This is a genomic window from Pseudomonas sp. GW460-12-10-14-TSB1 (genome assembly GCF_017349775.1).
Classification (GTDB): domain Bacteria; phylum Pseudomonadota; class Gammaproteobacteria; order Pseudomonadales; family Pseudomonadaceae; genus Aquipseudomonas; species Aquipseudomonas piscium.
Genome location: NZ_JACNAC010000057.1, coordinates 1 through 42,241 on the forward strand (window position 1 = coordinate 1; position 42,241 = coordinate 42,241).

At 66.5% G+C, this 42,241-nt stretch carries 35 protein-coding genes; 28 read left to right on the top strand and 7 right to left on the bottom strand.

The genetic code is table 11. From position 1 onward, the window contains the following. Nucleotides 1-39: 39 nt before the first annotated feature. From J4D52_RS25150 to J4D52_RS25185, 8 genes are all read left to right on the top strand, one after another. Nucleotides 40-2,574 carry a TonB-dependent receptor gene (locus tag J4D52_RS25150; RefSeq protein WP_102677851.1) on the top strand — a complete coding sequence of 845 codons (2,535 nt, stop codon included), beginning with the start codon at nucleotides 40-42 and terminating at the stop codon, nucleotides 2,572-2,574. Nucleotides 2,575-2,639: 65 nt separating this feature from the next. Further along, nucleotides 2,640-4,589, top strand: a complete 1,950-nt coding sequence (locus tag J4D52_RS25155) for a phytase (protein WP_102677852.1) — start codon at nucleotides 2,640-2,642, stop codon at nucleotides 4,587-4,589. A gap of 91 nt (nucleotides 4,590-4,680) precedes the next feature. After that, complete coding sequence (tolQ, locus tag J4D52_RS25160) at nucleotides 4,681-5,391, top strand: protein TolQ (protein ID WP_102677853.1); 711 nt, start codon at nucleotides 4,681-4,683, stop codon at nucleotides 5,389-5,391. A gap of 13 nt (nucleotides 5,392-5,404) precedes the next feature. Beyond that, nucleotides 5,405-5,851 carry a protein TolR gene (gene tolR, locus J4D52_RS25165; RefSeq protein ID WP_102677854.1) on the top strand — a complete coding sequence of 149 codons (447 nt, stop codon included), beginning with the start codon at nucleotides 5,405-5,407 and terminating at the stop codon, nucleotides 5,849-5,851. Then, nucleotides 5,848-6,708: an energy transducer TonB gene (locus tag J4D52_RS25170; protein WP_102677855.1), complete on the top strand. Its 861-nt coding sequence runs from the start codon at nucleotides 5,848-5,850 to the stop codon at nucleotides 6,706-6,708. The genes tolR and J4D52_RS25170 overlap by 4 nt, the downstream gene beginning before the upstream one ends. Before the next feature lie 331 nt (nucleotides 6,709-7,039). Further along, entirely contained in the window at nucleotides 7,040-7,441 is a 402-nt protein-coding gene (locus tag J4D52_RS25175; protein WP_102677856.1) for a cytochrome c5 family protein, read from the top strand. 86 nt (nucleotides 7,442-7,527) lie between these two features. Then, entirely contained in the window at nucleotides 7,528-8,856 is a 1,329-nt protein-coding gene (locus J4D52_RS25180; RefSeq protein WP_173678571.1) for a D-arabinono-1,4-lactone oxidase, read from the top strand. 84 nt (nucleotides 8,857-8,940) lie between these two features. Next, nucleotides 8,941-10,149 carry a DSD1 family PLP-dependent enzyme gene (locus J4D52_RS25185; RefSeq protein WP_173678572.1) on the top strand — a complete coding sequence of 403 codons (1,209 nt, stop codon included), beginning with the start codon at nucleotides 8,941-8,943 and terminating at the stop codon, nucleotides 10,147-10,149. A 190-nt stretch (nucleotides 10,150-10,339) separates the two neighbouring features. On the opposite strand, the gene J4D52_RS25190 is transcribed toward J4D52_RS25185, so the two are convergent. After that, nucleotides 10,340-11,290, bottom strand: a complete 951-nt coding sequence (locus J4D52_RS25190) for a transporter (protein ID WP_102677859.1) — start codon at nucleotides 11,288-11,290, stop codon at nucleotides 10,340-10,342. A 272-nt stretch (nucleotides 11,291-11,562) separates the two neighbouring features. On the opposite strand from J4D52_RS25190, the gene J4D52_RS25195 reads away from it, so the two are divergent. The 11 genes from J4D52_RS25195 to J4D52_RS25245 all read left to right on the top strand — a co-directional run bounded on the left by J4D52_RS25195 (nucleotide 11,563) and on the right by J4D52_RS25245 (nucleotide 22,110). Next, complete coding sequence (locus J4D52_RS25195; protein WP_102677860.1) at nucleotides 11,563-12,600, top strand: AraC family transcriptional regulator; 1,038 nt, start codon at nucleotides 11,563-11,565, stop codon at nucleotides 12,598-12,600. A 109-nt stretch (nucleotides 12,601-12,709) separates the two neighbouring features. Continuing rightward, a complete protein-coding gene (locus tag J4D52_RS25200) occupies nucleotides 12,710-13,594 on the top strand; it encodes a Dyp-type peroxidase (protein ID WP_063431891.1) in 885 nt (294 codons plus the stop codon). Between the two features lie 28 nt (nucleotides 13,595-13,622). Beyond that, a complete protein-coding gene (locus J4D52_RS25205) occupies nucleotides 13,623-14,591 on the top strand; it encodes a Gfo/Idh/MocA family protein (protein WP_102677861.1) in 969 nt (322 codons plus the stop codon). Between the two features lie 168 nt (nucleotides 14,592-14,759). Further along, nucleotides 14,760-15,521 carry a GntR family transcriptional regulator gene (locus J4D52_RS25210; protein WP_063431887.1) on the top strand — a complete coding sequence of 254 codons (762 nt, stop codon included), beginning with the start codon at nucleotides 14,760-14,762 and terminating at the stop codon, nucleotides 15,519-15,521. Further along, complete coding sequence (locus tag J4D52_RS25215; protein ID WP_063431886.1) at nucleotides 15,518-17,251, top strand: fumarate reductase/succinate dehydrogenase flavoprotein subunit; 1,734 nt, start codon at nucleotides 15,518-15,520, stop codon at nucleotides 17,249-17,251. Before J4D52_RS25210 ends, J4D52_RS25215 begins: the two co-directional genes overlap by 4 nt. Nucleotides 17,252-17,299: 48 nt before the next feature. Continuing rightward, nucleotides 17,300-17,545, top strand: a complete 246-nt coding sequence (locus J4D52_RS25220; RefSeq protein WP_003180418.1) for a ferredoxin family protein — start codon at nucleotides 17,300-17,302, stop codon at nucleotides 17,543-17,545. Nucleotides 17,546-17,667: 122 nt separating this feature from the next. Beyond that, nucleotides 17,668-19,074, top strand: coding sequence for an ABC transporter substrate-binding protein (locus tag J4D52_RS25225; RefSeq protein ID WP_164485780.1), 1,407 nt, complete (start codon nucleotides 17,668-17,670; stop codon nucleotides 19,072-19,074). 168 nt (nucleotides 19,075-19,242) lie between these two features. Further along, nucleotides 19,243-20,025: an ABC transporter permease gene (locus J4D52_RS25230; RefSeq protein WP_063431885.1), complete on the top strand. Its 783-nt coding sequence runs from the start codon at nucleotides 19,243-19,245 to the stop codon at nucleotides 20,023-20,025. Then, on the top strand, nucleotides 20,025-20,873 hold the full coding sequence (locus J4D52_RS25235) for an ABC transporter ATP-binding protein (protein ID WP_025804529.1): 849 nt from the start codon (nucleotides 20,025-20,027) through the stop codon (nucleotides 20,871-20,873). Before J4D52_RS25230 ends, J4D52_RS25235 begins: the two co-directional genes overlap by 1 nt. Further along, complete coding sequence (locus J4D52_RS25240) at nucleotides 20,870-21,832, top strand: HEAT repeat domain-containing protein (RefSeq protein WP_063431884.1); 963 nt, start codon at nucleotides 20,870-20,872, stop codon at nucleotides 21,830-21,832. The genes J4D52_RS25235 and J4D52_RS25240 overlap by 4 nt, the downstream gene beginning before the upstream one ends. Beyond that, on the top strand, nucleotides 21,829-22,110 hold the full coding sequence (locus J4D52_RS25245; protein ID WP_025804527.1) for a gamma-butyrobetaine hydroxylase-like domain-containing protein: 282 nt from the start codon (nucleotides 21,829-21,831) through the stop codon (nucleotides 22,108-22,110). Before J4D52_RS25240 ends, J4D52_RS25245 begins: the two co-directional genes overlap by 4 nt. 53 nt (nucleotides 22,111-22,163) lie before the next feature. On the opposite strand, the gene J4D52_RS25250 is transcribed toward J4D52_RS25245, so the two are convergent. The 3 genes from J4D52_RS25250 to J4D52_RS25260 form a co-directional block, all read right to left on the bottom strand. Continuing rightward, nucleotides 22,164-23,822: a phosphoethanolamine transferase gene (locus tag J4D52_RS25250; RefSeq protein ID WP_063431883.1), complete on the bottom strand. Its 1,659-nt coding sequence runs from the start codon at nucleotides 23,820-23,822 to the stop codon at nucleotides 22,164-22,166. 132 nt (nucleotides 23,823-23,954) lie between these two features. Then, nucleotides 23,955-24,692 carry a TorF family putative porin gene (locus J4D52_RS25255; protein WP_063431882.1) on the bottom strand — a complete coding sequence of 246 codons (738 nt, stop codon included), beginning with the start codon at nucleotides 24,690-24,692 and terminating at the stop codon, nucleotides 23,955-23,957. A gap of 147 nt (nucleotides 24,693-24,839) precedes the next feature. After that, nucleotides 24,840-26,582, bottom strand: a complete 1,743-nt coding sequence (locus J4D52_RS25260; protein WP_102677862.1) for an amidohydrolase — start codon at nucleotides 26,580-26,582, stop codon at nucleotides 24,840-24,842. 103 nt (nucleotides 26,583-26,685) lie between these two features. Between J4D52_RS25260 and J4D52_RS25265 the strand changes: the two genes are divergently transcribed. The 8 genes from J4D52_RS25265 (at nucleotide 26,686) to J4D52_RS25300 (ending at nucleotide 39,024) form a co-directional block, all read left to right on the top strand. Further along, a complete protein-coding gene (locus J4D52_RS25265) occupies nucleotides 26,686-27,603 on the top strand; it encodes a LysR family transcriptional regulator (RefSeq protein WP_102677863.1) in 918 nt (305 codons plus the stop codon). Nucleotides 27,604-27,641: 38 nt separating this feature from the next. Further along, nucleotides 27,642-28,259 (top strand): transcriptional repressor LexA, encoded by a 618-nt coding sequence (gene lexA, locus J4D52_RS25270; RefSeq protein WP_102677864.1) that lies wholly within the window; start codon nucleotides 27,642-27,644, stop codon nucleotides 28,257-28,259. After that, entirely contained in the window at nucleotides 28,259-28,876 is a 618-nt protein-coding gene (imuA, locus tag J4D52_RS25275; RefSeq protein WP_102677865.1) for a translesion DNA synthesis-associated protein ImuA, read from the top strand. Before lexA ends, imuA begins: the two co-directional genes overlap by 1 nt. A 7-nt stretch (nucleotides 28,877-28,883) precedes the next feature. Further along, nucleotides 28,884-30,299, top strand: coding sequence for a DNA polymerase Y family protein (locus tag J4D52_RS25280; RefSeq protein ID WP_102677866.1), 1,416 nt, complete (start codon nucleotides 28,884-28,886; stop codon nucleotides 30,297-30,299). Then, nucleotides 30,296-33,379, top strand: a complete 3,084-nt coding sequence (locus tag J4D52_RS25285; protein WP_102677867.1) for an error-prone DNA polymerase — start codon at nucleotides 30,296-30,298, stop codon at nucleotides 33,377-33,379. The genes J4D52_RS25280 and J4D52_RS25285 overlap by 4 nt, the downstream gene beginning before the upstream one ends. A 262-nt stretch (nucleotides 33,380-33,641) precedes the next feature. Further along, nucleotides 33,642-35,753, top strand: a complete 2,112-nt coding sequence (locus J4D52_RS25290; protein WP_102677868.1) for a PAS domain-containing sensor histidine kinase — start codon at nucleotides 33,642-33,644, stop codon at nucleotides 35,751-35,753. Between the two features lie 175 nt (nucleotides 35,754-35,928). Then, complete coding sequence (locus J4D52_RS25295) at nucleotides 35,929-38,589, top strand: excinuclease ABC subunit UvrA (RefSeq protein ID WP_102677869.1); 2,661 nt, start codon at nucleotides 35,929-35,931, stop codon at nucleotides 38,587-38,589. A 201-nt stretch (nucleotides 38,590-38,790) separates the two neighbouring features. Beyond that, on the top strand, nucleotides 38,791-39,024 hold the full coding sequence (locus J4D52_RS25300; RefSeq protein ID WP_025804516.1) for a DUF465 domain-containing protein: 234 nt from the start codon (nucleotides 38,791-38,793) through the stop codon (nucleotides 39,022-39,024). Between the two features lie 176 nt (nucleotides 39,025-39,200). Here the strand turns inward: J4D52_RS25300 and J4D52_RS25305 are convergent, their stop codons facing one another. The 3 genes from J4D52_RS25305 to J4D52_RS25315 form a co-directional block, all read right to left on the bottom strand. Then, nucleotides 39,201-39,338 carry a hypothetical protein gene (locus J4D52_RS25305; RefSeq protein ID WP_007932359.1) on the bottom strand — a complete coding sequence of 46 codons (138 nt, stop codon included), beginning with the start codon at nucleotides 39,336-39,338 and terminating at the stop codon, nucleotides 39,201-39,203. Between the two features lie 189 nt (nucleotides 39,339-39,527). Further along, a complete protein-coding gene (locus tag J4D52_RS25310; protein WP_102677870.1) occupies nucleotides 39,528-40,637 on the bottom strand; it encodes an SMP-30/gluconolactonase/LRE family protein in 1,110 nt (369 codons plus the stop codon). Between the two features lie 25 nt (nucleotides 40,638-40,662). Next, a complete protein-coding gene (locus tag J4D52_RS25315; protein ID WP_102677871.1) occupies nucleotides 40,663-41,832 on the bottom strand; it encodes an SRPBCC family protein in 1,170 nt (389 codons plus the stop codon). A 94-nt stretch (nucleotides 41,833-41,926) separates the two neighbouring features. On the opposite strand from J4D52_RS25315, the gene J4D52_RS25320 reads away from it, so the two are divergent. After that, a partial coding sequence (locus tag J4D52_RS25320; protein WP_207272168.1) for a LysR family transcriptional regulator occupies nucleotides 41,927-42,241 on the top strand: 315 nt, incomplete at its 3' end.

Genomic DNA, 42,241 nt, shown 5'->3' on the forward strand with positions numbered 1-42,241 from the left:
CCTTGCCTGGCGTCACCGGACTCTTGGGGGAGGACCATCATGTACAAGCGCAGCAGCACCGCCGGCCTGCTCGGCTTCACGCTCACCGCCCTGGCCATGGCGATCGCCAGCGAACGCCTGAGCGCCGCCGAAGCCGATTCGACTAAAAACACCGAACACCTGGAAGTGGTCGGCCAGGCCGCGAGCATCGACCAGGCGCTCAAGGAGCAGCGCAGCGCCGACAGCATCAAGAGCGTGGTGCACGCCGACGGCGTGGGCCAGTTGCCGGACGAGAACGTCGCCGAAGCGGCGCAGCGCCTGCCGGGCATCAGCGTCGAGCGCGACCAGGGCGAAGGGCGTTTCGTCAGCGTGCGTGGCCTGGGCCCGGACCTCAACAGCGTGACCATCAACGGCACCCTGGTGCCGGCCCCGGAAAGCAAACGCCGCGCCGTGGCCCTGGACGTGCTGCCGTCGGAGCTGGTGCAGTCGCTGTCGGTGATCAAGACCCTGACCCCGGACATGGACGCCAACTCCCTGGGCGGCACCGTCGATGTGCAGAGCCTCTCGGCCTTCGATCACAAGGGCCTGTTCTACACCGGCAGCAGCGAAGCCAGCTACGACCAGAACACCCACCAGACCAGCCCGAAATTTTCCGGGGCGATCAGCGACCGTTTCAGCCTCGGCGACGGCATCGACAACTTCGGCGTGGCCGCGGCCCTGAGCTGGCAGAAGCGCGACTTCGGCTCGGACAACGTCGAGACCGGCGGCGCCTGGGACTTCGAGCAGGGCGCAAAACTGCAGGAACTCGAACAGCGCGACTACGACATCAGCCGCGAACGCGCCGGCGGCGGCCTGAACTTCGACTACAAGCCGGACGACCTCAGCAGCTACTACCTGCGCACCCTGTACAGCCGCTACAAGGACAGCGAGACCCGCAACGCCGCCAGCCTGGAATTCGCCGAGCCCCAGGCGGCCGGCGAGCTGGGCGACGCCGAAGGTAAACGCAAGCTCAAGCAGCGCGAGGAAACCCAGGAGATCCAGTCCTACGTATTCGGCGGCGAGCGCATGTTCGGCCTCTGGACCCTCAGCGGCCAGGCCGGCTACAGCCGCTCCAGCGAAGACAGCCCGGGGCATATCGCCAACGCGGTGTTCGAGGGCAGCGACGACTTCGCCGACAGCGGCTTCTACGACAACGACAAGCCGCGGCCGATCGTTGGCCAGGGTTTTTACAATCCGTCCAACTTCAGCCTGGACAAGGTCGAGTGGGAAAAGCAGCGCACCACCGACACCGAGAAAAACCTGCGCCTGGACCTGGCCCGCGACTACGACCTCAGCGGCTATGCGTCCCAGGTCAAGTTCGGCGGCAAGGTCAGCCGGCGCAACAAGGACAACGACCTCGACGCCTGGGTCTACAAAGACTTCGACGAACTGGGTTTCAGCGACGAACAGCTCAACCTCAGTGGCTTCCAGAAAGGCAGCGTCGACTATCGCCTCGGCCGCTTCGGCCCGGGCATCAGCGGCGGCTCGATCAAACAGTTGATCGGCGGTCTGGACCGCGATGCGTTCTTCGACGAGACCGAATCCCGGGTCAACGACTTCAAGATCCGCGAAGACATCAACGCCGGCTACCTGATGAACACCGTGGATATCGACGACTGGCGCTTTATCGCCGGCCTGCGCTACGAAGGCACCGAGTTCGAGGCCAAGGGCACTGGCGCCACCGACGGCGAGTTCCAGTCCACCGAGACCAAGCGCCGTTACCACCACTGGCTGCCGGGCTTGCACGCTCGTTACCAGCTGGACAAGAACACCCAGGTGCGCGCTGCCTGGACCAAGGCGGTGGTGCGCCCGACCTTCGGCCAGCTGGCGCCAGGCTTTGTCATCGACGATGACGAAGCCAGCTTCGGTAACCCGGATCTCAAGCCGCTGGAGTCAAGCAACCTGGACCTGGGCATCGAGCACTTCATGGGCCGCGCCGGCACCGTCTCGGCCTTTGTGTTCTACAAGGACATCAAGAACTTCGTCTACAACACCGACCTGGCTGGCACCGGCGCCTGGACCAACTTCTCCGAGGCGCACACCTTCGCCAACGGCGACAGCGCCAAGCTGTATGGCCTGGAGCTGGCCTACTCGCAGAAATTCGACTGGCTGCCGGCGCCCTGGAACGGCCTGCTGCTGGGGGCCAACGCCACCTTCAGCCGCTCCGACGCCGAGATCAAGGGCTTCGACGCCGCCAGCGGGGGCAACCGCAAGCGCAGCATCGACCTGCCGAACCAGTCGGACACCGTCGGCAACCTGATGCTCGGCTGGGAAAACGACAAGCTCAGCCTGCGCCTGTCGGCCAACTACAAGTCGGACTACCTCTATGAGCTGGCCTCGATCAACGACAAGGCCCACGACCTGCACGTCGATGCCCAGACCTTCGTCGATTTCAGTGCCCGCTACTCGCTGACCAAGAGCCTGCAGCTGAGCTTCGAGGCGCAGAACATCACCGACGAGCCGTACTTCGTCTACACCGGCCACCGCTCCTACAACGGCCAGTACGAAGAGTACGGCCCGACCTACAAGCTCGGCCTGACCTTTACCCACTTCTGATCCCGAGGCGGCGGCGCCCCAGCGCTGCCGCCGTGCCGAACGAACAATAAGGACCTGATCCATTCATGAGTATTCTGTTGACACCCGCGCGCAGCCTGCTGGCCGCGCTGATCTGCCTGGGCAGCGGCGCGGCCGTCGCCGGCTCTTTGTCGGCGTCCACCGATCCCAGCCTGACCCTGAAACCCTGGCTGCCCAAGCAGGCCCTGGCCATCGAGGCCATCGGCTTTGTGCCCGGCACCAGCGAGCGCCTGGCCGCCAGCGAACGCGACGGCCTGTTGCTGCTCGACGCCCAGGGCCAGGAACTGGCGCGCTTGAAAGGCTCCTTCAATGGCCTGGACAGCCGCGCCGCCGGCCAACAGGTGCTGGTCGCCACGCTCGACAGCCAGCGCCAGCAGGCGCTGCTGGTCAGCCTCGATCCGCGCAGCCGCCAGTGGGGCCAGCCGCTGTACCTGCCGCCGCGGGACTTCCCGGTCAACGGCCTGTGCCTGTACCGCGACGAGGCCAGCAACCTGTTCCTGTTCCTGGTGGGCGAGGAGGGCAAGGGCGAGCAATGGCTGGTGGGCGCCGGCGCCCAGCTGAACGCCACGGCGCAACGGGTGCGCGGCGTACCGCTGCCGCCGGCGGCGCAGTTCTGCCAGGTGGACGATGGCGCTAATCAATTACTGGTCAACGAAGAGAACGTCGGCTGGTGGGCCTACCCGGCGCACCCCGAGGCGGATGTCGAGCGGCGGCCGGTGGCCATGCGCGCGCCGTTCGGCGAGGTGGCCAAGGCCGCCGGCGCCATGGCTTTGGTGCCGGGCGGCGTGCTGGCGCTCGACCCCAAGGCGGCGCGCCTGCACCTTTATCAGCAACAGGGCGGGTATCAGCAACAGGGCGAAGGCTGGTCGGCCAGGGCCGCGCTGGCGTTGCCCGGCCTGAAGGAGCCGGAAAGCCTCGCGGTGCAGGCCAGCGCCAAGGGCCTGCAAGTGCTGGTGCGCGATGATGACGACGGGCAGATCTACCAGGGGCAGTTGGACTGGCAGGCCACCCCGGTGCCGCTGGCGCCGGTGCTGCCGAATGTGCCGGCCCTGAGCCAGAGCGAGCCGGTGGGGCGCCAGGGCGATGCGGCGGACGACCCGGCGATCTGGATTCATCCCCGGCAGCCGGAGCTGAGCCGGGTGCTGGGCACCAACAAGAAACAGGGACTGCTGGCCTACGACCTGCAAGGCAAGTTGCTCCAGGAGTTGCCGGTGGGGCGGCTGAACAACGTCGACCTGCGGCCGAACTTCAAGCTGGGCACCCAGGTGGTCGACCTGGCGGTGGCGAGCAACCGCGATCACAACAGCCTCAGCCTGTTCAGCATCGATCGCGCCAGCGGCGAGCTGCGCGAAGCCGGGGAGATTCCCACGCCGCTCAAGGAAATCTACGGCATCTGCCTGTTCCAGCCGGCCAGCGGCGAGCTGTATGCCTTTGCCAACGGCAAGGACGGCAGCTTCCTGCAATACCGCCTGAGCGCCCCCGATGGCCGGGTCCAGGGCGAGCTGGTGCGCCAGTTCAAGGTCGACAGCCAGCCGGAAGGCTGTGTCGCCGACGACCAGCGCCAGCGCCTGTTCCTCGGTGAAGAGGACGTCGGCGTGTGGGCGGTGGATGCCCGCGCCGACCAGCCGGCCAACCTCGCCAGCGTGATCAAGGTCGGCCCGCAGCTGCATGCCGACGTCGAGGGCCTGGCGCTGTACCAGAGCGAGGCGCATGACTACCTGGTGATTTCCAGCCAGGGCAACGACAGCTATGTGGTGCTCGATGCCGAGCCGCCGTTCGCTTCCCGCGGGGCCTTCCGGGTTGGCCTGAATGCCGCCGCGGGCATCGACGGGGCGTCGGAAACCGATGGCCTGGAAGTCACCTCGGCCAACCTCGGCGGGCCCTGGAGCCAGGGGCTGCTGGTGGTCCAGGACGGCCGCAAGCGCATGCCCGAGCAGACCCAGAACTTCAAGTTCGTACCCTGGGCCGAGGTGGCCAGGGCGCTGAAGCTGCCCTGAGCTGTCATTAACCGTTCATCAACATGTCATCGAATAGCCCCGGCGCCGTCGCGCATCGACGGTCCGGGCGCACAGGCAAAGGAGTTTCACCATGCAGGCGACACTGGAACACATGACCATCTGGGGGCTGATCAGCGATGCCAGCCTGTTGGTCAAGGCGGTCATGCTCACCCTGTTGCTGGCGTCGTTGCTCAGCTGGTACCTGATCATCCAGCGCGGCAGCGTGCTCAAGCGCACGGAGCGGCAGCTCGACGCTTTCGTCCAGCGCTTTCGCGGCAGCGCCGAACTCACCCCGCTGTACCGTGAAAGCCTCCAGCAGGCGGACGGCGAGGGCGGTGTCGAGCCGATCTTCCAGGCCGGTTTCCAGGCCTACAGCCAGCTGCGCCAACAGGGCGGCAACCCGGCCGAAGTGGTGCTCGAAGGGGTGGAGCGTTCGCTGTACGTGGCCATCAGCGAGCAGGAAATCCGCCTGGAAAAAGGCTTGCAGTTCCTTGCCACGGTCGGTTCGGTCAGCCCCTATATCGGCCTGTTCGGCACCGTGTGGGGGATCATGAATTCCTTCCTCGGCCTGTCCCAGGTGCAGCAGGCGACCCTGTCCACCGTGGCCCCGGGCATCGCCGAAGCGCTGATCGCCACCGCCATCGGCCTGTTCGCGGCGATCCCCGCGGTGATCGCCTACAACCGTTTCGCCGCCTGTGGCCAGACCCTGCTGACCCGCTACTACGCCTTCGGCAACGAACTGCAGGCGCGCCTGCATCGCCAGCTGCACGGCGTGTCGTCGAACCTGGCCGTCGCGGCCTGAGAGGAGAGTGCAGATGCTAGTCAGGCCGCAACGCAAGCACGGGCCCAAGGCCGAAATGAACGTGGTGCCCTATATCGACGTGATGCTGGTGCTGCTGGTGATCTTCATGGTCACCGCGCCGATGCTCACCCAGGGGGTGAAGATCGAACTGCCCAAGGTCGCCAGCGAGGCCCTGGCCACCGACACCCGGCAGCAGATCCTGACCCTGTCGGTGAAGGCCGAGGGCGGCTACTACTGGAATCTCGGCGGTGAGCTGGATACCCGGCAGCACACCGACAGCGCGGTGGACCTCGACGAGATGCGCGCCAAGGTCGCGCAAATAGTCGCCGCGCGAAGCGATACCCAGGTCTACATCCGGGCCGACCAGGACGCCGGCTACGGCCTGGTGGTGGCGGCCATGGCGGCGTTGCAGCAGGGCGGGGTGAGCAATCTGGGGCTGGTGACCGAGGCCCCGCAATGACGGCGATGATCATGCACAGTCCACAGCAGACCCTCGACGATTTTTCCCTGCGACCCTTGCGCAGGCACTGGCGCCCCCATGCGCTGGCCGCGACCCTGGCGGTGGCGCTGCACGCCGGGGTGCTGGCGCTGCTGGTGGCGGGTTGGTCGGTAGCGCCACCGGCCGCCGAACAGCCGGCGGTGTTGCGTACCCAGTTGGTGATGCTGCCGCCGACAGCGCCAGCGCCCGAGCCTGCGCCGGCTTTAGTCGAGGCTGAAGCCACCCCCATGCCCATGCCCGTGCCGCCGGAGCCGGTGGTCGCGGCCCCGGTCGAGCCGGCCAAGCCTGCCGTCGATCCGCGGCTCCAGGCGCAGAAACTCGAGCAGGCGGCCCTGGCGCGCAAACGGGTCGAAGACAAGAAACGCGAACAGCTGGCCGAACAGCAACGCCAACAGCACGAGCGCCAGGAAAACGAAAGGCGCAACCGCGAAGCCGAGCAACAGCGCCTGGCCCAGGAGCAGGCGCAACAGCAACAGGCGCAGCGCGCCGAACAGACCCGCCTGGCCGCCGAGCGCGCCCGGCAGCAAGCCGCCCAGGCCGCGGCCGACAGCCGCCAGTACCTGCCCCTGAGCAAGGAGGCCCCGGACTACCCGCAACGGGCCCTGGACAAGAACATCGAAGGCGACTGCACCGTGGAATACCGCGTCAACCCCCAAGGCAAGGTGGAGAATCCCAAGGTGCTCGATGGCTGCCACCCGCTGTTCATCCGCCCCTCGCTGGCGGCGGCCAACACCTTCCGCTACCAGCCGCGCATCGTCGACGGCCAGGCGGTGTCGGTGCCCGCGGTGCGCAATACCTTCCACTACCGCATCAAATAGCCGCGGCTGTTGTTCTTCAGCGGAAGCGGCCGGCTGCCGCTCGATTGCCCGCGTAGCGGCGGTCCCCAGACCCCCGCGTTATCGTTAACGGTTTTTCGCGGGCAAGCCTCGCTCCTACAGAAGCCCCGCAATCCTGTAGGAGCGCAGCTTGCGCGCGATGAACGATAACGCGGTCCACCGGTAGGCCGCGGCGTTCCCATCGCGGGCAAGCGTCTGCACCGGCCTGGCCGCAGATGCCCCCCTCGCTGGCCCGCAATGCCCTCAGGCCGTGGCGGCGCCTGCCTTAGTGTTGGCTCTGGGTCGATCCCGACCGTCACCCGAGAGGAACACCATGCCGGCGCCGACTGCCTCGCTGCTGTTTTCATCCGTCACCAGGCTGTATCGCCTGGGGCGCGTCGCGTTGTGCCTGGCACTGGGCGGGCTGCTGGTTGCCTGTGGCGACAAGCCCGCGCCGCCCTCTACGGCCGCGGTGCAACAGCTGCCCGACGATTCGGCGCTGGCGCGGATCTACGACAGCAGCTGCAAGCTCTGCCACGCCAACCCGGCGTCCGGCGCGCCGCTGACCGGCGATGTCCAGGCCTGGCGGCCACGCATCGCCCAGGGTGCCGACACCCTGCTGGACCACAGCATCAATGGCTATAACGGCATGCCGCCGATGGGCCTGTGCATGCAGTGTTCCGAGGAGCAGTTCCTCGCCCTGATCCGCTTCATGTCCGCACAAGACCTCCAATAACCCGGCACAGGGACACAGGCATGACCATGCACCTCACACGACGTCAGTTGTTGCAACGCGCAGGGGTAGCCGGAGCGTTCAGCGCCCTGGCCAGCAACCCGCTGCTGGCCGAGCTGGCGCGGGCGCCACGGCTGATTCCCTGGCGCAACTGGTCCGGCGCGCAAAGCTGCCTGCCCCTGGCGCGGCTGGCGCCCAAGGACCTCGACGAGCTGGTGCAGGTGATTCGCCAGACCCCGGGCAAGATCCGCCCGGTGGGCTCGGGGCACTCCTTCAGCGCCCTGGTGCCCACCGACGGCACGCTGCTGTCGCTGAGCTTTTTCAGCGGCCTGCTCAGCCACGATGCCGCCACCTTGCAGGCCGAGTTCGCCGCCGGCACGCCGATGTCGCGCATGGGCGCGCCGCTCAAGGCGATCGGCCAGGCCCTGCCGAACATGGCCGACATCGACTACCAGACCCTGGCCGGGGCCATCGCCACCTCGACCCACGGCACCGGCGTCGGCTTCAAGTCCTATTCGGCCCAGGTCTGCGGCCTGCAACTGGTGACCGCCAGCGGCGAGGTGCTGGACTGCGACAGCAGCCGTAACGCCGAGGTCTTCAGCGCCGCGCGGGTGTCCCTCGGTGCCCTGGGCGTCGCCACCCGGGTGCGTTTGCAGAATCGCCCGGCCTATCGCCTGCGGGAAAAACAGTGGATCGCCAAGACCGAAGAGCTGCTCGAGGACCTGGCGAAAAACACCCGCGACAACCAGCACTGGGAAATGCTGGTGGTCACCCATTCCGACTACGCGCTGTCGATTGCCCTGAATGAAACCGAAGACCCGGCGACCCCGCCGGTGGACCCGGCCGAAGAGGGCGGCAACGAATTCGTCAGCCTGATCGAGAACCTCGACAAGTACGTCAGTGATTTTCCAGAAACCCGGCGCACCCTGCTCAACAGCCTGCGGCATTTCGCCAGTTTCGACGACCGGGTTGGCGACTCCTACGAGGTCTACGCCAATGTGCGCAACGTGCGCTTCAACGAAATGGAGTACTCGGTGCCGGCCGAGCATGGCCCGGCGTGCCTGCGGGAAATCCTCAAGCTGATCCGCGACAAGGACCTGCGCACCTGGTTTCCCATCGAGTACCGCTACGTCCAGGCCGACGATATTCCCCTGAGCATGTTCGAGGGCCGCGACAGCTGTTCGATCTCGGTGCACCAGCACTACGGCATGGACCACCACAACTTCTTCGCCGCAGTCGAACCGATTTTCTGGAAGTACGCCGGCCGCCCGCACTGGGGCAAGTTGCACAACCTCAACGCCCGGCAGTTGCAGGCGCTGTATCCGCGTTGGCAAGAATTCACCCGGGTGCGCGAGGCGCTGGACCCCGGCGGCAAGTTCCTCAATGCACACCTGTCGTCCATCCTGGGCGTGGTCTGAAGGGAGATAAAAAGGATGAATCGACGCAACTTCCTGCTCGGTACCGCGGGTGTCGGCGCGTTGCTCGCGGGCGTGGGCGCCTGGCTGCGGCCCGCTGACCGGGGCGGGCCCTACAGCGACTATTTCCGCGCGCTGAACCGGGAGCTCAAGGCCCACGGCCCGATGCGCCCGGTGATGCTGATCGACCTCGACCGCCTGGACCACAACATCGATGTGGTGCTGCAGTCGGTCAAGCGCGGCGGCAAGCAGCTGCGGCTGGTGGAGAAGTCCCTGCCATCGCCGGAGCTACTGGCTTACATCGGCCAACGCGCCGGCACCCAGCGCCTGATGTCGTTCCACCAGCCGTTCCTCAACCACGATGCCCAGCGTTTTCCCAAGGCCGATATCCTGTTGGGCAAGCCGCTGCCGGTGCGTTCCGCCGAGCTGTTCTACCAGGGGCACAAAGGCCCGTTCGACCCGGCCCGGCAGTTGCAGTGGCTGATCGATACCCCGGAACACCTGCAGCAATACCTGGCCCTGGCCCGCGGCCTGGGCACCCGGCTGCGGATCAATATCGAACTGGACGTCGGCCTGCACCGCGGCGGGGTGAAGGACAGCCTCGAACTGGGGCCGCTGCTGACCCTGATCGCCGCCAACCCCCAGCACCTGGAGTTCGCCGGTTTCATGGGCTACGACCCCTTTGTCGGCATGGGCGTGCCGGGCATTCTCGGCTCGCCCGAAGCGCTGTTCGCCAAGGTCATGCAGCGCTACCAGAGCGCCGTGGATTTCACCCGGCAACGCCATCCGGCGCTCTGGCGGCCGGGGCTGACCCTCAACACTGCCGGCAGCCCCAGCTACCGCATGCATGAGCAGGAACAGTTGAGCAGCGAAGTGTCGGTGGGCACGGCGATGCTCAAGCCGACCCATTACGACCTGCCGTCCCTCAGCGAACATCGGCCGGCGGCCTACATCGCCACGCCGGTGCTGAAAAGCACCGGCCCGGTGCGCATCCCGGCGCTGGACGACAAGTCGAAGCTGTTCGCCTGGTGGGACCCGAACCAGCGCGAGACATTCTTCATCTACGGCGGCAACTGGCTGGCCGAGTTCGAGTCGCCCTCGGGGCTGCAAAGCAACGGCTTGTTCGGCCGCAGTTCCAACCAGGAGATGGTCAACGGCTCGCCCGCCGTGGGCCTGGGACCGGACGACCAGGTGTTCCTGCGGCCGATGCAGAGCGAAGCGGTGCTGCTGCAATTCGGCGACCTGCTGGCGGTGCGTGGAGGGCGGATCGTCGACAGCTGGTCGGTCTACAGCTAGGTTTTTGCGGTGGGGCCGAAGGTCTCATCGCACTTCTTCTGTAGGAGCGAGCGGGCGGCGATCCGACTTGCCCGCGATGACCGTGACGCGGAATGTCTGGGAAACCGCGTTATCGTTCATCGCACGCAAGCTGTGCTCCTACAGAAGAAGATCGCGCAATCCGTAGGAGCGAGCGGGTGGCGCTCCTACATCACAGACTGAACGGAATCGTCAGCTTGGCCCACAGCATCTCGCCCTCGGGCCGGTTCTCCACGTCGAACTCCTTGGACCAGCGGATCTCCGCGCTGGCGTACTTGAGGAAGGTCAGGTACAGCGCCGGGCCGATGGCGAACACCTGGCCGCGCACGCCGTCGTCCACGTCCTCGCCGAGAAACTGCACGGTGCGGCCGTACTGTTTGTCGTCGGTGGTCTGCTTCAGGTAGTAGCCGTTGACCCCCAGGCTCAGGTTGTCGGTCACCTTGTAGCTGGCGGAATAGTCGAAGTGGAAGATCTGCCCGGACTTGTAGTCGGTGGCATGGTTTTCCTCGTTGAAGCTGTAGGTGGTTTTCATCGACAGCTCGGTGCGCGGGGTGGGCAGCCAGGTCACCGAAACCAGTGGTTTGTAGGTGTAGAAGTTGTTGCTGGTATTGGCCAGGCGCGTTGCGTCGTACTTGCCGGTGGGAATGGTGATTTCCACGGCGGCGCCCAGGGTCAGGTTCTTGCCCATGTCCCACAGGATGATCGGCGCGATGGTGGTGTCGCCCATGCTTTCGCGCTGGTCCTTGAGGCCGAAGACCCCCACCTGCTGGCGCAGATAGGGTTGCGCCACGTAGCCGCCGAGGCGCCCGCCGAACACCCGCAGCGGGCTCAGGTAGTCGAGGCGGGGAATGATCGCATCGGAGACGATCCGCACGTCCGGTACCTTGCCGCCCAGGGAGCTGATATTCAGCTTCCGCGCTTCGTAATGGTTGTAATAGAGGTTGAAGGCGAACATGTGGTCCGGCAGGCCGTTGACGTCCAGCGGCAGGATGAAAAAACCGTCGGTGCCGGTGCCGATATTGTCGACTCCGGATTCGGTGGCCGGTGCCAGGGCGGGCAGGGCGGCGATGCAGGCCAGGCTGGCGGCGAGGCGCCGGGGGAGATGGGTGCGGGTCGAATTCATGTTCGGGCTCTTATTATTGTCAGTGGGCGCGCAGTTGGCCGGTTTCCGGCCGCCCCATAGGAATAAGCCTTCGGCGTCTGGCCAGGCAGGGTATTGGCGGCCACTGAGGGGGACTTTCGCGGCCAGCCTGCAATGACTTGTTACATCCTTCCATGAACGCGAGCGGAAAACGCTATGCTGAGCGAGCGCTCGCCTCGCCCTGGCGGTGTCCGGGAGCGGGGCGCATAACCAGAATAAGAATTGCAGCCGAACCGGCTCGGAACCCGATGCCCATGCAGATGAAAGCCGTCGATCCACAGTACCAACTGGCCCTGGTTTCACCCTTCCTGTTGCAGACCCTGGCCGAAGTCGCGGGCAGCCACGGCGTCGACCCGCACGCCCTGTGCCGCGGCCTGGGCTTTACCCTCGACGACCTGCAGGACCCTGCGCAACGCATCTCCTACCGCCAGGCCGTGGCGATGATCCAGCGCGCGCTCAAGGCCTTGCCGCAGCAGGGCCTGGGCCTGTGGGTCGGGCACCAGAACGTGCTCGGCACCCTGGGCCTGCTGGGGCATGTGCTGTCGCTGTGCAAGACCCTGCGCGATGCCTTCGACATCGGTCTGCGCCATCAGCACACCACCGGCGGCCTCGCCACCTACCACGTCCAGCAGCAGGGCGATGAGTTTTTCGTCGAGGCCGAATGCTGGCTGCCCTGTAGCGAGGTGCAGATCTTTGCCATCGAAGAGCTCTTCGCCAGCCTGCCGGTCTATGGCCGGGCCCTGGTCGGCGCCGACTTCAAGCCGCTGCGGATCGAGTTCACGCACTCCGCCCCGGTTTATCGGGACGAGTACCTGCGGCTGCTGGGGCCTGACGTGCACTTCGGCTGCCTGCACAACCGCCTGGTCATCGCCGGCCACTGGCTGGACACGCGCCTGCCCAACCACCACGCCGTGGCCCTGCGCCAGGCGCTCAAGTTGCTGGAACTGGACAGCGCCCAGGTGCACCGCAAGATGGACCTGATCCAGGCGGTGGAGCGGGCCATCTCCCGCGACCTGACCCAGGGCAGCCACATCGAGCAGGTCGCCAGCGACCTGAACATGAGCGGGCGCACCCTGCGCCGACGCCTGAGCGAGCACGACCTGACCTTCGAAGCGCTGCTGGAGCAGGTGCGCCGGGCGCGTACCCTGAGCCTGCTGGCCAACCCGCAGCTGTCCATCGAGCGCATCACCGAGGCGGTGGGCTACAGCGACGTGCGCAGTTTTCGCCGGGCGTTCAAGCGCTGGACCGGCCTGAGCCCCAGCGCCTATCGGGAAGAGGGTGGCCAGTTGTAGGGCAGGGCGCCTGGCGGCGTGACGATTCACCACGTCGGCCCATGCGTGTCTAAACCCCCACAAATTGTGGTGCGCCGGGTAAACTCCGGGCTTTCTTCAAGGAGTCGCTATGAGTTACTACCAGCCGGGCATTCTTGCCACCCCCGTTCCGACCCAGGCTCGTCACCTGTTTTTCGCCCTCGAATCCATCGAGGCTCTGCCGGCGGCGATCGATCGCTTGCTGGCGCTGGTGGACGGGAAAACGGCGGTAGCAGGTTTCGGCGCGTCGCTGGTCAAGGCGCTGGGCGCCCGCGTGCAGGGGCTCAAGGCCTTCCCGGCGCTGACTGGAGTCGGCGTCGACAACCCTTCGACCCAGCATGCGCTGTGGGTCTGGCTGCATGGCGAAGACCGCGGCGAGCTGCTGCACCGCAGCAACGACCTGGCAGCCGCCCTGGCCCCGGCGCTGCGCCTGGTGCAGATGAACGAAGCCTTCCGCCACAAGACCGGCCACGACCTGACCGGTTACGAGGACGGCACCGAAAACCCCCACGATGAAGAAGCCATCGCCGCGGCCCTGGCCGAAGGCGCCGATGGCCTGCGCGGTGGCAGCTTCGCCGCGATCCAGCAGTGGCAGCACGACTTCAAGGGTTTTGCCGCGATGCATCAGGAGGAGCGCGACAACATCATCGGCCGCCGCCTGAGCGACAACGAAGAGCTGGACGACGCGCCGGACTCGGCCCACGTCAAGCGCACCGCCCAGGAGAGCTTCACCCCCGAGGCCTTTATGGTGCGCCGCTCGATGCCGTGGATCGAAGGCGACAAGGGCGGCCTGATGTTCCTCGCCTTCGGCCACAGCCTCCACGCCTTCGAAGTCCAGCTGCGGCGCATGAGCGGCCTGGAAGACGGCATAGTCGACGGCCTGTACCGCATGAGCCGGCCGATCACCGGCGGCTACTACTGGTGCCCGCCACTGCAGGACGGCCGCCTCGACCTGCGCGCCCTGCAAGCGGTCTGACCGGCCAATGGGCACAGGAGGAGAGGGCATGCGGCCCGTGCGCTGGGGCATGATCGGTTGCGACAGCGTCACCGAACGCAAGAGCGGCCCGGCCTTCTACAAGGCGCCGGGCTCGGCGCTGGTGGCGGTGATGGGCCGGCGCCTGGAAGCGGTGCGGGACTATGCGGCACGCCATGGCATCGCGCGTTTCTACACCGATGCCCAGGCGCTGATCGACGACCCCGAAGTGGACGCGGTGTACATCGCCACGCCACCTGACAGTCACCACGCCTACAGCTTGCGGGTGGCCGCCGCCGGCAAGCACTGCTGCGTGGAAAAACCGATGGCATTGAACGCCGGGCAAAGCCTGGAGATGCAGCAGGTTTTCCAGCAGGCCGGATTGCACCTGTTCGTGTCCTACTACCGCCGTTCCCTGCCGCGCTTCCAGCAAGTGCGGCAATGGCTGCGGGACGGGCGCATCGGTGAGGTGCGCCACCTGAGCTGGACCCTGACCAAGGCCCCGTCCGAGGCCGATCGCAGTGGCGGCCGCAACTGGCGCACCGATCCTCGGATCGCCGGCGGCGGCTACTTCGCCGACCTGGCGAGCCACGGCCTGGACCTGTTCCAGTACCTGCTGGGGGACATCACCGACGTTGCCGGTTTCACCGCGCGGCAGGCCGGGCTGTACAGCGCCGAGGACGCGGTGAGCGCCAGCTGGCGCTTCGCCTGCGGCGCCCTGGGCACGGGGGCCTGGAACTTCGTCGCGGACCGTCGGGTGGACCGGGTGGAAATCATCGGCAGCCAGGGGCGTATCGGCTTCTCGGTGTTCGACGAGCATCCGCTGCAATTGGACGCCGATGAACAATTGAGCCTCTTCATCGACAACCCCGAGCACATCCAGTGGCACCACGTGCTCGGCATGAACGCCCATATCCGTGGCCAAGCACAGCACCCGGCCCTGGCCGCCGAGGCGGTGAAAACCGACCGGGTCATGGACCTGATCCTCAAGCGCGGTTAGCCAACCCACGCACTGCCTCGGCAGAGAGAGGGATCTCGCAGTTTGTGGGCAAGCCTCGCTCCTACGGGGCGCCGCGCACACCTTCTAACCTTATGCTCAAACAGTATTTCTCAAGGCCGCCCAGCGCTCTCTAAGATCACGTCATAACTCGTTATAACAAGTGATCCCATGACCGATACCGCCAAGCCCCTGTTGTCCCTTGCCAGCGTGCCGCTGCACACCCAATTGCGCGATCTGCTGCGCGCGCGGATTCTCGATGGCGAATACCCCCAGGACAGCCAGATGCCCTCGGAAAGCGAGCTGGGCGCGCTGTTCAAGGTCAGCCGCATCACCGTGCGCCAGGCCCTGGGCGACCTGCAGAAGGAAGGGCTGATCTTCAAGATCCACGGCAAGGGCACCTTTGTCGCCAAGCCGAAAACCTTCCAGAACGTCAGCACCCTGCAAGGCCTGGCCGAGTCCATGACCGATCGTGGCTACGAGGTGATCAACCGCCTGCGCAGCTTCAAGTTCATCAAGGCCGACAAGCTGGTGGCCGAGCGGCTCAAGGTCGAGGAGGGCGAGACCGTGGTGCAGATCAAGCGGGTGCGCCTGATCAACCGCGAGCCGATTTCCCTGGAGATCACCTACCTGCCCAAGGCCCTGGGCGAGCGCCTGGAGAAGGCCGACCTGGTGACCCGCGACATCTTCCTGATCCTGGAAAACGACTGCGGCCTGGCGCTCGGTCATGCCGACCTGGCCATCGACGCGGTGCTGGCCGACAGCGACCTGACCCAGGCGCTGAACGTCGAGGCCGGCTCGCCGATCATGCGCATCGAGCGCCTGACCCACACCGCCGACGGCCAGCCGGTGGACTTCGAACACCTCTACTACCGTGGCGATGCCTTCCAGTACCGCCTGCGGATCGACCGGCACAAAGGGGCGCGGGCATGACGAGCAGAAAGACCCTGGAACAGGAATACGACATCGTGGTGATCGGCGGCGGCACCGCCGGCCCCATGGCGGCGATCAAGGCCAAGGAGCGCAACCGCGAGCTGCGGGTGCTGCTGGTGGACAAGGCCAACGTCAAGCGCAGCGGCGCCATCAGCATGGGCATGGATGGCCTGAACAACGCGATCATTCCCGGGCATTCCACCCCCGAGCAGTACACCAAGGAAATCACCATCGCCAACGACGGCATCGTCAACCAGGCGGCGGTGTATGCCTATGCGACTCACAGCTTTGAAACCCTCTCGCAGTTGGATCGCTGGGGGGTGAAGTTCGAGAAGGACGAAACCGGCGACTACGCAGTGAAGAAGGTCCACCACATGGGCGCCTATGTGCTGCCGATGCCGGAAGGGCACGACATCAAGAAAGTCCTCTATCGCCAGCTGAAACGGGCGCGGGTCAGTATCACCAATCGCCTGGTGTGCACCCGCCTGCTGACGGACGCGGAGGGCGCGGTCAACGGTGTGATGGGCTTCGACTGCCGCACGGCCGACTTCCATGTGATCAAGGCCAAGGCGGTGATCCTCGCCTGCGGCGCCGCCGGGCGCCTGGGCCTGCCGGCGTCCGGCTACCTGATGGGCACCTACGAGAACCCGACCAATGCCGGCGACGGTTATTCCATGGCCTATCACGCCGGGGCCGAGCTTTCGAACCTCGAATGCTTCCAGATCAACCCGCTGATCAAGGACTACAACGGCCCGGCCTGCGCCTACGTCACCGGTCCCCTGGGCGGCTACACGGCCAACAACAAGGGTGAGCGCTTCATCGAGTGTGACTACTGGAGCGGGCAGATGATGTGGGAGTTCCATCAGGAACTGGAAAGCGGCAACGGCCCGGTGTTCCTCAAGCTCGATCACCTGGCCGAGGAAACCATCCAGAACATCGAGCAGATCCTGCACAGCAACGAGCGCCCCAGCCGTGGCCAGTTCCACGCCAACCGCGGCACCGACTACCGCAGCCAGATGGTCGAGATGCACATCTCCGAGATCGGTTTCTGCAGCGGCCACTCGGCGTCCGGGGTGTGGGTCAACGAGCGCGCCGAGACCTCGGTCAAGGGCCTGTATTCGGCCGGCGACATGGCCGCGGTGCCGCACAACTACATGCTCGGCGCCTTTACCTACGGCTGGTTCGCCGGCAGCAACGCCGCCGACTTCGTCGCCGGGCGCGAGTTTTCCGCGCTGGACGCCGGGCAGGTCGGGCGTGAGCAGGCCCGGGTCTATGCGCCGCTGGAGCGCGAGCACGGCCTGCCGCCGGCCCAGGTCGAGTACAAGCTGCGGCGCTTCGTCAACGACTACCTGCAACCGCCGAAGGTGACCAGGAAGATGCAGATCGGCCTGCAACGCTTCGACGATATCCAGCGCGACCTGGACCAGCTCAAGGCGCACAACGCCCATGAGCTGATGCGCGCCATGGAGGTCAGCATGATCCGCGACTGCGCCGAGATGGCCGCCCGCGCCTCGCTGTTCCGCGCCGAAAGCCGTTGGGGCCTTTACCACCATCGGGTCGACCACCCGCAGCGCAACGACCGCGACTGGTTCTGCCACTGCCACCTGAAGAAGGGCGAGGACGGGCGCATGACCAGCTTCAAGAGGCCGGTGGAGCCCTACATCATCCCGTTGGACGCCGAGGAAATGCAGGCCTACGACCGGCTGCGAGTGGGTGCCGACGCCGCCTGAGACACCGTGATCATTTGACAGAGCCCAAGGCTCCAGGGAACCCGTGAAATGGCCTATCAGCCCCAGGAAATCTTCTTCCGCTCCAACGCGCCGGTCACGGTCGACGAGGACAAATGCATCGCCCACAAAGGCTGCACCGTGTGCGTGGATGTCTGCCCCATGGACCTGCTGGCGATCAATCCGGCGACCCAGAAGGCCTACATGGCGTTCGACGAGTGCTGGTACTGCATGCCCTGTGAAAAGGACTGCCCGACCGGCGCGGTGAAAGTCGAGATTCCTTACCTGCTGCGTTGAGCGGCAGCGCAATACAACGCTATCCGGCGACACCGGACGCCTGCTTCGCCTACCCCTCGTTTCCCACCGCGCCCTGATCGCGGCGGAGACGAATACCTATTAACGATTCGAGGGGAAAAACCATGTTGTTGCGTGCAGCCCTGGCCGGTCTGGTACTGGCTTCGTTCACCCTGTCGGCGTCCGCCGAAACCATCCGGGTCGCCATCGGCACCCAGGACACCACCATCAATTGCGCGGCCGGCGGCCTGCTGATCCGCGAGCTGGGATTGCTGGACAAATACCTGCCCCATGACGGCCGCTACAAGGACGCGACCTTTGACGTGCAGTGGAAGAATTTCACCAGCGGCGCACCGCTGACCAACGAGATGGTCGCCGGCAAGCTCGACTTCGGCGCCATGGCCGACTTCCCCGGGGCCTTCAACGGCGTGGCCTTCGAGACTGCCGGCAAGCACAGCCTGTTCATCAGCGTGCTGTCGGGCAGCATCAAGGGCAGCGGCAACGGCATAGTGGTACCGAGCGCCTCCAGCGCGCAGTCGCTGGCCGAGCTCAAGGGCAAGACCATCTCGGTACCGTTCGCCTCCACCGCCCACGGCATGCTGCTGCGCGCGGTGGCGGCCGAGGGCTGGGACCCGCTCAAGGACGTGAACATCATCGCCCAGCCGCCGGAAGTCGCAGGCTCGGCCCTGCAGGCCGGGAAGATCGACGCCCACGCCGACTTCGTGCCGTTCGCCGAGCTGTTCCCCAGCCGTGGTTTCGCCCGCAAGATCTTCGACGGCTCCCAGGCCAGCGCGCCGACTTTCCATGGCGCCCTGGTGGATTCGGACTACGCGAGAAAATACCCGGAAATCGTCGTCGCCTACCTGCGCGCCAGCCTCGAAGCCAACCGGCTGCTGGCCGCCGAGCCGGAGAAATACAGCGAGCTGATCGCCAAGGTCACCGGTGTCGATGCCGAGGTCAATTACCTGTTCCATGGCCCGCTGGGCGTGCAGACCCGCGACCTCAGCTGGAAGCCGGAATACCGCCAGGCAGTGGGCACCGCCATCGATACCCTCAAGCTGCTGAAGAAGGCCGACCGTGGCCTGGACCTCAAGAGCTTTATCGATGACCAGTACATCCGCGCCGCGTTCAAGGCCTCGAACCTGGACTACGAGGCGCAGTTGGCCGACTACGGGCAGACCCCGCTCAAGGTCAAGGACGCGGTCAGCGGCCAGCCGATCAGCGACTTTAGCCATGTGGCGCAGATCTGGGTGCGCGGCGAGCCGACGGTGCGCAGCTATGCCTCGGCCGAAGGCGCCTTCGCCGCGCTGAACAGCCTCAAGCAGGAAGGCAGGAGCATCCGTGCCGTCTACGCCCAGGCCAGCGACAGCGGGATCAAGCTGCTGGCCGACCAGGCTTGGTTCGCCAGCGATGCCAAGGGTCGCCTCAGCGCCTTCCTGCTCAAGGGCCAGGCCCAGCAATACGCCACGGCCCAGGGCGGCAAGGTCTTCGATTTCACCGATGCCACCGCCCAGGCGGTCGCTAGCCGCTGACGCCTCTGGGGGCGTACGCGGTCTGCTTTTTGTAGGCGCGCAGCTTGCTCGCGATGAACGATAACTCGGTGTGCCAGAGATTCGGTGTCGCGGCTATCGCGGGCAAACCTCGCTCCTACCGGATGTGTCGGCGTGGTGTGTGGCAGTGCTATTTGCAGGTAGGAATCTATGTCTGACCCCTTGTTTCGCTGGACGGCGCGTGGCGCCTCCTTGCTGTTCTGCCTGCTGTTCTGGCAACTCGCCGCCAGCCAGCACTGGAACCTTGGCCTGGTGACCTTCGCCAACGTACCGACGCCGCTGTCGGTGCTGGAGGCAGCGCTGGGCCTGGGCGACTCGGGCAAGCTGGCGCGGCACCTTGGCAGCAGCCTCGGCCGGGTGTTCGCCGGCTACCTGGCGGCGGCGCTGGTCGGCGTGGCCCTGGGCATCGCCGTGGGCCGCTCGAAATGGGCCGAGGACCTGTTGCTGCCGCCCCTGGAAGTGCTGCGGCCGATCCCGGCGGTGGCCTGGATTCCCCTGGCGATCCTGATGTTTCCTTCGTCGGAGCTGTCGATGATTTTCATCACCTTCACCGGCGCACTGTTCCCGATCCTGCTCAACACCGTGCATGGCGTCGAAGGCGTCGACCGGCGTCTTCTGGCCTCGGCGAAAAGCCTCGGGGCAGGGCGCCGGGCGGTCCTCCTGGAAGTGATAGTGCCGGGCGCCGCGCCGAGCATCATCACCGGCCTGGCCATCGGCATGGGCACCTCGTGGTTCTGCCTGGTGACCGCGGAAATGATCTCCGGTCAGTACGGCATCGGCTACTACACCTGGGAGTCCTACACCATCCAGAACTACCCGGACATCGTGGTCGGCATGTTGCTGATCGGCTTGCTGGGCATGGGCAGCAGCCTGTTGATCAAACGCCTGGGCGGCGTGCTCACGCCCTGGCACCGACCGCGAGGAAATACCTGATGAGCGCCGTGCTCGCCGCCGCTGGGCGCATCGATATCCAGCAGGTTTCCATCTCCCTGGGCCAGGGCGCCCAGGCCTTCGAAGCCGTGCAGGGCCTGGAATGCCAGATCCAGCCCGGCGAATTCGTGTGCATCCTCGGGCCTTCGGGCTGCGGCAAGTCGACCTTGCTCGGCGCCCTGGCCGGGCACCTGCAACCGCGCAGCGGGCGGCTGCTGGTGGACGGCCAGCCGGTGCGGGGGCCGTCGCCGCAACGGGGCATGGTGTTCCAGCAGCACACGCTGTTTCCCTGGCGCACGGTGCGCGACAACGTCGCGTTCGGCCTGAAAATGCACGGCATGCCCAAGGCCGAGCGCCAGGCCGCGGCCGACGAGATGCTGGCCCTGGTCGGCCTCGAAGGTTTTGCCGAGCGCTGGCCGGACCAGCTGTCCGGCGGCATGCAGCAGCGGGTGGAGATCGCCCGGGTGCTGATCAACCGTCCGCAACTGCTGCTGATGGACGAACCCTTTGGCGCCCTCGACGCCCTGACCCGCTTGAAGATGCAGGAACTGCTGCTGGAGATCTGGACGCGCATCCGCACCACCCTGGTGTTCGTCACCCACGACATCGACGAGGCGCTGTTCCTCGCCGACCGGCTGCTGGTGATGAGCCCGCGTCCCGGGCGGATCATCGAGGACCTGCGCCTGGACTTTGCCCGGCCGCGCACCAGCGAGCTGGTGACCCGTTTCGAGTTCACCCGCCTCAAGCGCCATTGCCTCGAACTGCTGCGGCACGAGGAAGGCCGGCAATTGCCGCGCCTGGACCCCCTCGGGTTGCCCCTTGAACATTCCCGACCGCGATTTGCCATATGACCGACTTTTTCCGTGACAGCGACAACCCCGACATTCTTGTGCTGCAAGCGCGCCTGCTGGATGAAGACCCCGGCGTGCGGCGCATCGCCCTGATCGAACTGGCCGACCTCGAAGAGCCGGAAGGCCTGGTCTGGCTGGTGGAGCGGCTGCGCCAGGACCCGGCTGTGGAGGTGCGTGCCGAAGCCGCGCGCCTGCTCGAAGCCTGGGAGGACGAAGCGGTGGTGATGGCCCTGTGCGAGGCCCTGACCGACCCAGCCGCCAGCGTGCAGGAGGCCGCCGCGCAAAGCCTCAGCCTGCTCAAAAGCAGCGCGGCGGGAAGGCTGATCCTGCCCTGGACCGGGCATGCCGAGGCGCGGGTGCGGGTCGCCGCCTTTCGCGCCTTGCGCGAGCTGCGGCATGCCGAAGCCGCTGGGGCCGCGACCCAGGCCCTGAACGACGAGGACGCCGGCGTGCGCCGCGAAGCGGTGGCGGTGCTCGGCTGGCTCAAGCAGCTGGAGGCCTTGCCGGCCCTGGCGCGCCTGGCCAGCGGCGACCCGGACAGCGAAGTGCGCCGCGCCGCCACCGGCGCCCTCGGCCTGGCCAGCGATGGGCAGGTGTTGCCGGCCTTGAGCCAGGCCTTGCTCGACCCGGCCTGGCAGGTGCGGGAAGAGGCCGCGACCACCCTGGGCAAGGTTGGCCAGCCCGAGGCCGGGCCGGTGCTGATCGCCGCCTTGCAGGACGATTACTGGCAGGTGCGCCTGCGCGCCACCCGCAGCCTCGGGCGTTTGCGTTATGCCCCAGCCTTGGCGGCGCTGATCGAAACCCTCGGCCACCGCATCAGCAACCTGCGCAAGGAGTCCGCCCTGGCCCTTGGCGAACTGGGCGACGCCCAGGCCCGCGACGCCTTGCTGGCCGCCGAACACGACGGTGATCCGGAGGTGCGCAAGGCGGTGCGCATCGCCCTGAGCCAGCTGCCATGAACGGCGTGCCGCAAGGGATCCGCAATTCGACACAGCGCCAGCACTTGCAACTGACCTGGGGCGACGGCCGCGAACAGCGGCTGGAACATGTCGAACTGCGCCGCCAGTGCCCCTGCGCGCAATGCCGGGCATTTCGCTTGCAAGGGCTGACCCCGCAGGTCGCGCCGAATGTGCGGGTGCTGCAACTCAACCCCCAGGGCTACGGCCTGCAACTGGTCTTCAGCGACGGCCACGACCGCGGGATCTATCCCTGGGCTTATCTGGCGCAGATGGCTTGAGCCTGCGCGGGAATGATCTTCTGTAGGAGCGAAGCCAGCTGTATCCGGTGGCGCTAGTGCGCCGCGGTCATGTTCGGCCGGCAGGAATGGAAGATGTCCAGCCGCGGCTGGTACAGGCTGGTCCTGACCTCGAACAGCCCGAGCACCGAGTGGAACAGGTTGTCGTGGCTCAGGTCCGGCTCGCCACTCTTGCCTTGCAGGCAGTCGCGCTGGATGCCCAGGTCGCTCAGGGCCTGCTGGCCGAACCACATCAGCATCGGCACATGGGTCTGCGCCTGCGGCGCCAGGGCGTAGGGCGCGGCGTGCAGGTACAGGCCGTTTTCGCCGAGGGACTCGCCATGGTCGGAGACGTACAGCATCGAGGTGTCGAAGCGTTCCTGGTTGTGCGTGAGCAACTCGATGACCCGGGCCAGGAAGTGGTCGGTGTAGAGGATGGTGTTGTCGTAGACGTTCACCAGTTCCTCGCTGCTGCAACTGCCCAGCTGGTTGGTGTGGCAGATCGGGGTGAAGCGCTCCAGGCTCTTCGGATAGCGGTCGTAGTACTCCGGGCCGTGGCTGCCGTCGGCGTGCAGGACGATGATCGCGTTGTCGCCGAGGCGGTCGATGTACTGCTGCAAGTCCACCAGCAGGGCTTCGTCCAGGCAGTTCCTGCCATCGCAGAAGGGGCTCGGCTGAGTCTTGGGAATGTCGCGGTTCGGCACCCGCAGGCAGGTGCCCTTGCAGTCGCTGTTATTGTCCAGCCACAGCACCTGCACGCCGGCCCGTTGCAGCACATCCAGCAGGCCTTCGTAGGTCTTGCCCTTCTTGTCGCTGTAGTCCTCGCGGGGAAACATCGAGAACATGCACGGCACCGAGACCGCGGTCGAGGTGCCGCAAGAGTGCACCTGGGTGAAATTGAGGATGTCCAGCCTGGCCAGTTCCGGGTTGGTGTCGCGGGCATAGCCGTTGAGGGAGAAGTGGTCGGCGCGGGCGGTCTCGCCGACCACCAGGATCATCAGCGACTTCTTCTCCCGGGCGCTGGCCTGGGCGCTCATCGCCGCGTCCTGGCCGATCGGCTGGATCACCAGGTGCTGCTTGATTCCCAGGCTCTGCTTGGCGTATTTGCCGAGGGCGTAGAGGTAGTTGGTCGGGTTGATGAAGTGGGTCAGCTTGTCTTCTTCGCGAAAGATCGGCGCGTAGGTGGAATAGAAGGCGCCGACCGAGACCGCGATCACCAGCACGCAGGCGGCGATCACCAATAGCTTGTTCAGCAGGCCGCGAAAGAACGGCCGGTAGCGCACCGGGGTGCGCCAGATCAGCACCACCGGCAGCAGGCCCAGCACCAGCAGGTAGCCCAGCAGCTTGAAGTTGAACAGCGAGGCGGCTTCGCCCGGGTTGGTCTCGAACACATTCTGCACCATCACCGTGTCGATGGTGATGCCGTACTGGTTCATGAAATACGCGGCGGCGGCCGAGGTCAGGGCCACCAGGCTCAGCACCGGTTTCAGGGTCCAGCGGAAGGACACCAGGGTCAGCAGCAGGGTGATGGCGGCCCAGAGGAACAGCCCGAAGGAGGCGAAGAACGCCAGCTTGTGCGGGCCTTGCAGGCTGATCAGGTTGCCCAGCGCGCGCCAGGTGGCGAAGTTGTAGAGCAGCACCAGGGCCAGGGAAAACAGCAGCACCAGGCGAGTCGATGTGACTGACGGCAATCGCAGTCCTTTGCCCAAGACCATTTCAGTTCGTTCCTCTACCTGTGATGAAGGCGCCAGCAGTTGCACTGCCGACTATAGATAGGGATTGGTAAAAAAAATGTCGAAAGGGCGAGGGTCTGCATATCGATTCGTGCCGACCGGCGCCCATCGGATTCAGAAGGTTTTCCTGGCACTGGCGACCCAGGTCGCGCCACACAGGTCGCTGAACCCGTAGTTGCTGGTGCACTGGCTTTTCGACAGATCGGTATCGATATAGCTCAGGCCCAGCACCACGCCCGCCACTTCGCGGGTCAATCTGGCCTCCCATTCGTGGTAGGCATCCTCGCCCTGGCCCGAGGCCGGGATCAACCGTGGATCCTTGAAGTCCATCTCGCCGTAACGCAGCTTCAAACCCAGGCCCAGGGGCAGCTCGGTTTCGTAGCCGAGGTAGCGGTACAGGGTGCTTTGCTGGCTGTCGATGCCCGCGGCGTCGCTGGAGTAGTAGGCCGCCAGGCTGAACCCGTAGGCGCTGAAAATTCCGTAGACCTCGCTCTGGTTGAATTGCCCTTCCCTGGGGTAGCTGTACTTGAGGTAGCCCAGGTCGAGGCTGATCGCGTCGCTGGCCTGCCACAGCCAGCCGGCGTAGTAGTCGACTTCCTGGCGGGTCTTCAGGCCGCCGCCGAAATCCACGTTGGAGGTCCACGCACCGAGGTACAGGCCGCTGCTGTGCAGCAGGGTCGCGGCGGCCTGCGCGGCGGGGTCGTTCTGGGTCTGGGAAATGCCGCGGGTGCGGTAGTCGCTGGCCAGGGTCAGTTCCAGCTCCAAGGCAACGTCATCGTTCAAGGGCAGGGCCTGGCTGCCCGGGGGCAACAGGCTCAAGGCAGCGATGGCGAACAGGCTGAGGGTCTTCATGTGGGCGTCCCGTGTTGTTGTGATTGTTAGGGGCGGATTTCAGGCAAGGCTGTGCCGGCCCCACGTGCGCAAGGACGTGGGGGCGGGCAGTGGGGCAGGTGTTTTTTAGATGAACCGGGCTAGATGAATCGGGTTAGATGCATCGGGTTAGAGAGACCGGACGTAGACTTCGCGGCCGGCGAACCAGGTCTGCAGCACCTGGGTTTCATGCAGGGCCTTTTCGTCGACGCGGAACACGTCGCGGTCCAGCACGATGAAGTCGGCCTGTTTGCCGGCGCTCAGCGAGCCGATCTGCTGCTCCAGGCCGATGGCGCGCGCGGCATTGAGGGTGTAGGCGTAGAACATGGTTTCGCGGTCCAGGCGTTCGTCGGCGTTGAGCACCCCCAGCGGCCCCTTGCGGGTGATGGCCTGGGCGATGGCGTTCCACGGGTTGGGCGAGGACACCGGCCAGTCGCTGGCCCCGGCGAGGGTCGCGCCCTGCTTGAGCAGGGAGTGCGCCGGGTACTGGTAACGGAAGGCCAGGGCGCTGACATACGGCTTGATCATGTCCAGGGTGTAGTCGTCGGCCGAGGCCCACAGCAGTTGCATCGAGGCGATGACCCCCAGCGGCTTGAAGCGGGCGAACTCTTTCGGGTTGACCATCTGCAGGTGGGTGATGGAGTGGGCGATGCCGCTCTGGCGGTCCTGGCGCGCCTGGGCGATGCCATTGAGGGATTCGCGCACCGCGCGGTCGCCGATGGCGTGGATGTGCACCCGCCAGCCGCGCTGGTCGATGGCGCTGACCAGTTCGCCGAAATGCTCGGGATCGATCAGCAGTTCGCCCTGTTTGTGCGAGTTGCTGTAGGGATCGATCATCGCCGCGCTCTGGGCCGGGTACTCGATCACCCCGTCGGCGAAAATCTTGACGCCGGGCAGGGTCAGGTTGGGGATGCCCTGGAATTGCTGGCGCACCTGCTCCAGCACGTCGAGGTCGGCAGGGCGGCTTTTCGGGTTGGCCACCAGCAGCGCGGCGACATGGGCGCTCATGCCGCCGCTCTCGGCGAGCGCCTTGTAGGCCGGCAGCACGCCGACGGTCTGGGCGGTGGGCTTGAGGGCGAACACCGCTTCTCCGGGGGCCGCGTTGGCCGCCGGGTCCATCCAGGCGGTGATGCCCAGGCTGTTGTTGTAGCGCACCGCCGATTGCGCCGCGTTGAGCAGGGCGGCGGCGCTGGGCACCGGCATTTTCGCCGCGACCCGGTCCCAGCCGGCGTCCACCAGGAAGCCGTTGGGGCGGCCGTCGGCGAGCTGGCCGATGGTGTCGCGCTCGGCCTGCGGCAGGGTCTTGAGCAGGGCGGCGTCGATGCCGGCACGCTCAAGCATCACCGCGTTGGCCCAGGCGGTATGGTGATCGCTGCCGGTGAACACCACGGGCACCTTGGCCCACTCGCCGGCGTTGAAGCGCTGGCCCAGGGCTTCGGCCTGGGCCCAGTAGGCCGAACTCATGCCGGCGATGCTGAGAACGTCGCCGTGCCTGGCCTTGCCGTCGTCGCGCCAGGCGCGCAGTTTCCGCTCCAGCTCGTCGAGGCTGACCACCTTGTCCTGCATATTGGCCGAGGTCATTTCCAGGCCGCCGAAGATCGCGTGGGAATGGCTGTCGATCAGGCCGGGCATCAGGGTCTTGCCGCCCAGGTCGATGACCCGGGTGCCGGTTTCGATCAGGGCCTTGATCTGCGCGTCGCTGCCCACTTGCAGCACCTTGCCGTCGGCCACCGCCAGGGCCTGGACCTTGGGCTGGGCGCGATCGGCGGTGAACACCTGGCCGTTGAACAGCACCAGGTCGGTGGCGGCCATGGCTTCCATCGAGGCAAAACTTACTGCAATCGTCAGCAGATTCGGGATGAATCTTTTCATTGAGTATTTCCTTGTTATTGCGTCTGATGCCCAGATTAGTGGCTTGCCAGGGCCGACAGAACGCCTCGCTGACGAAAAACGTTTTTGCCTGAATGGAAAAAGCATGGACAAGTTGAGTGCACTGAAAATGTTCGTGGTCACCGCGCAGCTGGGCAGTTTCAGCCGCGCCGCCGAGCAGTTGGGCAAGACCCCCTCGGCCCTGACCAAGGCGGTCAATCACCTGGAAGTCGAGCTGGGCGCGCGCTTGTTCGAGCGCAGCACCCGGCGGATCCTGCTGACGGAAGTGGGGCGGCTCTACCTGGAAACCGCGCGCCAGGTCCTGCAGCGGCTGGAGGAGGCCGGCGAGGAAATCGAGCAGTTGCAGCATGGCCTGCGCGGCAACCTGAAGATCACCGCGCCGCTGGCCTATGGGCAGGCCTTTCTCGACCAGGTGTGTGGCGGTTTCCTCGAGCAGTATCCGCAGATCGACCTGCAGGTGGACCTGTGCGACGAGTTCGTCAACCTGCTGGAAAGCGGCTACGACCTGGCCCTGCGTGAAGGCCATGACGACCTGCCGGGGCTGATCGCCCGGGTGGTTGGCAGCAATTGCCTGGCCTTGTGCGCCAGCCCGGCCTACCTGGCGCGCAAGGGCGTGGCGGTGACGCCGCAGACCCTCGACGAACACGAATGGCTGCTCTATCGCCATCCCTTGCTCAGCCGCGAGTTCTGGTGGGTCGAACGGGACGGGCAGCGCTTGAGCCTGCCGCAACCCCGGGCGCCGCGGCTGCGCAGCGACAATTACGACCTGCTGCTGGCCAATGCCCTGGCCGGGCGCGGGCTGCTGCACACCCCGCTGTGGAGCGCCGCGCCTTACCTGGCCGACGGCCGCCTGGTGCGGGTGATGGCCGACTATGCCATCGACCCGGACTGCTTCGGGCCGCACATCCTCGCGGTCTACCCCAGCCACCGGCGGGCCACGGCCAAGGTGCTGGCGTTCATCGATTACATCGGCGTTTTCCTGGCGAGCCGTGGCCTGGGCTGACTGGCGGTTCTTGTCAGGAAAACCCGAGAGGAGTACAAATGTACTCCATGACCACTTTATCTCCCCGCCGCAGTGCCATCCTGACCTTTATCCGCGAGCGCATCGCCGAACATGGCCAGCCCCCGAGCCTCGCTGAAATCAGCGAGGCTTTCGGCTTCGCCTCGCGCAGCGTGGCGCGCAAGCATGTCATAGCCCTGACCGAGGCCGGCTTCATCGAGGTCAACCCCAACCAGGCCCGGGGCATCCGCCTGCTCAACCAGCCATCGCGCCCCGAGCTGCTGGAGATCCCGGTGCTAGGCCGGGTCGCCGCCGGCCTGCCGATCGGCGCCGATGCCGAGGTGCACAGCCGCTTGCTGCTCGACCCGGCGCTGTTTTCCCGTACCCCCGATTACCTGCTGCGGGTCCAGGGCGACTCGATGATCGAGGACGGCATCCTCGACGGCGACCTGGTGGCGGTGCGCCGCGACAGCGAAGTGCGCAACGGCCAGATCGTGGTGGCACGGCTGGACGGCGAGGTCACCATCAAGCGTTTCGAGCGCCTGGCCGATGGCGTGCGCCTGCTGCCGCGCAACCCGGCCTATGCCCCGATCCTGATCGGCGAAGACCGGGACCTGGCCATCGAAGGGGTGTTCTGTGGCCTGGTGAGGCAAGGCTGATGGGCGCCGTCGTGGCACTGGAGACGCTGTTCAATGCCGGCCGGGTGTGGAAGGGCCGGCCGACGGCGCCCGCCGCCAGCCCGCAACCCACCGGCCACGCCATGCTGGACGCGGCCTTGCCCAGCGGCGGCTGGCCGGAAGCGGCGCTGACGGAAATCCTTATCGCCGCCCAGGGTGTCGGCGAGCTGCAATTGCTGTGGCCGACCCTGGCCCGGCTTTCGGCCGCCGACGAGCGCATCGTGCTGGTGGCGCCGCCCCATGTGCCGTACCCCCAGGCCTGGCAGAGCGCCGGGGTCGACCTGCGCCAGCTGTCGGTGATCCAGGCCGGCGAGCGGGACGCCCTGTGGGCCGCCGAGCAGTGCCTGCGCTCGGGCAGTTGCGGGGCCGTGCTGTGCTGGCCGCAACAGGTCGACGACCGCGCCTTGCGGCGTTTGCAGGTGGCGGCCGAAACCGGCCAGACCCTGGCCTTTGCCTACCGCCCCCTCAAGGAAGCCATCAACCCCTCGCCGGCGGCCCTGCGGATTGCCGTGGAGGCCCGGCCGGCGCAGCTGCGGATACTCAAGTGCCGTGGCGGCCTGGCCCATGCGGCGCCGATCGCCTTCGCCCCGGGACACTGAGGTTGCCATGCGCTGGGTCTGCATTCTGTTCCCGCAATTGGCGCTGGACGCGGCGCTGCGCCAGCGCCCCGAGCCGGACGCCGCGTTGGCGCTGCTCAGCGGGACGCCGCAGCGCCGGGTGATCCAGGCGGTGAATGCCGCGGCCCGCGAACTGGGGTTGCGGCCCGGGCAGTCGTTGACCGCCGCCCAGGCCCTGAGCAAGAACTTCGCCAGCGCCGAATACGACGCCGACGAAATCGCCCATTGGCAGCAGTTTCTCGCGGCCTGGGCCTACCGCTTCAGTTCCCAGGTCAGCCTTCATTACCCACGCACCCTGGTGTTCGAGATCGAGTCGAGCCTGGGCCTGTTCGGCCCCTGGCCACAGCTGGAGGCGCGCCTGCGCCAGGAGCTGAATGAGCTGGGCTTTCGCCACCGCATCGTCAGCGCGCCGAATCCGGCGGCGGCCCGGGTGCTGGCCAATGCCTACAACGGGCTGGCGGTGACCGACCTGGAACAGTTGCGCCAGGCCCTGGGGGGCATGCCCGTGGAGCGTCTCGGCCTGCCGCCCGGCGCGGCCACAGCCCTGTCGCGCATGGGCCTGCGTACTTTCGCCCAAGTGCGCGGGCTGCCCCGGGACACCCTGGCCCGGCGTTTCGACGCGGGCCTGCTCAAGCACCTGGATACTCTGTTGGGCGAACGTTCCCTGGCGCTGGCGTTCTATCAGCCGCCGGACCGTTTCGATCTGCGCATCGAATTGAATTTCGACGTGTTGTCCCATCAGGCCCTGCTGTTTCCCCTGCGCCGCCTGGCCAGCGATCTGGCGGCGTTTCTCTGTGGCCGTGACAGCGGGGTGCAGCGCTTCGACCTGCACCTGGAACATGTCGAGCTGCCCGACACCCTGATCAAGGTCGGCCTGCTCAGCGCCGAACGCGAGCCGGCGATGCTGTTCGAACTGGCGCGCGGGCGCCTGGAGCAGGTCCAGGTACCGGCGCCAGTGCGTGGCGTGCGCCTGGTGGCCGAGGATTTGCCGCGCTTCGTGCCGCAGCACCGCGAGCTGTTCGACGAGCGTGCGCAGCAGTCCTTGCCCTGGGAGCAGTTGCGCGAGCGCCTGCGGGCCCGCCTGGGCGACGAGGCGGTGCATGGTTTGCGTTTCCACTCTGACCACCGTCCCGAATGCAGTTGGCAACCGGTCGGCGACAGCCAGGCCGGCCCGCTGCTGCCCGGGCCCCGGCGCCCGGGCTGGCTGTTGCGCGAGCCGCTGGCGCTGCCGGAGGGGGCGGCGCGGATCCTCATGGGGCCGGAGCGCATCGAGTCCGGCTGGTGGGACGGCGGCGACGTGCGCCGCGACTATTACCTGATCGAAACCCGCGGCGGCCAGCAGGGTTGGGCCTATCGCCCGGTGGGCGAGGCGGGGCCCTTGCTGTTGCAGGGCTGGTTCGCATGAAGGGCTACGCCGAACTGCACTGCCTGTCGAACTTCAGTTTCCAGCGCGGTGCCTCCAGTGCCCGCGAGCTGTTCGAGCGGGCGGCGGGCCAGGGCTACCAGGCCCTGGCGATTACCGACGAGTGCAGCCTGGCCGGTATCGTCCGCGCCTGGCAGGCCTCGAAGGACTGCAACCTGGCGCTGATCGTCGGCAGCGAAATGCGCCTCGACGATGGCCCGAAGCTGGTGCTGCTGGTGGAGAGCCTGGAGGGTTACCAGGGCCTGTGCCGGCTGATCACCCGTGGCCGGCGCCGGGCGCAGAAGGGCCAGTACCAACTGCTGCGGGAAGACTTCGAGCAGCCCTTGCCGGGGCTGCTGGCCCTGTGGCTGGCGGACGGGCAGCCACAGGAGCAACAGCAAGAAGCCGGGCGCTGGTTGCAGCAGGTGTTCGCCGACCGACTGTGGCTGGCCGTGGAGTTGCACTGCGGGCAGGACGATCAGCGGCGCCTGGGCGAGTCGCTGGCGCTGGCCCGGGAACTGGGCATTGCCGCCGTGGCCTGCGGCGATGTGCATATGCATGTGCGTGGGCGCCGGGCCTTGCAGGACACCATGACCGCGATCCGCCATCACGTGCGGGTGGCCGAGGCCGGCCAGCGCCTGCACCCCAATGGCGAGCGGCATTTGCGCAGCCTCGAGGCGTTGCAGGGGCTCTATCCGCCGGCCCTGCTGGACGAATCGCTGAAGATCGCCGAGCGCTGCCATTTCGACCTCGGCCAGTTGCACTACCAATACCCGCGGGAACTGGTGCCCCAAGGCCAGACGCCCACCAGTTGGCTGCGCGAGCTGACCGAGCGCGGCATCGTCAAGCGCTGGCCCGGGGGCGCCAAGCCCAAGGTGCTCAAGCAGATCGACGATGAACTGGCGCTGATCGCCGAGCTGGGTTACGAGAGCTATTTCCTCACGGTGCACGACATCGTCAGTTTTGCCCGCAGCCAGTCGATCCTCTGTCAGGGCCGGGGCTCGGCGGCCAACTCGGTGGTGTGTTTCGCCCTGGGCATCACCGAGATCGACCCGGACCGTTCGACCCTGCTGTTCGAGCGTTTTCTCTCCCGCGAGCGCAACGAGCCGCCGGATATCGACGTGGACTTCGAGCACGAACGCCGCGAGGAAGTCCTGCAGTACGTGTTCCAGCGTTATGGCCGCCACCGCGCCGCGCTGACCGCGGTGGTCAGCACCTACCACGGCGCCGGCGCGGTGCGCGATGTGGCCAAGGCCCTGGGCCTGCCGCCGGACCAGGTCAATGCCCTGGCCGATTGCTGCGGCCATTGGAGCGATACGCCGCCGGCCGTCGAGCGCCTGCTGGAGGCCGGTTTCGACCCGGACAGCCCGGTGCTGCGCCGGGTCCTGAGCCTGACCGGGCAACTGATCGGCTTTCCCCGGCACCTGTCCCAGCACCCCGGCGGCTTCGTGATTTCCGAGCAGCCGCTGGACACCCTGGTGCCGGTGGAAAACGCGGCCATGGCCGAGCGCACCATCATCCAGTGGGACAAGGACGACCTGGACGCGGTCGGGCTGCTCAAGGTGGACGTGCTGGCGCTGGGCATGCTCAGCGCGATTCGCCGCTGTTTCGACCTGATCCATGGCTATCGGGACCAGCGGCTAAGCCTGGCCAGCATCCCCGCCGAGGACCCGGCCACCTACGAGATGATCGGTCGCGCCGACACCATCGGCGTGTTCCAGATCGAATCGCGGGCGCAGATGTCGATGCTGCCCCGGCTCAAGCCAAGGAATTTCTACGACCTGGTGATCGAGGTGGCCATTGTCCGGCCGGGACCGATCCAGGGCGGCATGGTCCATCCGTACCTGCGTCGGCGTGACAAAAAGGAGAAGGTGACCTATCCCTCCAGGGCGCTGGAGGTGGTACTGGAGCGGACCCTGGGCGTGCCGCTGTTCCAGGAGCAGGTGATGCAGATCGCCATTGTCGCCGCCAACTACACCCCCGGCGAGGCCGACCAGTTGCGTCGCTCCATGGCCGCCTGGAAACGCCACGGCGGCCTGGAGCCCCATCGCCTGCGCCTGCGCGACGGCATGCGCGCCAATGGCTACAGCGACGAATTCGCCGCGCAGATTTTCGAGCAGATCAAGGGCTTCGGCAGCTATGGTTTCCCCGAATCCCACGCCGCCAGTTTCGCCTTGCTGACCTATGCCAGCTGCTGGCTCAAATGCCACGAGCCGGCGGCCTTCGCCTGCGCCCTGATCAACAGCTGGCCCATGGGCTTCTACAGCCCCGACCAGATCCTCCAGGACGCGCGCCGGCACCATCTGGCGATTCGTCCGGTGGACGTGCGCGCCAGCACCTGGGATTGCAGCCTGGAACCGCTGGCCGGCGCGCAACCGGCGTTGCGCCTGGGGCTGCGGATGATCAAGGGCTTTCGCGAAGACGACGCGCGGCGGATCGAGGCGGCGCGCCAGGGCGGCCCGTTCGTCGACATCGCCGACCTCGGGCAACGGGCGTGCCTCGACAGCCGAGCCCAGGAACTGCTGGCCGATGCCGGCGCCCTGCGCGGGTTGGCCGGGCATCGGCATCGGGCGCGCTGGGAAGTGGCGGGGGGGCAGCAACAGCTCGGCCTGTTCGCCGGCCTGCCGCGCCAGGAGGAAGCGCCAGTGGCCTTGCCGCGGCCGACGGTCGGCGAAGACCTGCAGGCCGATTACCTGAGTGTCGGCACCACCCTCGGGCCCCATCCGCTGGCCTTGCTGCGGGACGAACTCAAGGCCCGGCGCTGTCGCAGTTCCCGCGAGCTGCTGGAGGTCGAGCACGGGCGCCCGGTGAGCATCGCCGGGCTGGTCACCGGACGCCAACGGCCGGGCACCGCCAGCGGCGTGACCTTCGTCACCCTGGAAGACGAGTTCGGCAACGTCAACGTGGTGGTCTGGCGCGACCTGGCCGAGCGCCAGCGCAAGGTCCTGGTCGGCGCGCAGTTGCTCAAGGTCGACGGCACCCTGGAAACCGAAGGCGAGGTCCGCCACCTGATCGCCGGCCGCCTGAGCGACCTCAGCGAGTTGCTCAGCGGTATCACCATCCGCAGCCGGGATTTCCACTGATGTAGCCGCTGCCGCGGGCCGCGTACGGAGAGCGGCCGTAAAGGCCTCAAGATCGCTGAAGGCCTTCGGCCTTATCGCAGCCTGCGGCAGCGGCTACAGATCCAGGCGGGCTGCCCGGCATGATGGGGATTTGTCCTACAATCGTGAAAATGCGGTGAAACCATCCGTGTGGCCTGTGCTCCAAACCTTGAGTACCTGTCCGTGGCGTTCGGGTCGCGGGCCGAGAGTGTCGTCATTCAATCCATGTTCACTGGGTCAAGCGATGCCGTTCTTATCCGATCCTCATGGTTGCCAGGGCTGGAAAGGCGAGATGGCCGGACGCATCCAGGCGTTCGACTGGTCCGTCACCGAGCTGGGGGCGCTGGAGCACTGGTCGTCGAGCCTGTGCAGCGCGGTGCAACTGCTGCTGGCTTCGCCGGTACCCCTGGTCCTGCTCTGGGGCCGCTCGGGCTACATGATCTACAACGATGCCTACGCCGAATTCGCCGGCGGCCGCCATCCGTACCTGCTTGGCCGCCAGGTGGAGCAGGGCTGGCCGGAGGTGGCGGATTTCAACCGCCATGTGCTGGACACCTGCCTGGCGGGCGGGACCCTGTCGTACCGCAACAAGGAGCTGGTGCTGCTGCGCAACGGCCAGCCGGAACCTGTCTGGATGGACCTCTACTACAGTCCGGTGGCCGGCGACGACCAGGCGCCGGCCGGGGTCATGGCGATCGTGGTCGAGACCACCGCCCACGTGCTGTCCGAGCAACGCCGCCAGGAAGTCGAGAACGCCTACCGCGTGGAAAACGAACGGGTGCAGCTGGCGCTCAATGCCGGGGCGTTGCTGGGCTCCTTTGTCTGGGACATCAAGGCCGATCGGCTGTCGGGCGACGAGCGTTTTGCCCGGACCTTTTCCTATCCGCTGGAGCAGCCGCTGGACGACCTGTCGATGGAAGTCGCCGACAGCCGGGTACACCCCGAGGACCTGCCGCGAATCAAGGAGCAGCTGGCCTACAGCCTGCAAAAGGGCGTGCCCTACAACAGCGAATACCGCATCCGCCGGGCAGACGGCAGCTACCTATGGGTCATGGGCTGTGGCCGTTGCGAGTTCGACGAGGCGGGACAGGCCTTGCGTTTTCCCGGCGTGCTGATCGATATCCACGAACGCAAGATGGCCGAAGAGTCGCTGCTGCAACTGACGCGCAACCTCGAGCAGCGGGTGGCCGAGGAGGTCAACGCGCGGGTCTCGGCCGAGGAGCAGTTGCGCCAGTCGCAGAAGCTCGAGGCCATTGGCGGCATGACCGGTGGAGTGGCCCACGACTTCAACAATCTGCTGCAAGTGATCGCTGGCAACCTGCACCTGCTGGCGCGCCATGAGCCGGACAATGCCAATGTGCAGCGCCGGGTCGGCGCGGCCATTACCGCGGTCGAGCGCGGCGCCAAGCTGTCCGCGCAACTGCTCGCGTTCGCCCGGCGCCAGCCGCTGTCGCCCGAGGTCTACAACCCTTGCCGGATCCCCGACAGCCTGGGTGAGCTGCTGCAACGGGCCCTCGGTGAGACCATCGATATCGACGTGCAACTGCCCGCGCAGCCCTGGTGCATCAAGGTCGACCGCGGCCAGCTGGAGAACGCCTTGCTCAACCTGGCGATCAACGCCCGCGATGCGATGAAGGGTGAGGGCACCATCGGCATCCGCGGTGAAAATGTGGTGCTCGACCGCAGTTTCTGTGCCGGCAAGGGCATCACCGCCGGCGACTACCTGTGCCTGTCGGTGGCCGATACCGGCGATGGCATGCCCCCCGAGGTGCTCAAGCAGGCGTTCGAGCCGTTCTTCACCACCAAGCGCGATGGCCTGGGCACCGGTCTGGGGCTGAGCATGGTGTTCGGTTTCGTCAAGCAGAGCGGCGGCCATATCGAGATGCTCAGCACGCCGGGGCAGGGCACCACGGTGCGCATGTATTTTGTCCGCAGCACCGAACCGGAGCCGGGAGAGGCGCCCCGGCGTGGACAGCGGCCTGGCCATGGCCAGGAAACCATCCTGGTGGTGGAGGACAACGAGGACGTCCGCGCGGCCGCGGTCGAGCTGCTGGAGCACGCCGGCTACAAGGTGCTGGTGGCGGCCAATGGCGATGCGGCCATGCAACTGCTGCTGAACGGCGCCCGGGTCGAGCTGATCTTCACCGATGTGGTGATGCCCGGCCTGATCAAAAGCACCGACCTGGCGCTCTGGGCCAAGACCCAGTCGCCGGCCGTGGCGGTGCTGTTCACCTCGGGGCATACCCGCGACATCATTTCCTGCAATCACCAGCTCAGCCCGGACACCCACCTGCTGAGCAAGCCCTACAGCCCGGACGCCCTGACCGCCATGGTCAGGTCTGTGTTGGAGGCGTGAGGTCGTAAACACCCCAGGCAAAAAGCCCGCTGAACGTTTGACATCCGTGGTTGCTCAAAATCCCGAGCCCATGCACCCTGCATCTCGGTCGGGTGGCTGCCTGTCGCCGGTGCTGGCGCCGTGGGGCTCTCTGACTTGAAATCTCGTCCCGACACCTCCGATACAAGGCTGGCTCATGACTTCAGCGCGCAACATGCCTTCGCCCCAGGTTTTGTCTTCCTTGCCAGCGCACAGCTCGGGTTTTGTCAGGGTGCGCGGCGCCCGCGAACACAACCTGCGCAACGTCGACGTGGATATTCCCCGCGATGCGCTGGTGGTGTTCACCGGGGTTTCCGGCTCCGGCAAATCGTCCCTGGCGTTCTCGACCCTGTATGCCGAGGCCCAGCGCCGCTATTTCGAATCGGTGGCGCCTTACGCCCGGCGCCTGATCGATCAGGTCGGGGTGCCGGATGTCGACGCCATCGAAGGCCTGCCGCCGGCGGTGGCCCTGCAACAGCAGCGCGGCACGCCGAGCACCCGCTCTTCGGTGGGCAGCGTCACCACCTTGTCCAGCCTGATCCGCATGCTCTATTCCCGGGCCGGCAGCTACCCGCCGGGGCAGCCGATGCTCTACGCCGAAGACTTCTCGCCCAACACCCCGCAAGGCGCCTGTCCCAACTGCCATGGCCTGGGCCGGGTCTACGAGGTCAGCGAGGCGTCCATGGTGCCGGATCCTTCGCTGACCATCCGCCAGCGCGCGGTGGCGTCCTGGCCCCTGGCCTGGCAGGGGCAGAACCAGCGCGACATCCTCGTGACCCTGGGCTACGACGTCGATATTCCCTGGCGCGACCTGCCTAAAGAGCAGCGCGACTGGATTCTGTTCACCGAAGAAACCCCCACCGTGCCGGTGTACGCCGGGCTGACCCCGGAGCAGACCCGCGAGGCCCTCAAGCGCAAGCAGGAGCCGAGCTACATGGGCACCTTCAGCGGGGCCCGGCGTTATGTGCTGCACACCTTCACCCATTCGCAAAGCGCGCTGATGAAAAAACGCGTGTCGCAGTTCATGCTCGGCAGTCCGTGCCCGCTGTGCGAGGGCAAGCGCCTGAAGCGCGAGGCGTTGTCGGTGACCTTCGCCGGCCTCGACATCGGCGAGCTGTCGCAGATGCCCTTGCTGCAACTGGCCGAGGTGCTCAAGCCGGTGGCTGCCCAGGCTTACCTGGAACAGGCCGAGGAGGCCGGCGAGGTCTGGAGCCACGAACAGACCCAGGCCGCGCGCCAGGAACGAATCGCCCAGGGCGCGCCGGGGCATGTCGGAGGACCGGATGTGCGGCATACGCCGAACCTGTCCCTGGAAAAACGCCTGGCCGCGCAACGCATCGCCCAGGACCTGCTGGAGCGGGTCAGCACCCTGACCGGCCTGGGCCTGGGGTACCTGGCCCTGGAGCGCAGTACGCCGACCCTGTCGTCCGGCGAGTTGCAGCGCCTGCGCCTGGCGACCCAACTGGGTTCGCAGCTGTTCGGGGTGATCTATGTGCTCGACGAGCCTTCGGCGGGCCTGCACCCGGCGGACGCCGAGGCGCTGTTCGAGGCTTTGCAGCAACTCAAGGCTTCGGGCAATTCGCTGTTCGTGGTCGAGCACGACCTACAGACCATGCGCCGCGCCGACTGGCTGATCGACGTCGGCCCGGCGGCGGGCGAGCAGGGCGGCCAGGTGCTGTACAGCGGCCCGCCAGCGGGGCTGGCCGAGGTCGCGGAGTCGCAGACCCGCGCCTACCTGTTCGCCGAGCAGACGCCGGCCCGTCGCACCGCGCGCCAGGCCCAGGGCTGGCTGCGCCTGGAAGGCATCAGCCGCAACAACCTGAATGACCTGAGTGCCGAATTCCCCCTCGGCTGCTTCACCGCGGTGACCGGGGTGTCGGGTTCCGGCAAGTCGAGCCTGGTCAGCCAGGCCCTGCTGGAACTGGTGGGCGCGCACCTCGGGCGGCCGCAGGGCAATGAAGAGCCGGAAGAGCTGAACCTGGAAGACGACGCCCCGCAGGCCAGCAGCGGCGAAGTCACCGCCGGGCTGGAACGGATCAAGCGCCTGGTGCAGGTGGACCAGAAACCCATCGGCCGCACCCCGCGCTCGAACCTGGCGACCTACACCGGGCTGTTCGACCACGTGCGCAAGCTGTTCGCCGCCACCCCCGAGGCGCGAGCCCTGGGCTACGACGCCGGGCAGTTCTCCTTCAACGTCGCCAAGGGCCGCTGCCCGGCCTGCGAAGGCGAAGGTTTTGTCAGCGTCGAGCTGCTGTTCATGCCCAGCGTCTATGCGCCGTGCCCGACCTGCCACGGCGCGCGCTACAACTCGCAGACCCTGGCCATCAAGTGGCAAGACCTGAACATCGCCCAGGTCCTGCAACTGACGGTGCAGGAGGCGGTCGAGGTGTTCGCCGAGCAAGCGAGCATCCGCCGTTCCCTGGAAGTCCTGCGCGATATCGGCCTGGGTTACCTGCGCCTCGGCCAGCCGGCCACCGAGCTGTCCGGCGGCGAAGCACAGCGGATCAAGCTGGCCACCGAACTGCAGCGCAACCCCCGCGGTGCAACCCTGTATGTGCTGGACGAGCCGACTACCGGTTTGCATCCACGAGATGTCGATCGCCTGCTGGAACAACTGGACAACCTGGTGCGGGCCGGCCACAGCGTGGTGGTGGTCGAGCATGAAATGCGCGTGGTGGCCCAGGCCGACTGGGTGATCGATATCGGCCCGGGCGCCGGTGACCAGGGCGGCAAAGTGGTGGTCAGCGGTACCCCGCAGCAGGTGGCCAGGCACCGCAAGAGCCGCACCGCTCCGTTTCTGGCCCAGGCCCTGGGGTGAGTCGCGGCACCCTCAGCGGGGCTTAGGTCATGGCGGGTTGTGGGGGCAGACGCTTGGTCGCGGGCTGTGCCGTTGAAGGCGACGAACGGCTAGCGCTGTGGTCTGATTGGCGGTCGACAGACAGCGGTGGTGGAGGTCATTCTGGTAACTGGCGAGCGCCTGTAAGTGCGCTTGCTACCGATCAACAAACGGAGGTGTTTCATGCCGGTGCCCCATGACCTGTATCAGGACCTGAGCTACAGCAAAGAAGACATTCAACAGCGTCGGGCCAATGACCCGCACTTGAATGCCTTGTTCGATAAATACTCCACCATTGATGATCAGGTGCTCAAAGCGGAGGCCGCGGCGGCCGCTGACGAGGAGTTGAAACGACTCAAGGAAAAGCGGCTGCTGATCAAGGATGAAATTTCCGAGAAGCTGACTGCCCGCTTCTGACCCCGACCCTGTCCTGAGCGAGATGTCCCGAAGCTTCGGGCGTCTCGCCAGGTTCTATGCAATCAAGAGCATCGCTGCTCTTCCTGCTGGTTGCGTATTTATTCCCCTGTCTCCACTCACATGTTTGGCGAGACGCGCCCGAGGGGCGGGCGCGCCTGTTTCAGCGCTTGCCTGCCTCAAGGGCACTCGCAGGTGCTCGGGCCGAATACCGGGCCTGCGCAGGGATCCTCGGACGGTCCGAACACCGGGCACGCGGCCAGCGCCGACAGGGATGAAGTGAGCAGCAGGGAAGCCAGGAGGATTTTGATTTTCATGGGTGGATCCACTCTCAATGTGATGGGAATCAATCGGATTCGATTGTTTGTCGTTCCATGGTGGGGCGCCTGACGGCGCCGCGCGGGAGAGCTTAGATCAGAATCAATAAGCCTCCACCTCTGGCGGCCATGGCGGTGCCCGGGTAGCGGCTCAGGACCCGATTCGCCCGGATCCAGGCCGCGACGGCGTCAGGGCGCCTTCGCCAGGGCGACGCTCAGCGGCAGGCGCGCCATATGCGTGGCCTTGAGCGAGCCGAAGTACAGGGCGTCGCCGTATTCGCGCACCGTGGTGATGGGCGCGTAGTTGCCGGCGCTGGCGTCCTGCAGGTTGGCGATGACCTGGCCCTGGGTATCCAGGCCCAGGACGAAGCCGCGTTTTTCCACCGGCTTGGGCAGCAGGGTCATGGCGCGGACGATCATCTTGCGCACCAGCGGGTAGGGCGCGGTGCCGTCGAGCAGGACGTTGCGCGGGGCGTAGAGCGCCACCCAGAAACGTCCCTGGCCGTTGAAACTGAGGTTGTCCGGCAACCCCGGCAGGTTGTCGATGAACAGGTCGCGGGTGCCGGCCTTGGCGCCGCTGAGCCAGTAGCGGCTGATCCGGTAGGCGCCGGTTTCGTTGACCAGCACATAGGCTTCCTGGGGCCCGAGGGCGATACCGTTGGCGAACTCCAGGCCATCCAGCAACTGTTCGGTCTGGCCGGTCTGGAAGTCATAACGCAGCAGGCGACCGTCGCCGCCGTGCTCGATCACCGCCTCGCCATCCTGGCCGTAGCCCCAGCGGCTGGTGGCGTCGCTGAAGTAGGCATAACGCCCGGCGGCGTCCACCGCCACGTCGTCGGTAAAGCCGAAGGGTAGGCCGTTGGCGGAAGTGGTGAGGGTGCTCAACTGGCCCTTGGCGTCCAGCGCCAGCAGGCCCTTGATCGCGTCGGCGATGATCAGCCGGCCATCCGGATGCCGGGCCAGGCCCAGGGGGCGTCCGCCGGTATTGGCCAGTACCTGCAGGGTGCTGCCGTCCAGGGCGGTGCGGATCACCCGCCCGTCATGCAGGCCGCTGATCAGCGAGCCGTTCTCCAGTAGCAGGGCTTCCGGCCCGTCGATATTCCGCGCGCCCACCGCCTGCAGGCCCTTGAGCTTCTGGTTCTCGGCGTACAGGCCGCTCTTCAGCGAAGGCGCCACCGGCGGGGTCCAGGCCAATGGCTGGACCTTGGTCGGCATCAGCAGCAGAAAGGCGCCGATGGCGATGATCACGACCAGCAGCAGATGGCGAATTTTGATCCGACGGGGTGCGACTGGCTTCATCGATGGCGGCTCCTGGGTGATGGGTTCAGGTCACACGCTGCGGTGCGACGCCGGCGCCCAGGGGAATTGCCCGTTGCGCCATTTCGCATAAGGCTAGCAGGGAGTCGGCGGACTCCCGTTCTATCCGCCTTCTGAATAACAGGCGATTGCCCAGGCGCATCAGCAGGCCGTCGAAGCGGTATTCCAGGGTGCGGATAAACCGCGTGTGATGGGCGTCCAGCGCCTGGCACTCGTAGGTCACCACCAGCTGCAGGCCATGATCGCCCTGGGCCGAGGCACTCCAGCGATGCCCCGGCAGATACTCGTCGACCCGCCAGCTCAGGTGCCCGCTGCGCCCGCCGGCGTGGATGTCTTCCTCGAACCGCGCGCCGGCGGGCAGGGCCCCGGCCGGACCCTGGACCTTCAGCGAAGACGGGTGCCACTCCGGCCAGCGGCTGGAGGCGCTGGCGTAGTCGAGCAGGGCCACCGGGTTGCGCGGAATATCGATCTGATGCTGCATGCGGGTCATGGACGAGGACCTTGTCGATAGAGAGGCGTTAGCGGGTTCCGGCTCCCAGTACAGGGTGCCGAACAGGTAATCCATCAGCGGCAGGACAATGTTGAAATTGCGCTCCTGCATCAGCTCGCGGCGGTGATGCAACTCATGCAGGCGGCGCATCTGGCGGATCCACGGCAGCCGCGCCAGCGGATGCCCGGCCGGCAGGTGTTCGCAGGCATGGAACACTTCGTAGGCCAGGTAGCCGATCAGGGTGCAGCTGGCGAACAGCGCCGCGACATTGGCATTCCACAACTGCAGCAGCCACCACAGCGGCAGGGCGAACAGCAGGCTGTGGACCAGGATCAGCCAGGCCGGGAACAGGATCACCCGCCAGTCCCGGGGGCCGTCGTAGGTCATGTATCCAGGCACGAAGAAACTGTGGTGATCGCCGCTGTGGCGGGCATAGAACATCCGCGCGAAGGCCTGCTTGTGGTGGCCCAGCCAGCGGTGCACGACATAGATGCACAGGTTGAAGAACAGCAGCGCCACCGGCACCGCCAGCCACTCCAGCGGCTGCACCTGGTGCAGGGTGCTCCACAGCAGGGCGATGCACGCCATGCCGTAGGCCAGCACGAAACCGCCGTGCAGCCACGGGTTGTAGCGCGGATGAACCGCGGCGCGGTAACGCTCGCGAAATGCCAGGGTGGTTTGCCTCAAGGCCGTTCTCCTGTGGGTTTTGTCGTTCTTATTGACAGAAGATTAGTCCTGCTCGAATTATCCAGCTAATGGATATTCGGAATGGGCATTATTCATGAAGCTGAATTTGCGGCACCTGGATCTCAACCTGTTGCTGGTGTTCGACGCGCTGATGCAGGAGCAGAACCTGTCCCGTGCGGCGGTGCGCCTGAACCTCAGCCAGCCGGCGGTGAGCAATGCCCTGGCGCGCCTGCGCAGCCAGCTCGACGAGCCGCTGTTCATCCGCACCGCCCGGGGCATGCAGCCCACGCCCCGGGCTCATGTGCTGCACGGCTCGGTGCGCCAGGCCCTGCGCCTGTTGCAGGAAGGCCTGGACCCGAGCAGCGAGTTCGACCCGGCGGCGTCCGACCAGACCTTTAGCCTGTCGATG

Coding starts and splice junctions, on each gene's coding strand:
- tolR (WP_102677854.1), top strand. CDS start 5,405: ATGCTAGTCAGGCCGCAACGCAAGCACGGGCCCAAGGCCGAAATGAAC.
- J4D52_RS25170 (WP_102677855.1), top strand. CDS start 5,848: ATGACGGCGATGATCATGCACAGTCCACAGCAGACCCTCGACGATTTT.
- J4D52_RS25310 (WP_102677870.1), bottom strand. CDS start 40,637: ATGAAGCCAGTCGCACCCCGTCGGATCAAAATTCGCCATCTGCTGCTG.
- J4D52_RS25240 (WP_063431884.1), top strand. CDS start 20,870: ATGACCGACTTTTTCCGTGACAGCGACAACCCCGACATTCTTGTGCTG.
- J4D52_RS25230 (WP_063431885.1), top strand. CDS start 19,243: ATGTCTGACCCCTTGTTTCGCTGGACGGCGCGTGGCGCCTCCTTGCTG.
- J4D52_RS25305 (WP_007932359.1), bottom strand. CDS start 39,338: ATGAAAATCAAAATCCTCCTGGCTTCCCTGCTGCTCACTTCATCCCTG.
- J4D52_RS25175 (WP_102677856.1), top strand. CDS start 7,040: ATGCCGGCGCCGACTGCCTCGCTGCTGTTTTCATCCGTCACCAGGCTG.
- J4D52_RS25225 (WP_164485780.1), top strand. CDS start 17,668: ATGTTGTTGCGTGCAGCCCTGGCCGGTCTGGTACTGGCTTCGTTCACC.
- J4D52_RS25195 (WP_102677860.1), top strand. CDS start 11,563: ATGCAGATGAAAGCCGTCGATCCACAGTACCAACTGGCCCTGGTTTCA.
- J4D52_RS25255 (WP_063431882.1), bottom strand. CDS start 24,692: ATGAAGACCCTCAGCCTGTTCGCCATCGCTGCCTTGAGCCTGTTGCCC.
- J4D52_RS25295 (WP_102677869.1), top strand. CDS start 35,929: ATGACTTCAGCGCGCAACATGCCTTCGCCCCAGGTTTTGTCTTCCTTG.
- J4D52_RS25290 (WP_102677868.1), top strand. CDS start 33,642: ATGCCGTTCTTATCCGATCCTCATGGTTGCCAGGGCTGGAAAGGCGAG.
- J4D52_RS25155 (WP_102677852.1), top strand. CDS start 2,640: ATGAGTATTCTGTTGACACCCGCGCGCAGCCTGCTGGCCGCGCTGATC.
- J4D52_RS25190 (WP_102677859.1), bottom strand. CDS start 11,290: ATGAATTCGACCCGCACCCATCTCCCCCGGCGCCTCGCCGCCAGCCTG.
- J4D52_RS25200 (WP_063431891.1), top strand. CDS start 12,710: ATGAGTTACTACCAGCCGGGCATTCTTGCCACCCCCGTTCCGACCCAG.
- J4D52_RS25300 (WP_025804516.1), top strand. CDS start 38,791: ATGCCGGTGCCCCATGACCTGTATCAGGACCTGAGCTACAGCAAAGAA.
- J4D52_RS25220 (WP_003180418.1), top strand. CDS start 17,300: ATGGCCTATCAGCCCCAGGAAATCTTCTTCCGCTCCAACGCGCCGGTC.
- J4D52_RS25215 (WP_063431886.1), top strand. CDS start 15,518: ATGACGAGCAGAAAGACCCTGGAACAGGAATACGACATCGTGGTGATC.
- tolQ (WP_102677853.1), top strand. CDS start 4,681: ATGCAGGCGACACTGGAACACATGACCATCTGGGGGCTGATCAGCGAT.
- J4D52_RS25205 (WP_102677861.1), top strand. CDS start 13,623: ATGCGGCCCGTGCGCTGGGGCATGATCGGTTGCGACAGCGTCACCGAA.
- J4D52_RS25285 (WP_102677867.1), top strand. CDS start 30,296: ATGAAGGGCTACGCCGAACTGCACTGCCTGTCGAACTTCAGTTTCCAG.
- J4D52_RS25210 (WP_063431887.1), top strand. CDS start 14,760: ATGACCGATACCGCCAAGCCCCTGTTGTCCCTTGCCAGCGTGCCGCTG.
- J4D52_RS25250 (WP_063431883.1), bottom strand. CDS start 23,822: ATGGTCTTGGGCAAAGGACTGCGATTGCCGTCAGTCACATCGACTCGC.
- J4D52_RS25260 (WP_102677862.1), bottom strand. CDS start 26,582: ATGAAAAGATTCATCCCGAATCTGCTGACGATTGCAGTAAGTTTTGCC.
- J4D52_RS25245 (WP_025804527.1), top strand. CDS start 21,829: ATGAACGGCGTGCCGCAAGGGATCCGCAATTCGACACAGCGCCAGCAC.
- imuA (WP_102677865.1), top strand. CDS start 28,259: ATGGGCGCCGTCGTGGCACTGGAGACGCTGTTCAATGCCGGCCGGGTG.
- J4D52_RS25265 (WP_102677863.1), top strand. CDS start 26,686: ATGGACAAGTTGAGTGCACTGAAAATGTTCGTGGTCACCGCGCAGCTG.
- J4D52_RS25280 (WP_102677866.1), top strand. CDS start 28,884: ATGCGCTGGGTCTGCATTCTGTTCCCGCAATTGGCGCTGGACGCGGCG.
- J4D52_RS25235 (WP_025804529.1), top strand. CDS start 20,025: ATGAGCGCCGTGCTCGCCGCCGCTGGGCGCATCGATATCCAGCAGGTT.
- J4D52_RS25150 (WP_102677851.1), top strand. CDS start 40: ATGTACAAGCGCAGCAGCACCGCCGGCCTGCTCGGCTTCACGCTCACC.
- lexA (WP_102677864.1), top strand. CDS start 27,642: ATGTACTCCATGACCACTTTATCTCCCCGCCGCAGTGCCATCCTGACC.